The 57,671-nt window shown below is 69.6% G+C and carries 34 protein-coding genes, 1 pseudogene and 1 riboswitch; of the genes and pseudogenes, 21 read left to right on the top strand and 14 right to left on the bottom strand.

Annotated elements, in window-relative coordinates:
• Nucleotides 1-80 precede the first annotated feature (80 nt).
• The 5 genes from VGV60_16885 to VGV60_16865 all read left to right on the top strand — a co-directional run bounded on the left by VGV60_16885 (nucleotide 81) and on the right by VGV60_16865 (nucleotide 9,191).
• Nucleotides 81-2,129, top strand: a complete 2,049-nt coding sequence (locus VGV60_16885) for a hypothetical protein (GenBank protein HEV8702948.1) — start codon at nucleotides 81-83, stop codon at nucleotides 2,127-2,129.
• Between the two features lie 228 nt (nucleotides 2,130-2,357).
• Nucleotides 2,358-4,748: a hypothetical protein gene (locus tag VGV60_16880; protein HEV8702947.1), complete on the top strand. Its 2,391-nt coding sequence runs from the start codon at nucleotides 2,358-2,360 to the stop codon at nucleotides 4,746-4,748.
• Nucleotides 4,745-6,460, top strand: a complete 1,716-nt coding sequence (locus VGV60_16875; protein HEV8702946.1) for a tetratricopeptide repeat protein — start codon at nucleotides 4,745-4,747, stop codon at nucleotides 6,458-6,460. Before VGV60_16880 ends, VGV60_16875 begins: the two co-directional genes overlap by 4 nt.
• A gap of 27 nt (nucleotides 6,461-6,487) precedes the next feature.
• On the top strand, nucleotides 6,488-7,735 hold the full coding sequence (locus tag VGV60_16870; GenBank protein HEV8702945.1) for a HEAT repeat domain-containing protein: 1,248 nt from the start codon (nucleotides 6,488-6,490) through the stop codon (nucleotides 7,733-7,735).
• Nucleotides 7,736-7,760: 25 nt separating this feature from the next.
• On the top strand, nucleotides 7,761-9,191 hold the full coding sequence (locus VGV60_16865) for a glycosyltransferase (protein HEV8702944.1): 1,431 nt from the start codon (nucleotides 7,761-7,763) through the stop codon (nucleotides 9,189-9,191).
• On the opposite strand, the gene VGV60_16860 is transcribed toward VGV60_16865, so the two are convergent.
• Nucleotides 9,188-10,558, bottom strand: a complete 1,371-nt coding sequence (locus VGV60_16860; GenBank protein ID HEV8702943.1) for a DUF805 domain-containing protein — start codon at nucleotides 10,556-10,558, stop codon at nucleotides 9,188-9,190. The two genes, VGV60_16865 and VGV60_16860, sit on opposite strands and share 4 nt — an antisense overlap.
• Nucleotides 10,559-10,661: 103 nt before the next feature.
• On the opposite strand from VGV60_16860, the gene VGV60_16855 reads away from it, so the two are divergent.
• The 3 genes from VGV60_16855 (at nucleotide 10,662) to arfB (ending at nucleotide 15,855) form a co-directional block, all read left to right on the top strand.
• Nucleotides 10,662-14,492: a S8 family serine peptidase gene (locus tag VGV60_16855; protein HEV8702942.1), complete on the top strand. Its 3,831-nt coding sequence runs from the start codon at nucleotides 10,662-10,664 to the stop codon at nucleotides 14,490-14,492.
• Nucleotides 14,493-14,602: 110 nt separating this feature from the next.
• Nucleotides 14,603-15,388: an OmpA family protein gene (locus VGV60_16850; protein HEV8702941.1), complete on the top strand. Its 786-nt coding sequence runs from the start codon at nucleotides 14,603-14,605 to the stop codon at nucleotides 15,386-15,388.
• A 35-nt stretch (nucleotides 15,389-15,423) separates the two neighbouring features.
• The gene (gene arfB / locus VGV60_16845; GenBank protein ID HEV8702940.1) at nucleotides 15,424-15,855 is read left to right on the top strand and encodes an alternative ribosome rescue aminoacyl-tRNA hydrolase ArfB; all 432 of its coding nucleotides are present in this window, start codon (nucleotides 15,424-15,426) and stop codon (nucleotides 15,853-15,855) included.
• 8 nt (nucleotides 15,856-15,863) lie between these two features.
• On the opposite strand, the gene VGV60_16840 is transcribed toward arfB, so the two are convergent.
• From VGV60_16840 to accD, 9 genes and pseudogenes are all read right to left on the bottom strand, one after another.
• Nucleotides 15,864-16,721: a DUF2911 domain-containing protein gene (locus tag VGV60_16840; GenBank protein ID HEV8702939.1), complete on the bottom strand. Its 858-nt coding sequence runs from the start codon at nucleotides 16,719-16,721 to the stop codon at nucleotides 15,864-15,866.
• 76 nt (nucleotides 16,722-16,797) lie between these two features.
• Nucleotides 16,798-17,412 carry a DinB family protein gene (locus VGV60_16835; GenBank protein ID HEV8702938.1) on the bottom strand — a complete coding sequence of 205 codons (615 nt, stop codon included), beginning with the start codon at nucleotides 17,410-17,412 and terminating at the stop codon, nucleotides 16,798-16,800.
• A 109-nt stretch (nucleotides 17,413-17,521) separates the two neighbouring features.
• Nucleotides 17,522-19,231 (bottom strand): sodium:solute symporter, encoded by a 1,710-nt coding sequence (locus tag VGV60_16830; protein ID HEV8702937.1) that lies wholly within the window; start codon nucleotides 19,229-19,231, stop codon nucleotides 17,522-17,524.
• Nucleotides 19,232-19,349: 118 nt separating this feature from the next.
• Entirely contained in the window at nucleotides 19,350-21,812 is a 2,463-nt protein-coding gene (locus VGV60_16825; protein ID HEV8702936.1) for a PIG-L family deacetylase, read from the bottom strand.
• Nucleotides 21,813-21,832: 20 nt separating this feature from the next.
• Entirely contained in the window at nucleotides 21,833-22,960 is a 1,128-nt protein-coding gene (bshA, locus tag VGV60_16820) for an N-acetyl-alpha-D-glucosaminyl L-malate synthase BshA (protein HEV8702935.1), read from the bottom strand.
• Nucleotides 22,945-23,727 carry a hypothetical protein gene (locus VGV60_16815; protein HEV8702934.1) on the bottom strand — a complete coding sequence of 261 codons (783 nt, stop codon included), beginning with the start codon at nucleotides 23,725-23,727 and terminating at the stop codon, nucleotides 22,945-22,947. Before VGV60_16815 ends, bshA begins: the two co-directional genes overlap by 16 nt.
• A gap of 170 nt (nucleotides 23,728-23,897) precedes the next feature.
• On the bottom strand, nucleotides 23,898-25,223 hold the full coding sequence (locus VGV60_16810) for a folylpolyglutamate synthase/dihydrofolate synthase family protein (protein HEV8702933.1): 1,326 nt from the start codon (nucleotides 25,221-25,223) through the stop codon (nucleotides 23,898-23,900).
• A gap of 45 nt (nucleotides 25,224-25,268) precedes the next feature.
• Complete coding sequence (locus tag VGV60_16805; GenBank protein HEV8702932.1) at nucleotides 25,269-26,621, bottom strand: MFS transporter; 1,353 nt, start codon at nucleotides 26,619-26,621, stop codon at nucleotides 25,269-25,271.
• 217 nt (nucleotides 26,622-26,838) lie between these two features.
• Nucleotides 26,839-27,684 (bottom strand): annotated as a pseudogene (accD, locus tag VGV60_16800) (acetyl-CoA carboxylase, carboxyltransferase subunit beta).
• Between the two features lie 400 nt (nucleotides 27,685-28,084).
• Nucleotides 28,085-28,159: riboswitch (cyclic di-GMP riboswitch) on the top strand.
• Nucleotides 28,160-28,199: 40 nt separating this feature from the next.
• Here accD and VGV60_16795 point away from each other — a divergent pair.
• From VGV60_16795 to VGV60_16765, 7 genes are all read left to right on the top strand, one after another.
• The gene (locus VGV60_16795) at nucleotides 28,200-30,173 is read left to right on the top strand and encodes a S8 family peptidase (protein ID HEV8702931.1); all 1,974 of its coding nucleotides are present in this window, start codon (nucleotides 28,200-28,202) and stop codon (nucleotides 30,171-30,173) included.
• Between the two features lie 25 nt (nucleotides 30,174-30,198).
• A complete protein-coding gene (locus tag VGV60_16790; protein HEV8702930.1) occupies nucleotides 30,199-30,912 on the top strand; it encodes a hypothetical protein in 714 nt (237 codons plus the stop codon).
• 403 nt (nucleotides 30,913-31,315) lie between these two features.
• On the top strand, nucleotides 31,316-33,511 hold the full coding sequence (locus tag VGV60_16785; GenBank protein HEV8702929.1) for an HD domain-containing phosphohydrolase: 2,196 nt from the start codon (nucleotides 31,316-31,318) through the stop codon (nucleotides 33,509-33,511).
• Between the two features lie 65 nt (nucleotides 33,512-33,576).
• Entirely contained in the window at nucleotides 33,577-34,941 is a 1,365-nt protein-coding gene (locus VGV60_16780) for an alkaline phosphatase (protein HEV8702928.1), read from the top strand.
• Between the two features lie 75 nt (nucleotides 34,942-35,016).
• Nucleotides 35,017-35,301: an autorepressor SdpR family transcription factor gene (locus VGV60_16775; protein HEV8702927.1), complete on the top strand. Its 285-nt coding sequence runs from the start codon at nucleotides 35,017-35,019 to the stop codon at nucleotides 35,299-35,301.
• Nucleotides 35,298-35,945, top strand: a complete 648-nt coding sequence (locus VGV60_16770) for a DUF1648 domain-containing protein (GenBank protein ID HEV8702926.1) — start codon at nucleotides 35,298-35,300, stop codon at nucleotides 35,943-35,945. Before VGV60_16775 ends, VGV60_16770 begins: the two co-directional genes overlap by 4 nt.
• A gap of 101 nt (nucleotides 35,946-36,046) precedes the next feature.
• Entirely contained in the window at nucleotides 36,047-36,364 is a 318-nt protein-coding gene (locus tag VGV60_16765) for a heavy metal-binding domain-containing protein (protein ID HEV8702925.1), read from the top strand.
• 8 nt (nucleotides 36,365-36,372) lie between these two features.
• Here the strand turns inward: VGV60_16765 and VGV60_16760 are convergent, their stop codons facing one another.
• Nucleotides 36,373-36,531 carry a hypothetical protein gene (locus VGV60_16760; GenBank protein ID HEV8702924.1) on the bottom strand — a complete coding sequence of 53 codons (159 nt, stop codon included), beginning with the start codon at nucleotides 36,529-36,531 and terminating at the stop codon, nucleotides 36,373-36,375.
• Nucleotides 36,532-36,754: 223 nt separating this feature from the next.
• On the opposite strand from VGV60_16760, the gene VGV60_16755 reads away from it, so the two are divergent.
• The 3 genes from VGV60_16755 (at nucleotide 36,755) to VGV60_16745 (ending at nucleotide 42,768) form a co-directional block, all read left to right on the top strand.
• Nucleotides 36,755-37,099 (top strand): PadR family transcriptional regulator, encoded by a 345-nt coding sequence (locus tag VGV60_16755; protein ID HEV8702923.1) that lies wholly within the window; start codon nucleotides 36,755-36,757, stop codon nucleotides 37,097-37,099.
• Complete coding sequence (locus VGV60_16750; GenBank protein ID HEV8702922.1) at nucleotides 37,096-39,744, top strand: ABC transporter permease; 2,649 nt, start codon at nucleotides 37,096-37,098, stop codon at nucleotides 39,742-39,744. Before VGV60_16755 ends, VGV60_16750 begins: the two co-directional genes overlap by 4 nt.
• Before the next feature lie 90 nt (nucleotides 39,745-39,834).
• Nucleotides 39,835-42,768: a protein kinase gene (locus VGV60_16745; protein ID HEV8702921.1), complete on the top strand. Its 2,934-nt coding sequence runs from the start codon at nucleotides 39,835-39,837 to the stop codon at nucleotides 42,766-42,768.
• Nucleotides 42,769-42,803: 35 nt separating this feature from the next.
• Here VGV60_16745 and VGV60_16740 read toward each other — a convergent pair whose 3' ends face one another.
• Both VGV60_16740 and VGV60_16735 read right to left on the bottom strand, forming a co-directional pair.
• The gene (locus VGV60_16740; protein HEV8702920.1) at nucleotides 42,804-45,413 is read right to left on the bottom strand and encodes an ABC transporter permease; all 2,610 of its coding nucleotides are present in this window, start codon (nucleotides 45,411-45,413) and stop codon (nucleotides 42,804-42,806) included.
• An 11-nt stretch (nucleotides 45,414-45,424) separates the two neighbouring features.
• A complete protein-coding gene (locus tag VGV60_16735) occupies nucleotides 45,425-45,733 on the bottom strand; it encodes a PadR family transcriptional regulator (GenBank protein HEV8702919.1) in 309 nt (102 codons plus the stop codon).
• 240 nt (nucleotides 45,734-45,973) lie between these two features.
• Between VGV60_16735 and VGV60_16730 the strand changes: the two genes are divergently transcribed.
• From VGV60_16730 to VGV60_16720, 3 genes are all read left to right on the top strand, one after another.
• Entirely contained in the window at nucleotides 45,974-46,975 is a 1,002-nt protein-coding gene (locus VGV60_16730) for a TlpA disulfide reductase family protein (protein HEV8702918.1), read from the top strand.
• Nucleotides 46,976-47,017: 42 nt separating this feature from the next.
• Nucleotides 47,018-48,526 carry a M20/M25/M40 family metallo-hydrolase gene (locus VGV60_16725; GenBank protein HEV8702917.1) on the top strand — a complete coding sequence of 503 codons (1,509 nt, stop codon included), beginning with the start codon at nucleotides 47,018-47,020 and terminating at the stop codon, nucleotides 48,524-48,526.
• 129 nt (nucleotides 48,527-48,655) lie between these two features.
• Nucleotides 48,656-57,202, top strand: coding sequence for a glucoamylase family protein (locus tag VGV60_16720; protein ID HEV8702916.1), 8,547 nt, complete (start codon nucleotides 48,656-48,658; stop codon nucleotides 57,200-57,202).
• Nucleotides 57,203-57,376: 174 nt separating this feature from the next.
• Here VGV60_16720 and VGV60_16715 read toward each other — a convergent pair.
• The coding region (locus tag VGV60_16715; protein ID HEV8702915.1) for a hypothetical protein at nucleotides 57,377-57,671 on the bottom strand (295 nt) is incomplete at its 5' end.

The raw sequence follows: 57,671 nt of genomic DNA, 5'->3' as shown, positions 1-57,671 counted from the left end.
ACGACGCGGAGGGGCAGTGACGTTACCAGCCCAAGCCGCGCTTGTCAAGGCGAACCAGTCAAGGCGAACCAGGTTGACGGGTGGACGTTTCAGGCGTATATGCCCGGTACAGAGGATCCGTCGACCGCCTTCCCGAGCGCCGCCAGAACAGGCCCGGCCTGCGCGACCGGGCCCACGGAGGAAAGACGATCAACTCCACGTCCCGCAGGAAGGGAACGGCCACGCTCGCCCGCGCCCTGTCGGCCGCGGCGCTGCTGCTGGCGGGCGCCGGCGGCCTCGCCCGGACGGCCCCTCCGTCCGGGCTGGTCCTCGTCTCGGCCGACTACAGGGACGGGGATGGGGACGGCGACATCTTCCCCGACACCGGCGAGACCGGGCGCCTCAGCCTGGTCGTGCGCAACAACGGCCCCTCTCTCGACGGAGTGCTCGCGACGCTGAGCACGACCGACCCTGACGTCGCTTGCATCCTCGAAGGGGGCGTGGCCCTCGGGACGTTCCCGGCGGGAACCAGCATCACCATCGGGAGCCTGGCCCCCGGAACGGCCGGGCTGAGCTTCCGCGCCAGCGACAGCCTGCAATCGTCCTCCGCCTCCGACCCGGCCCGCATCGACCTGTGCGTGACGGTGAGCGCATCCGATCCTCCCGGATTCGCGCAGAGGCTCTGCTTCTCCCTCCTCGCCGACCTCGATGCGATTGGGGGTGGAGGGGTCTTCGTCCCCGGCCCGGACGGGGTCGCGGGTACCGTGGACGACGGCGTCATCCTCGAGAATTTCGACACCGATCGCGACGGCGACGGCGTGCTCAATCTCGGGGATCGCCCCGCCGGGACACCTGGCGCCCTCAACGACACGATCGGAGTCTGGGTCGGGAACAACCCGGGCGGGCTCAATCCGATCGAAGTCGTCGGCTGCGGCGGATTCCAGGTCCCGCCGCAGGACCCGGAATGTCGGATCGATCCGGACTACGACATGGACTGGCACCTGCATTGCCCGCCCGGGAGCACGGACTGCGCCGTGTCCCGGCCCGATCACCAAACGCCGACTGGTGGCGGCCTGGCCTTCGACGGCGTCGCCTCCCTTCACTGGGGATTCCACCCGCTCGACGCGACGGATGTCTATGGGATGAGCACCACGCGCTTCCGGCAGGTGACGGCGTTCATGACCAATCCGATCAACCTGGCGTTCGCCCCGCCCCGAGGGTCCCTCGAGCTCTCCTTCTTCCACATCGTCTCACTGATGGACAACAACTCTATCGGCTTCCCGCCGGGTCAGGCCTCGGACTACGGCAACGTCCAGGTGCAGGTCGATCTCGGCCCCGACCCGGCCGTCGACCAGTGGGGCTACTGGGATCGACTCGTGCCGTTCGAGAACGCGTACGACCATGTCCCGTACATCTGGTCGGCGTTCGGAATCTCCCCGACCTACTGCAACTTCACGCCGATCGACGGCGGCCCCGACGGGGCCGCGCCGCGCGGCTACAAGGAGTTGACGTGCTATCCGTCCGGCGTCTGGTCGCATTGCGGCAACGTCGATTCGCGATATGGGTACACGTTTCAGTGCGCCGGCCCCGGTCTTGCAGGAACGGTCGGATCCGGTCTGTGGGTGCAGAGCAGGCTCAATCTCGATCCGTATCGCGGGGCGCGGGTCAGGATCCGATGGGTTGCCCAGTCCTGGGAGTTCGACTGCTGCGGGTACTCCTACCACGAGCTGAACTCCTCCTGGGACAGCCCGGACGATGACGGCTGGTGGCTCGATCAAATCGTCGTCAACGGCGCGCTCGAGTCCCAGGCCGCGGCGACCGTGGACGACGATGCGCCCCCCGCCGGGAGCGACGACGTGTCCGATCTGGCCATCCGCTTTTCGAGCGATCTCGGCAGGGGGTCCGGGACGGTCACCTGGAGAACGTCGTCCGAGTGCGACCTCACGGGATTCAACGTGATCGTCCGTGACGCCCACGATCGGCGCGTCCAATTGAACAGCGTCCTCATTCCGTGCGAGGCGTGCGTCACGGGGGAGGGCCGCTCGTACGCCTACCCGGTCCCCAAGCACAAGAGCGGGCGCAACCTCTTCCTCGAGGTCATCCACCTGAGCGGGGTCGTCCGGACCGTCGGCCCCGCGCTGAGGGAGTAGCCGCGTCCCTTTACACGCCAATCTCTCCAGCGTAGGATCGGGCCGACGTTGAGGTGATTTCCTCCGGAGGGAGCCACGGATCCGCTGCCGACTCCGGAATGAGGCCACCTCTACTCATGTCGACTGCGCCCGACGCCGCGACCCTGGATCGCTTCAGCCACAAACTTCATGGAACCCGCAACCAGTGGGGATCTTTCGGGAGCCGGCTTACGGTATAAGGTGTCGCGCATGCCGGCCTGCCCGTGGGCGCTCCTGCTCTGTCTCGCGCTTCTGGTGACCCCGGGCACCGCGGCCTTCCAGGAGAGCGGGCCGCGCCCGGGCGCCCGGCACGGCGCCCCGATCGAAGTGGTCGCGCGCGCCCGGGACGGACGGTTCTGGGTCCGGGCCGATTCGAGTGGCACCGGCCGGCCACCCGGGGGCGGCCCGACCCGGCCGATGTTCGTCAAAGGGGTCAACATGGGCGTGGCGCTGCCGGGCCGCTTCCCGGCGGAGTTCCCGCATGACGGCCCGACCTACGGCGGCTGGTTGCGCGACGTCAGCGAGATGGGCGGCAACGCGGTACGTCTCTATACGCTTCTGCCGCCGGCGTTCTACGCGGCGCTCCTGAGTCACAACAGCACCAGGGGATCGAGACCGCTCTGGCTGCTGCAGGGGGTGTGGACCGAGCTGCCCGAGAGAGGCGACTACGACGGCGGCCCCTTCGTGCAGGGATTCCGGGAGGAGATCAGAAGGGTGGTGGACGCGGTGCACGGCCATCTCGACCTCCCGGCGCGTCCCGGGCACGCGTCCGGGGCCTGGCGCGCCGACGTGTCGCGCTTCACCCTCGCGTACGTCCTCGGCCGTGAGTGGGAGCCGCACTCGGTGCGGAGCTATGACGCCCGGTTCTCGAGGGCGGACAGGGCGTCCTTCCTGGGCGACTACTTCACGGCACGGATCGAGGATGGCGCCACGCCGTTCGAGCAGTGGCTCGCCCGGACGATGGACTTCACGGTGGGCTACGAGACCGGGACCTACCGCCAGCAGCGGCCGATCTCGTTCGCCAGCTGGCCGACCCTCGACCCGCTGCGCCACCCGACCGAGTCGACCCCCGCCGAGGAGGCTGAGGCCCTGGGGCGCCGGGGTGAAGCCGACCAGGCGGACATGATCCGCGAGTACGAGGAGTGTGAGGACTGCGTGTCGGTCGACTCGACGCACATCGTACCGACGGCGAGCGCCCGGGGAGGGCTGTTCGCCACCTACCACGCCTATCCTTATTATCCCGACTTCATGAACCAGGACCCCGCCTACGGCCGCGCCCGCGATTCGCAGGGCCCGAGCAACTACGTCGGCTACCTGCGCGATCTCAAGCGCCATCATGGCGCGCAGCCGGTCCTGATCGGCGAGGTGGGCGTGCCGAGCAGCCGCGGCGTCGCCCACCGGCAGCCGCAGGGATGGCACCACGGAGGCCATTCGGAGCGCGAGATGGGGGAGATCGACGCGCGCCTGGTGCGTGACATCCACGAGGCGGGGCTCGCGGGCGGGGTCCTGTTCGCGCTCCTGGATGAATGGTTCAAGAGGAGCTGGCTGGTCTCCGATTTCGAGCGGCCGGCGGAGCGCAAGCCCCTGTGGCTCAACGTCCTCGACCCCGAAGAGCATTACGGCATCCTGGCCGCGCGCCCCGGCGAGAACGGCTGGAAGGTGACGATCGACGGCAGGCCGGGGGACTGGAACGGTGTCGCGCCGCTTCTGTCCCGACCCGAAGGGGGGCCCGAGCGGCGTTTCGGGGACGGGCACGACGCCGCCCGGACGCTCCGCGGGCTGTGGGTGACCTCCGACGAGGCCTATCTCTACATCCGGCTGGACGTCGATCGCCTGGACGCCGACGGGGACGGGGCCCCCGACTGGGGCCGCGCGGCGTACCTCATCGGGATCGACACCTACGATCCGGACCGCGGGGACCATCGCCTGCCGATCGGCGACCGGGCCGCGTCCCCCTCCGGACTCGAGTTCTGCGTCATCCTCGACGGAGCGGACACCGCGCGACTCCTCGTGGACGTGCCGTACGACATCCAGACGCACCGGCACAGGAGGCCGTACGGTTCGGTCCGCAACGACGACGGCCGCTTCATGGAGATCAGGGCCGAGACGAACCGCAGGCGCGTGGCGCGCGACGGAGGGACCGTCCCGGCCTTGCAGTGGAACCTCTCGCCGCTGCTGCACGCCTCGATGAACGCGCGCGATCGCGATCACTCGACCCTCGCCGACTGGCGCGCCGGCGCGGACGGCAACCTCATCGAGGTGCGCCTGGGCTGGGGGCTCCTGAACGTGACCGATCCGTCGTCCCGCCGCGTCCTGCATGACGGGGCGGCGGTCCGCGGCGAGGTCGGCACGGTCGAGACGCCGGGCTTCCGCTTCTACGTCGCCGCGGTCGAGCCGGAAGGGCCGGCCGGCGGCCCCACCCCGATCGCCGCCCGGCTGGCCGATCGCCTACCGCCGGGAGACCTCGAGCGGCCCGGGGACCTGCCGATCTACGCCTGGCCCGCCTGGGACCGACCCACCTACCGGGTGGAACGAAAGGAGGCCTGGGAGATCCTGAGGCGCGGGCTCGCGACGATTCCGTCGGGCGGGGAGGCGCGATGACACGCGGCGGTCGGGCCGTCGGGCCGGCGTGGCTCGTCGCGGCCGCGGCGCTGGCGTTCCACCCCGCGACGATGGCGGCGCCGCCGCAAACGGTCGCGGGGACGCCCGCAAGCACCCGGCCGGTCGCCGACATCGTCCGCGAGGCCGACCAGGCGTTCGCGCGGGAGGACTTCAAGACGGCGCGCCCCCTGTACGAGGAGGCGGTCAGCCGGCAGCCGGATCACCTGCGCTCGCTGGTGCGCGCGGGACTGATCGAGTCGTGGGACGGCGCCCTCGACCTGGCTGCGGAACACTACCGCCGCGCCGTCGAGATCGCGCCGGACGACTTCGACGCCCGGCTCGGGCTGGCGCGCGTCCTGGCCTGGTCGAAGGACTATGCCGGGTCGATCGATGCCTACCGGACGCTGCGCGCCGGGCATCCGGACGATCCGCGCGTGCTCCTCGGGCTCGGGCAGGCGCTGTCGTGGGCGGGGCGCTTCGACGAGGCCGACGCCGTCTTCCATGAGATGGAGGAGAAGAAGATCGAGCCGATCCAGGCGCACGCCGGGCGAGCGCGCCTGCGCGGCTGGCAGGGGCGCCTGGACGAGGCGGCGCAGTTCTGGCGCGACGTGCTGCGGGCCGAGCCCGGAAACCTGGATGCCCGGATAGGGCTCGGCTGGGTGAACCATTGGAAGGGGCTCGACCGGACGGCGCGCGAGCAGGCGGGGAACATCGTCCTGGACCATCCCGAGAGCAAGGACGCGCAGGAGCTTCGGTCGGCCATCCAGACGGGCCTGAGGCCGTACGCCGAGGCGGAGGCGTTCCGCTCCAGCGACACCGACTCCAACCAGGTCGAGGGGGCGACCGCCGCCTTCTCGTTCAAGGCCGAGCCGCAGACCACCGTGCGCATCGCCTATTCGACCTGGGACGCCGAGTTCCGCTGCCAGGATCCGGCGTTCTGCAGCGCCCCCGGGCTGGTCGTGGGAAGCGAGATCCACACGCGGGCGCAGGGGCTGTCGGCCGCCGTGACGTCGCGCGTGGTCAGCCCCATCACGTTCAATGCCCACCTCGGCGCCGTGCGGGAGGAGACCTTCGACGGCCGATCGCGAGCCTTCTACACGCTGGGAGGGTTCATGAGGCTCCAGGTGGGGCCGCGCTTCGCCGTCGGCACGAGCGGCGGCCGGGACGTCCTGGTCGACACGGCACCGCTCATCGACCGCGGCATCCGGGTCGACGAGGCGAACGGTCGCGTCGAGCTCCTCTTCCGATCGGCATGGACCCTGACCGGGACAGGCGGCCTCGCCTCGTACTCGGACGGCAACGCACGCAAGACCGCCGGGGCGGCGCTCGCGTGGCACGCGGCGCGCGCGCACCCCCGCGTGTCGGCGGTTTTCGACGCGCGCTGGCGGGCGTTCAACGACGATCGCGACAACGGCTACTTCGATCCGCTGCGCTACGACTCGGAGCTCCTGACGGTGGCGATCTCGGACGAGCACCGGGACGGGCGCTTCTACTGGCGCCTGGAGGGGACCTACGGCCGCCAGGCGTTCACCCTCGGCGCGGCCGAGCCGCGCGACGATACCGTGCAGGGGGGCACGGCGCTGGCGGGCGTCAACTTCGCCGCCGGACGGGCGGCCCTCGAGGCGTCCTACACACACAGCGACTACGCGCTGAACGTCGCGAACGGTTTCACCTACTCGCGCTCCGGCTTCTTCTTCCGGTACAGGTTCTGAGCCGGGAACGGTGACGGGATGCACCCGATGCACGACGTCATGATCCAGGTGGTCACGGCCGCCGGGCTGGTTCTCGCCGGCCTGACCGCCGGAATCGTGGTCAACAAGGCGCGGCGGGAGATGAGCGAGGCGATCGACCGGCGGCGCCGCACGCTCCTCGAGCCGGCGATCCTGGAATACCTGGGGGCCGCGACCTCGAAGCCCCTGCCCGGCTACCTGCCCGGGAGCCTGTCGCGGCGCGACCGCCGCCTGGTGGAGGAGATTCTCCTGGAGGCCGCGCGTCGCGCGAAGGGGGACACCCGCGGGCGGATCACCGCCGCGCTCGAGGGACGGGGGTCGGTCCGGCAGGCCATCTCGTCCCTGCGCAGCAGGCGTCGGTGGAAACGGGCGGACGCCGCGGAGAGCCTGGGGCTCATGCGCAGCCGCGAGGCGGTCGAGCCCCTGGTCGCCCTCTTGAACGACCCCGAGCCCGAGGTGCGCATCCGTGCGGCTCGCGCCCTCGGGCTCATCCGCGGGACCACCTCGATCCGCCCCCTGGTGCGGGCCCTCGCCGATCCCAGCCGCTGGTCGGCGATCCGGGTGGCGGAGATCCTGATCGGCGTCGGCACCGAGGCGGCGGACGAGCTCCTGGCGGCTTTCGAGAGCCTCCCGCGACTCGGGCGAATCTCGGCGCTGGACGTGCTCGGGCGCATCCGGAGCCTCCGGGCCGTCGGCCTGATGAAGCGCTGCCTGGACGACCCGGACGCCGACCTCCGCGCCCGCGCGGCGCACGGGCTGGGCCTCATCGGCGATCCGGGCGCCGCGGGGGATCTGATCAGGGCCCTTTCGGATCGGGAATGGCCGGTGCGCGCCATGGCGGCGAAGGGGCTCGGCCGCATCGGCGATCCGACGGCGATCCCGCACCTGCGCCAGGCCATGAAAGACCGACAGTGGTGGGTGCGCGCCAACTCGGGCGAGGCGCTGCGCGCCCTGGGGGCCGTCGGCCGCGACGCGCTCGTCGACATGCTGCACTCCGAGGACCCGTTCGCCCGGCACATGGCGGTGTCGCAGCTCGAGGAGGGGCGCCTCATCGAGCAGTACGTCTCCGACCTGACGTCGGCCGAGCCCGAGAAGCGCGCCGCGGCGATCCGCTTCGTCGAACGGGTGACCGCCGGCGCCCGCCTGGACGACACGTCCCGGCAGGCGGCGGAGAGCACGCAGGAACGGGTCCTCCGGGCTCTCGGCGACGTCCTCAAGGCGCCGGGCCCCGGGCCGCGCGCGGCAGGCCCTCGATGAGCCCGCGCCGGGCGGGAGGCGCCCGATGACCTGGATGTCGATCCTCGTCGCCATCGTCCTGGCGTTCAACCGCTGGGTCATCTATTACTTCGGCCTGCTGAACGGCGTCTACGTCGTGCTGTTCCTCCTGTCGTTCGTCCAGGTGATGCGTTTCGTCAGGCGGACCTTCTTCTCCGACTACGAGCAGATCCTCAAGTCCGAGATGACCTGGCCGATTTCGATCATCGTCCCGGCCTTCAACGAGGCGCGCAGCATCGTCGAGACGGTGCGCTCGCTCCTCGCGGTGAACTACGGGCAGTTCGAGGTCGTGGTGGTCAACGACGGCTCGACCGACGGGACGCTCGAGCGCCTGGTCGGGACCTTCGAGCTGAAGGGCACCGACCGGATCTACCGCCGGACGCTGCCGACCGGCCCGGTGCGCGGCATCTACGCCTCGCTCGACCATCCCAACCTGATCGTGGTCGACCGCGAGTGGACCGGCAAGGCCGGGGCGCTGAACACCGGCATCAACGTGTCGCGCTATCCCCTCTTCTGCTCGGTGGACGCCGACTCGATCATCGAGGAGAACGCGCTCCTGCGGGTCGTCAAGCCGTTCATGGAGCACCCTCACGAGATGGTCGCGGCCGGCGGCATCGTGCGCATCGTCAACGGCTGCGAGGTGCGCGAGGGACGCGTGGTGCGCATCGGCCTGCCGAAGAAGGCGCTGCCGATCTTCCAGGTCGTCGAGTACCTGCGCGCCTTTCTCGGCGGCCGCATCGGCTGGAGCGCGCTGCGGTCCCTCGTGCTCATATCCGGCGCCTTCGGGCTGTACCTCAAGAGCGAGGTCATCGCCGTCGGCGGCTACGACGCCTGGTCCGAGACCGAGGACCTCGAGCTCGTCCTGAAGCTCCACGAGCACCTGCGCCGGAGCGGCCGCAGCTACCGCATCGTGTTCGTCCCCGACCCCGTCTGCTGGACCGAGGTCCCGTCCACCTTCCGCGTCCTCGCCCGCCAGCGCAACCGCTGGCACCGCGGCCTCCTGCAGAGCCTCTGGCGCCACCGGGGGATGATCCTGAATCCGAAGCACGGAGTCATCGGCGTCCTGGCGCTTCCCTACTTCCTGCTGTTCGAGACCCTCGGCCCCTTCGTCGAGATCCTCGGCTATCTCATGGTGGCTCTGTCGTGGCTCCTCGGCCTGCTGAACGTGGATTTCTTCATCCTGTTCATGATCCTCGCCATCTTCTTCGGCGTCTTCCTGTCCGTCGCCGCCGTGCTCCTGGAGGAGATCTCCTTCCGCCGCTATCCCGGCTGGGAGCACCTGGCCCTGCTCGTCCTCGCCGGCGTTCTGGAGAACTTCGGCTACCGCCAGGTCCTCTCCGTCTTCAAGGTGAAGGCCTTCTTCGATTTCCTGCGGCGCCGCAAGGCCTGGGGACGCATGGAGCGCGAGGGGTTCCGGGCGGCGGCGAAGACGGGCTAGAATCCGGTCGGCGAGGGGCTCTCGCGGATCGATGCCTCCGCGAGCCCGGCGACGTGGCGCAGCACCCGCATGTGAATGGTGTGGATGATCGGGTCGGCCCACAGCCTCCAATACCGTTCAGGGACCATGTTGGTGCGGTACCAGGTCCGGCCCACGAGCCGCGTTCGCCCACCCGGCAGCGCTTCCAGCAGGAACTGGCCTCGGGCGGACTCGAGGTACCCGTCGAGGTGCGGCGGTCTTGGACCCTCCCAGAGAGTCCACTCGCTCATCGGGTCGGGTGAGAACGTGACGGCGAAACCAAGCTCCCGCGGTGGATCCCACGTTTCGATCGGCTCGATGAAGGCCCCTGTCGTGAACTCGCAGCGGCGGACAGCGCCCTCGCCCTCCCCGTCGATGACGGCCCCCATCGGGGCGGCGACCCCGGCGCTGAAGATCCACTCCGAGGGCGGGGGCAGCGGAGCGAATGCGGTCACGTGGCGCCAGACCGTGTCCGGAGGGGCGTTGACCAGAATCGACGACTCGACCGGCAGAAACTCGGATGCAGGAAGCGAGGTCATGCCCTCCGCGGAGAGAACCAGGGGCAGAAGCAGGAGGGCGGTGGCCGATGGAGCCATCCCCATACCGCGCGTGTGTCGTTCCAGCAGGCATCCAACGACGGCTCCAATGACCGCACCGAGCAACACGAGCGGCATCGCCATGGCGAGGCACAACAGCCCTTCGAGCGCGAAGACAACGACGATCGCGCCCGCCATGAAGAGCGAGAGCAACGCGGAGAGGATCGCTCCGGCCATGAGTGGGCGATGCCAGCGTGCGAAGAGGATTCCCGTGACGAAGCCGCCGATCGGCGGTGCCCCGATGAACAGCCCTCCACCATAGGCGCGCAGCAAACCGACGACCATCCCAAAAGCCGCCAGGCCGACGACGGCCCCGACGGCTCCGGCCGCGATGGCGGCACGGGCATAGGTCATTCGAACGGGGCGACCCGGATCGCGGCCGTCTGGCCGGATTGCGGTCTCCCTTCCAGGCACCAGCGCGCAGAAGCCGAAGAACATGATGTTCACGAACGGGGCAAAGAATAAGAGCGCGAGCCAGGCAGAGAGTCCCGCGTCCCGAAGCCTGCGGATGGTGAGAACGAAACCGACCGCAATGAACGGGAGGGCGACGGCCCACATCGCCAACCAGTAAACAGTGTTCTCAGCCGGATGGAACAGTGGCGCGTCCGACGGGCGGATGTAGTAGAGGAGCGAATAGGGCCTGGAGAAGACCCGCGCCACCGCGATGTCGATGGCGATTTTCACCGCGAACAGCGTGACGCCCGCTGTGAAGTACGGCGTGCGTCCGAGGCCCTTGTCCAGGGGGACCCTCATGGCAGGCATTCTATGCCTGAACGATTCATGGCTGCGTGCCCGTCGCTGACGGCTCGATGTGTTGAGTCAGGAAATCATCCGGTGCTATCCTCGATGGCACCACATGGCGCCACGATCGACCGTCGTCTCGGCCACGCTTCTGTTTGTCGCCACCGCGGGTGGAATCGCCCTGCTCGATTCTGCGCATGGGGCCGACTCGCCGGCTGCCACCGGCACACCGGCAAGCCCGGCCGCGCAGCATGCATTCCTCGAGCTGCGCCTTGCGGGCGGGGTCTTTCGTCCCCTGGCGGGGGAGCCGGCCGCGCCGGGGTGGTTCCGCGCGACTCCCGAGGATAGAAGCCCACGCGGCCGGCGGTACCTGGTCGCGATAACCCGCGCGGCGCTGGACGCCGAGGCGCGCCGGCTGCTGGAAGTGGCCGGGGCGGAGCTGATCGACTATCTACCGGTTCACGGCTACCGCCTCCGGCTTTCGCCTGAAGCCGAGGACAGGGTGCGGGGGCTGCCGTTCATCGCCTGGCTCGGCGCCCTGCCGCCCCACCTGAAAGTCGAGCCGCAACTGTCCGCGCGGGCGGGCCGCCCCGGGGGGGACACGAAACTGCGGGTCATCCTGGCCGAAGGAGAGCCGGCGGGGCGGGCGATCGAGGCGCTCTCGGACCTGGCCCCGCTCGCGCGACCATCCGGAAAGGACGGCGCCTGGCGGGTCGTGGCCACCGTGCCGCCGGACCGGATCGCGGCGATCCTGTCGCGGCTGGCGGCCCTGCCGGAGGTCGAAGCGGTCGAGCAGGTCCGGCCGTTCCGCGCCACGAATCAGGATGCCGTCTGGGTCCACCAGTCGTTCGTCGGTCCCTCGCCGCAACAGACGCCGGTCTTCGACCGGGGGATCTTCGGCTGCGGCCAGGTGGTGGGGATCGCGGACACGGGACAGGACTATGACCTCTGCTACTTCCGCGATGCGGTCAACGGACCGCCCCCCTTCTCCACCTGCGCGCTGGCCCCCTGCCCGGCGGGAACGCCGGCCCCGGGCCGGCGCAAGGACATCCTGTATTACAACTGGTCGGGGACGCCGACGGGGGACGACGACACCTGTCCGCCGATCTTCGGCGGCAGCGGTCATGGCACGCATACCTCCGGGTCGATCGCGGGAGACACGTCCGCCTACGCCGATTGCGCCTCCTTCGCGTCCCCCGGCCGCAACGGCGGCGACGGGCAGGCCCCCGGCGCCAAGCTGGTGATCCAGGAGATGGGGGACGGCCTCGAGTATCTCAACGATCGCGGCGGCACGCTCTGGAACCTGGCCGACGTGGCTTATCGGAGCGGCGCGTCGATCCACTCCGACTCGTGGGCCGGGGCCTGCCACGACATCTTCGGCTCCTGCATCCCCGGCTGCACGATGCCGTACGACTCCTTCGCGCGGGACGCCGACCTGGCGATGTGGACCTACCCGAACCTGCTCCTGGTCCTGGCGGCCGGGAACGCCGGAGAGTTCTGCCCCGCGCCGATTGCGGTCGGCACCCCGGCCATCGCCAAGAGCCCCGTGGCGGTCGGTTCGGTCGGGCATGGGACGAACGCGACGGCCCCTTCGACGTTCTCGAGCCCGGGACCGGTGTTCGACGGCCGGCTGAAGCCCACGGTGGCGGCCCAGGGGGAGGAGACGATCTCGGCCGCCTCCGACGCCGACCCCACGAGCAACAACTGCGGCACATGCTCTCTCAACGGAACGTCCATGGCGGCGCCGACGGCGGCGGGCCTGGCGGCCCTGGCGCGGGAGTACTACACAGGCGGGTTCTACGCATCGGGAAGCCGCGATCCGGCGCGGGGCTTCACCCCCACGGGCGCCCTGCTCAAGGCCACGCTCATCGACGGGGCGGTCGCGCCGGGTGCGGGGGCCCCGGCGGCCGACTTCGACTCCGGCTACGGGCGGGTCCTTCTGGCTTCGACCCTCGCATTCGCCGGGAGCCCCTTCGGCCTGCGGGTGGACGATTTTCGCGAAGGTTTGGTCACGGGGAGCCAGGTCGTTCACGCCTACGACGTCGCCGTCGGGACAGCGCTGCGCGTCACGCTCGTCTGGACCGACTTTCCCGCCGCCTTGAACGCGCAGAGCGCGCGGGTGAACGAGCTGCGTCTGGAGGTCGTCGATCCGGATGGCAGGGTCTGGTTCCAGACGATCGATCCCGGCACGGGATTGCCGGCGCAGACGGCGGACGCTGCCGCCCCGCACGACGATCGCAACGTGGAGGAGCGTCTCGTGTTCGACGCTCCGGCGGCGGGGAGGTGGATCGTGCGCGTCAGGGGGGTGGACGTGCCGTGGGGACCCCAGCCGTTCGCGCTTCTGGTGCGCGGAGCCCTGACGGATTGTCCGGCGCCGGCCGCGCCCCCGGCGCCGGTCCTCGACACGCCGGCCGACCGGCAGGTCCGGATCTCCTGGGCGGCCGTTCCCGGCGCCCTGGCGTACAACGTCTACAGGAGCTTCGGCGCGTGCCCGGGAGGGCCCTGGATCGCCGTGGCGGCCGGGGTGACGGGGACCTCGTTCCTCGACACGACCGTCTCCGGCGGCGTCACGTACAGCTACCGGGTGGCCGCCGCATCGGACGCGTCGTCCGCCTGCGAATCGGCCAGGTCGACGTGCGCCTCGATCACCGCGCAGGGGGACTGCGTGCTGGCGAGCGAGTTCAGGGGGGTGAAGAGCGCGTCGAGCGCCGGGCTCGCGACGTGCGCGATCGAGCTAGCCTGGGACCGGGCGGTCCCCTATTGCGGATCCGACGTCCGGTACAACGTCTACCGAAGCACTACTCCGGGTTTCAGCCCGGGCCCGGCCAGCCGCATCGCGCGCTGTGTGATCGGCACCGCCTACACCGACGCGGCTGCCCTCGTGCAGGACGCCACCTACCACTACGTCGTCCGGGCCGAGGACTCGACCGGCGGCCACGGCGGCCCGTGCCGCGGGGGGAACGAGGATGCGAACGTCGTGGAAGCGAGCGCCTCCCCCGACGGTCCCAGGGCGCTCGGCAGCTTCCGAGACGACGCGGGGGACACGGGGACCGCGAAATTCCTTCCCGCGGCCCCTTGGACGAGCGCACTGAGCGGAGGGAACCTCGGCCCGAAGGTCTACACCGCCTCGAGCTACGCCGGGGCCTGCGCCGATCTGACGAGCCCCGCGCTGACCCTCGCCGATCCGGGAGAGGGTCCACTCCTGACGTTCGCCACCCGCCACGATCTCGAGTACGACCCGTCCGGCATATTCGGGGCGGAGGGATCCATGGGGCAGGTGGAGATCGCCACCGGCCCTGCATTCGGCTCCTGGACGCGCGTTCCGCTGAGCCCCACCTACCCGGCCGTGGTGGAATTCCCGCTCAACGACTGTCCGACCACGGCCGACATCGACACGTACTTCAGCGGCGTCCGGACCGCCTATTCGACCTACACGGCGTCGCTCTCGAACTGGGCCGGCGGCGACGTGAAGATCCGGTTCCACCTCTCCGGGGACTACCTGTATCCCTCCGGCGGCTGGTGGGTCGACGACGTGGTGGTCAGCAAGACCATGGCGCCGGGGGCCTGCGCGACGGTCCCCGCGGGGCCGCCGCCGATTCCCGACGGAAGCGCGGTGCCCGGACTGCCGCTGCGCGTCGCGACGAGCGGGAACGACATCGTTTTGACCTGGGACGCGACGAGGTGTCCGGCCACGGCGGTCAATGTCTACCACGGAAGCCTTGGCGATTTCTCCCGGTTCACCGGGGGGGCGTGCAGTCTGCCGCCGACCGGCTCGGCGACCGTCCCGATGCCGTCCGGGTCCTGGTTCCTGGTCGCGGCGACGGACGGGGGGGCGACCGACGGCAGCTGGGGCCGCGACCTCTCCGGAGCCGAGAAGAATTACGCCGGCGCGTCTCTCGCCTGTCCCGCGATCACGCAGCACGTCGCGAGCAACGGCTGCCCGTGAAGGTGTGCGCCGGTCTTGTCCCGGCGTGCAGGCTCGAATAAACTGACCGCGCGTCTGGCCGCGCTTGCGGACCGGGTCGCTCGCCGGATCACTCCAGGGAGGATCGAATCATGCTCAAGCCATGCGTGTCTGTGCGCTGTCTCGCTCGCCCGGCGGCCGTGGCGATCGTCGTGACGGTGCTTGCGCTTTCGGCCGGGTGCGTGTCGAGCGGCAAGTACAAGTCACTCCAGCAGGAGCGCGACGCCCTGTCCGCGCGCAACCAGGCCCTGCAGGGAGACGTGAGCGCGGCCAACCAGAAGGGGGAGGCCCTTGCTCAGGAGAAGAGCGCCCTGGCCGCCGAGAAGGCGGCCCTCGAGGCGCGGCTGGCCCAGCTCGAGGATCAGGAAAAGACCCTCGGCTCGCAGCTGCAGCAGCATGAGGAGGACGCCCGGAAGCTCAAGTCCACCTACGACGGTCTTCTCGGGAGCCTGAAGAAGGAGCTGGAGGCCGGCCAGATTCAGGTGCAGCAGCTGCGCGACGGATTGAGCGTCAACGTGGCGCAGGAGATCCTGTTCGCCTCCGGCTCGGCGGCGCTCGACAAGAGCGGCAAGGAGGTCCTGCAGAGGGTGGCGGAGCAGCTGAAGCAGACGAGCTACCAGGTCGTGGTCACCGGCCACACCGACAACAAGCCGATCGGCGCGGGGCTCGTCAGCCGCTATCCGACCAACTGGGAGCTGGCGGGGGCGCGCGCCGCGAGCGTCGTCCGGCTGTTCGTGGAATCGGGACTGCCCGCCACGCGCATGCTCGCGGCGTCGATGGGGGAGATCCAGCCCGCCGCCTCGAACGACACGCCGGAAGGGCGGGCCAAGAACCGCCGCATCGAGATCCGGCTGCGGCCGGTCGTCGTCGAGGAGTAGGCCGCGCGGACGGGCGAGCGCGCGCCGGAGGCCTGATGCTTCGCACGCTGCGCGTCGGCGATCGGATCAGGGTGGAGCCCGACGAGCTGCGCTTCCAGTTCGCGCGCAGCGCCGGCGCCGGCGGCCAGAATGTCAACAAGGTCAACAGCAAGGCGGTCCTGCGCTTCGCGGTCTCCGCCTCGCAGGGCGTGCCCGCCGACGTGCGCGAGCGCTTCCTGCGCCGCTTCGCCCGCCGCATCACGCGCGACGGCGACCTGGTCCTCGCCAGCCAGCGGACGCGGGATCAGCGGCGCAACGTCGAGGACTGCATCGACAAGCTGGCCGCCATGCTGGCGCAGGTCGCCGACGCCCCGGCTCCGCGCCGGCCGACCCGGCCCGGCCGGGGAAGCACGGAGCGGCGCCTGCGCGAGAAGCGGACCCGTTCGGCGATCAAGAGCCAGCGGCGTCGGCCGGACGACGCCGACTAGTCCGCTTCTCAGCGACCGGCGCCGGCCTTCCAGTCGGCGATCTGTTGTTCGGTCTTGGCGATCTCGCCCGGCTCGTCCTTGGCCTCCTTGCCGATCGCCACCGCCTTCTCGGCGAGGGCGATCGCCTCCTTCCTCTTGCCGTCCTTGTCGAGCATGGTGGCCTTCAGGCGGAGGTTCCAGTAGGTCTCCTTCAGGGCGACCGACTGGTCGATCCATTTCATGGCCTCGGCGCGGTTGTCGAGGTTGGCGTTGAAGGCGTAGCTGGCGGCGCTGTAGGGGTCTTCCCAGTCTTTCACGTCCCCCGCCAGGGCCTCCCGGATGCTGGCCATCGCCTGGTTGTTGGTGTCGGCCTCGATCTTGAAGGGGATCCGCAGCTTCTCCCAGGCGAGCTCGACCGTGGCGCGATCGCTCGCGACGTCAGAGAACGAGAATGCCATCCACTCCTGATGCGGGCCCGTCACGGGCGTGACCTGGATGCGCAGGGCGTCCATGGAGGCGTCGTAGTCGTAGCTGCCCCACTGCTCCGCCTTCTTGTTGAAGATGAGCGTCCAGGCCGACTTGCCGGGAATGGTGTGGAAGGAGTAGATCCCGGCCGGGAGCGCCTGGCCGTTGATCTTGACCGGCTTGCTGAACGAGAAGGTGGTGGCCTCGTTCGCGCCGGTCCTCCAGACCTTGTCGTAGGGGACGAGCTCGCCCCAGATGACCCGTCCCTTCACCCCGGGGCGGCAGTACTGGACGGTGACGTCGGTCAGACCGACCGTCTGGGTCACCGAGGCCTTCTGGCTCACGCGCGGCAGCTTCAGCTCGGCGGACGCGCTCGACACCAGAAGCGCGGCGATGGTGGTGCACAACAGGGCTTTCTTCATGAAGGGCCTCCTCGAAAAGTCAGTGGGAGTGATGGGGAATCGTGTCGACTGTCCGCGCGGACGTCCGGCCGTCCGCCTAGTCTCCTCCGGACCCGGCCTCCTTCGGCACGCTCCACGGCGGTACGACGCCGATGCTCCGGGCATAGGCGATCGACTGCCCCAGGTGCTCGTGGGCGTGACTCAACAGGATCAGGACATAGGCGCGTTTGCTGGCCGGGAAGCCGAACGCCTGGCTCTCCGTGTCGAGGTCCGCCGGCGGGATCGACTTGAGCGCGGCCACGGCGTAGTCGAAGGACTCCCGCAGCCGGGCGATGACCTCATCCTTGGAGGTGACCTCGGCCTCCAGCCTCGGGGACAGGTCGAAAGGCTTCTCCGGAATCGTCACGCCCTTCGGGGGGGCCGCCCCCAGCAGGACAGGGATCACGTCGTTGGCGCCCGCCACGTGCATGTAGACCTCGCTGACCCGGCGTACCTCGTCGGTCGGGCGCCACGAGAACTTGTCCGCCGGCGTCGCTTCGGCCAGGGTGACGAGCTGCTTCCCGACGCGGGTGAGGTTGGCGATCACGTCGCTCGTGAAATCGGACTTCGGCGCGGCCTTCTTCTTCGCCTCCGCCGTGGCCGGCAGCAGGAACGCCGCCGCCAGGGCGAGGCCGACGATCGTGGCAGGCAACGCGAGCTTCGAGCTTCTCATCGGTCCTCCTCGGGCCATGAGGCCTCAGGCGGCCCTGGCCCTTTGGTCGATTCCCTGGCTGGGGGCTGTGATCCTAGCCCCGGTCCGGGCCCGCTGGCAACCGGGTTCTTCAGACGGGGTTCTTCAGGACCGGCCCGCCTCCCGGCAGGGCCGCCTGCAGCACCAGGCCCAGAACCAGGACCAGGCCGCAGCCGATCAGGTTGTACCAGAGGTAGCCGATGTCGGTGGTGAAGAAGAGGGCGATGACCGTCCCTTCGGCCAGAAGCGCCGCCAGGAACACGGCATGGCCCCCCACCCGCTTCACGAGGAAGGCGGTCAGGAAGATCCCCAGGATCGTGCCGTAGAACAGCGATCCCAGGATGTTCACCGCCTCGATCAGGTTCTCGACCATGTAGGCGAACAGGGCGAAGGCGATGACCGCCACGCCCCAGAATGCCGTCAGCACGCGGGAGGCGATCACGTAGTGGCGCTCGCTCTCCCGCGGCCGGATCAGCCTCCGGTAGAGATCGACGGAGCTGGTCGAGCCGAGGGCGTTCAGCTCCGAGGCGATGGACGACATCGCCGCGCTGAAGATGACCGCGATGAGGAGGCCGATCACCCCCCGCGGCAGGTGGTTCAGGATGAAGGTCAGGAAGACGTAGTCGGAGTCCTTCACCTCCATGCGCGGATCCACCGCGACCACGAGCTTCTTGGCCTCCGTCCGGATCGCCTCCGCCTGCGCCTGCAGGGCGCGGACCCGATCCCGGGCGGCGGCGATGGCCTCCTCGTCGTCCCCCCGCAGGGCGGCGGCCAGGTCGTTCACCCCGTCCCGCTTCTCCCGGAAGGCGGCGGAGTAGCGGGTCTCGAGGCGCTGCAGCTCAGGCGCGCGGGCCGACTCCTGGACCGCCCGCACGGCCGACTGCTTGAACAGCATGGGCGGCTCCTCGAACTGGTAGAACAGGAACACCATCACGCCGACGAACAGGATGAAGAACTGCATCGGCACCTTGACGACGGCGTTGAACATCAGTCCGAGCCGGCTCTCGGTCACCGACCTGCCGGTCAGGTAGCGCTGCACCTGCGACTGATCGGTGCCGAAATAGGACAGCGCCAGGAACAGCCCGCCGAGCATTCCGGACCAGAGGGTGTAGCGCGTGCTGAAATCGAACGAGGGATTGATGACTTCGAGCCTCCCCATCTTTCCGGCCAGCGCCAGCGCCTGGGGAAAGGAGATCCGGCCCGTGACCTCCCGGACGATGAGAGCGAAGGCCGTGAACATCCCCGCCCAGATGACCGCCAGCTGGTATTTCTGCGTGAGGCTGACCGCGCGCGTCCCGCCCGAGACGGTGTAGGCCACCGCCAGGATTCCGACGAGGAGGATGGTGAAATCGAGGCTCCAGCCGAGCAGGGTCGACACGATGATCGACGGGGCGTAGATGGTGATCCCGGCGGAAAGCCCCCGCTGGATCAGGAACAGGAAGGCCCCCAGCTGGCGGGTCTTCAGGTCGAACCGCCGCTCCAGGTATTCGTAGGCGGTGTAGACCCGCAGGCGGTAGTACATCGGGATGAACAGCGCCGAGACGATCACCAGCGCGATCGGCAGGCCGAGGTAGTTCTGGACGAACGCCATTCCCTGCTCGTACGCGAGCCCGGGGGTCGAGAGGAAGGTGATGGCGCTGGCCTGGGTCGCCATCACCGACAGGCCGATGGTCCCCCATTTCATCGTGTGATCGCCCCGGAAATACCCTTCCAGGTCGCGGCTGCCGCGCGTCCTCCAGATCCCGTAGCCCGCGATGGCCAGGAGCGTGCCGAACAGCACGACGAAATCGAGCGGGCTCACCGGTAGTGTCGGGTGAAGAGGTAGAACGCCAGGATCAGGAAGCCCAGGAACCCCAGGACCAGGGCGTAGACGCCCGTCCAGGTCCGGAAGAAGGGCGGACGGTCCTCGGTCATCCGGCTTACCGGCCCAGCGAGATCAGGTTGACGAAGATCCGGTACGCCCCCGGCACGCCGGCCGGGATCTGCCGGAACCAGGAGTAGCCGGTGTAGACGACGAAGCCGTCGCCGTACGGCGCGACCAGCAGCCCGCCGTCCCGCGGCGGTTCTCCGGCGTCGTTGCTGGAGAGGATCGCCTGGAAGTGCGGGTCCCATTTGTTGGCGAAATACAGGCCGCGCTCCTGCACCCACCCCTCGAAATCGGCCGGGGTGATCCGATTGGGCTGGTTGAGCACCGGGTGCTTCGAAAGGAGGAAGCGGACCTCGGCGTTCTCCTCGGTGACCCGGTCGCGCGAGATCGTGAGCGGATAGGGCGCGACCGCCTCGACCTTGAGCTCGTGGCCGGTGTTGTACTGAATGATCAGCCTGCCCCCCGCCTTGGCGTAGTCGAACAGGGCCGGCTGGTGGAGCTTGATCCCCTCGACCGTGTTGTAGGCCCGCACTCCGAGGATGACCGCATCGAATCCCCGCAGGCGTTCCGGAACGAGTTCGTCCTCCCGCAGCTCGACCACCGTGTAGCCGATCTGCCGGAGCCCGGCCGGGATCTGATCGCCGGCCCCCTGCACGTAGCCTATCGTCTGCCCCTTTCTCTGCAGATCAAGGCGGACCAGCCGCCCCTCGGCCGGGGGCAGGAGGACCTGGGGCGGTATGTGCGAGTGCTCGATGTGGACGAGCCCGCGGTCGAACCGCTTGCCTCCCGATTCGGCCACGGCCCTCAGGGCCCCCGTGGAAGCGGAGGCCGGGGGGCGGACTTCGAACTTCAGGGTGGCCTCGGCCCCTTTCTCCCCGAGACGGAATTCCCGGGACGGCGGGGAGGCCTGCCAGCCGCCGGGGACCTCCAGGCGCAGCGCCCCTTCGACACCGGCGCGGCCGGCGCGCACCTGGACCGAGACCTCCCGGGATTCGGGGCCCGGGAAGACGAAGACGTGGTCGGGGAGATCGACCGCCACCTCCGGGATCACTTCGAACGGACGGTACAGCTCCCCGCGGACCGGATCGGTCCACTTGTAGACGACCGGCCGCTCCACGGAGAACGGCGACCCGTTCACCTCGAGGCCGAAGACCGCCGTCACGGGCGGCGGGTTTTCCGGAAGACCGATGAGGGCCGGGTCGTCCACCCGGAACAGGCCCGCCCCCCCCTTCTCCCGCAGCCAGTAGGGCTGCGAGTCGGTCACGCCCGCGGGAAGCGTGATCTCCATCTCCTTGCCGAGCCCCTCGCGGCCGCTGAGGCCCTGGTCCAGGGGCTCGTCGGTCCCGGTGCCGGGAAACGCGACCCGCTTCAGCCGCACGCGGTGCGGCGAAGGGTTGGCCGCTTCCAGGTTGAGCTTGATCGTCTCTCCCGGCACCGCCGCGGAGGTCGCGGAGGCCGCCTCGAGATAGACACCCAGGCAGGCGACGATCGCCCGGTCCAGGTCGGCCTGCTTGACGCTCTTCCAGCGGCCGGCCGGCAGGGCGCGAAGCTTCTCGCGCGCTTCGAGGAGCAGGGGCACGCTCAGGGACGGGCTCTCGGGATTGAAAGTCTGGTAGGCCCGATCCAGGATCTCGCCGACCGCGGCTCCTCCCGCGATCCGGCCCCAGGTGGTGTCGATCCCGTCGAACAGGTCGGTGCCGGCCTTCTCTCCGTCCAGGACCTCGAGGTATTCGAGGGACTCCCCACGGGTCCCGCTCGACCCGAACCCCTGGCTCTGGTGCATGCTCCGGCTCCGGGCGGCGAGCTCGGAGAAGGACAGCCCGAGGAGGGGGTTGAACTCTCCCACGTCGAGCTTCAGCAGCCCCTCCTCCTTGAAATCCTCCTTCCGGTCGTAGAACCATGGCGAGGTGTTCCAGAAGATCCGCCTGGGCTTCCAGAGACCGATCGCCTTGACCTGATCCGGAAACCGCTTCGGGTCGCCCGCCGCCGCGAACGCCTCACGGGCGAGAAGGGCGGACGCGGTGTGATGCCCGTGGGTCGGGCGGGCCGTCGAAGGGAACCGGGTGATCACGACGTCGGGCTGGAACAGCCGGAAGACGCGGACCGTGTCGGCGAGGACCTCGTTCCGGTTCCAGATCCGCAGGGTCTCCTCCGGGTTCTTGGAGAAGCCGAAATCGATCGCCCGCGTGAAGAACTGGCGTCCCCCGTCGATCCGCCGGGCCGCCAGGAGCTCCTGGGATCGGATGATCCCGAGCCGCTCGCCGATCTCCGGACCGATCAGGTTCTGGCCGCCGTCCCCCCGGGTCATCGACAGGTACGCCGTGTCGGCCAGCCGTCCCTTGGCCAGGAAGCCGATCAGCTCGTTGTTCTCGTCGTCCGGGTGGGCGCCGACGTAGAGCACGCTGGCCAGGACCCGCAGCTTCTTCAGAGCCAGCTGGATCTCGGCCGCGTCGGGCCGCTGCGGAGCCTGGGCGGAAACAAAGCCCGTTCCGGCCCCTGCAAGGAGGATCGCCATCGCGCACCTCGGGACGTGTCTCACGATTCGAGCACCTCTTGATAGTAGTCCAGGTATTCGCCGACGATTCGATCGGCGGAGAAGAGATCCTGGGCCCTCTGCCGGCCCCTTTCCCCCAGGTCGCGATACCTCTCCGGGGTCTCCACGATCGCGTCCAGCTTGTCCACGAAAGCCCCGACGTCCCCCGCATCCAGCAGGAACCCGGTCTGGCCGTCGACCAGGACCTCCGGCACGCCGCCGGCGCGCGTGGCGAGGACCGGGTGGCCATGGAACATGCTCTCCAGGATGCTCAGGCCGAAGCTCTCGTGCTCCGAGGTGTAGAGGCCCAGGTCGGCGGCGTTCAGGTAGTTCTCGACGTCCGTCACGGCGGTCCTCACGATGACCCGGGACTCGATGCCAAGCTCCGCCAGCCGCATCCGATAGGGCGCGAAGTCGCCCCCCGCCAGGATCAGAAGTCTCAGCCGGTCGCCGTGCCGCGACGAGGCGACGACCCGGAGCAGATCGTCGATCCGCTTCCCGGACCGCAGATTGGACATGTGGATCGCGAGGAACTCGTCCTGGATCCCCAGCTCGTCGCGCACCTGACGGCGCGTGCGCGCCGGGGGGACGGGGGCGAAGAAATTGTGGATGACGCGAATCTCCCGGGTGACGCCGAAGGTGCGCTTCGTTTCGTCCCGGAGGAACCGGGAGACGGCGGTGACGCCCGAGGACTTCTCGATGGCGTGCCGAATCACCGGCTGAAAATTCGGGTCCTTGCCGATGAGCGTCGTGTCGGTGCCGTGCAGCGTCGTGATCAGCCTCGGCCGGTCGCGTCCCAGCATGTCGCGGGCCAGGCAGGCGGCGACGGCGTGCGGCACGGCGTAGTGGGCGTGCAGGAGGTCGAGATCGTAGCGCCGGCTGACCTCCGCCAGCTTGACGGAGAGAGGCAGGGTGTAATCGGGATACTTGAACAGGTCGTACTCGTTGACCCCGACCGGGTGGAAGAAGACATTGGCCAGCGAGGCGTCGAGCCGGAACGGCCTTTCGTAGCTGACGAAGTGCACCTGGTGGCCGCGGCGGGCCAGCTGCTCTCCCAGCTGCGAGGCCAGGATGCCGCTGCCCCCCACCGACGGATAGCAGATCATCGCGATGTTCAATGGGCGGTCCACGGGTAGTCGACCAGCGATTCGTGGGAGTTCTCGATGGCATCGCGCTCCACGAACTCGATCTCCGGCGTCTCGGAGCGGTTCAGGTACTGCATCTCGCTCGCTCCGGCGACATAGTGGGTGCAACGGACGACCGACTGCATCCAGCGGAGCCGCGTGTCGCGCGCCGGGCTGATGCTCGCCTTCCGGGGCTCGCTCCAGGGAAGCTCCAGGTACTCGTCGCCGCCGCGGTGGAGGGTGAGGCGCCCCGCCTGGCAGCGGGCCCGGACCAGCTCCCCCTCGTAGTCGACATCGACGTAGAAATCGGCCACCTCGATCGCCTTCACCCGCACGAAGGGATCGCCCGAGCGGACGACGTCCACGCCGTCGAGGAGCTTGAGCCCCCGATACATGCCGAGGCAGAAATCGGCCACCGTGTCCGCCCGGACGGCGAGGAAGATCCCCACCACGGCGGGCGGGACGAAGCACGGAAGGACGCGGGCCGTCTTCTCCTGCCAGTCCCCCTGGATCCTCTTGGCGTACAGCGGCGAGTACTTCTTCTGGAGCTTTCCCACGTGATCGAAATTGAGCCGCTTCAGATCGCCCGTCTTCAGGTCCCGCAGCGGGGTCGTGGTTTCGCGATAGTCGTGGTCGCTGTCATGGCAGAAATAGACGATCCGCCCTCCGATCCGCTGCTGCAACCGGCGGGCGGTCAGGAGCTTCGCGTGGAAGAACCGCTTCGGGAAAAACCCGCAGGGCTGCTGGCCGAAACAGATGACCGGGTCGCTCATGAAACTCGGACAGGCTCCTGGGAGGCTCGCCGCGGCCGCCGGGTCCGCGAGCCACCCGCCCTGCCCCCTCTCGAGATGAGAAGCCGGAAGGGTATCATCCCTCTTCCCGCCTGACTACCCGGGCGCGCCACCCGGGCGCGCCGCCCGCCGGCGAGGAATCGAGGGCCGTTTCAGCCCCGCAGGGTCTTCTTGATCTCCCCGACCAGGTAGAGGGAGCCGCTGATGACGACGAGCCCGTCCGGGCCGGCGGCGTCGCGGGCGAGGCCCAGGGCCTCGCCGACGGAATCCGCCCGGGCCACGTCCGGGTGGCGGTCCAGGGCGAGGCGGCCCAGGGCTTCGGGCGTCTCTCCGCGGGGGACGGGCACGCGCGTGACGATCACCTTGCGCGCCAGCGGGCAGAGGAGATCGAGCATGCTGCCTGCCGGCTTGTCCTTCATCGACGCGAAAAGAAGGACGGTGCTCCTGTGGCGCTGGTGGTCCTTCAGGTAGGCGGCGAGCGCGGCGCAGCCGGCGGGATTGTGGGCGCCGTCGAGCAGGAGCTCGGGGCGGCCGGAGACGATCTCGAGGCGGCCGGGCCAGACGGCCAGGCGGAGGCCCTCGGCGATCGAGCGCCCATCGATGCCTCGGACCCCTCCGGCCGCGAGCCGTTCGGCGAGGAGGACGGCGACGACGGCGTTCTCCACCTGGTGCGCGCCGCGCAGGGACAGGGCGAGATCGGGGTAGTGGCCCCCCGAAGGGGTCGTGAGCGAGAAGACCGGCGGATCGGGGCAGGGTCCGGATCCGCCACCGCCCTCCTCCGCCCGCGACCCGGCCGGCTTGGTCTCGCAGGCGGAGGCCAGCGTGAGGGGCGCCCCGAGGCGGGCCGCCTCGCCGCGGATGACCTCGAGGGCCGGCTGCTGCTGCTCCGACACGACGGCCGGGACGCCGGGTTTCAGGATACCGGCCTTCTGGTAGGCGATTTCGGAGAGGGTGTCTCCGAGCCATTGCATGTGATCCATGGCGACGCGCGTGATGGCGCAGGCCAGCGGCCGCACGACGTTGGTCGCATCGAACCGGCCACCCATGCCGACCTCGAGGACCGCGATCGGCACCTTGCGCCGGCTGAAGTGGAGACATGCCAGGGCGGTCGTCGCTTCGAAGTAGGTCGGCGGATCGGCCACCAGGAGGGGCACGGCGGCAATCGCGGCGCGCACCTCCGGGACGAGCGCCGCCACCTCCTCGTCGGCAATCGGCCTGTCCTCGGCCACGATGCGCTCGGCGAAGCGGACCAGGTGGGGAGAGGTGTAGACGCCGGGCGCGAGCCCGGACTGGCGCAGGATCGACGCCAGGCAGGCGGCGACCGAGCCCTTGCCGTTCGTGCCCGCGATCAGGACGGAGGGGAAGTCGTCCTGGGGGCGGCCGAGGCGGTCCAGGAGGGCGGTGATCCGGTCCAGGCCCGGCCGGATGCCGAGCACCTCCAGGGACTCGAGATAGGCGAGCGCCTCCTCAAGGGTCATGGCGGGGAAGGATACGCCAGGAGCCTGCCCGAGTATCGGGCCGGCTCACAGGCCGCGGGAGATTTCCTCGAGCGTGCGGCCGCGGGTCTCTTCGCCGAGCGCGACGACGCCGATCGAGCCCATGACCAGGACGGCGGCGAACATCACGAACACCGCGGTGAAGCCGCCGCCCCACGTCCCCATCAGCTTGCCGACGACGAGCGGCGCCACGACGCCGCCGATCCGGCCGAAGGCGGCGGCGGACCCGGTCCCCGTGCCGCGGAGCCAGGTCGGGTAGAGCTCGGGGGTGTACCCGTAGGTCACGCCCCAGGCCCCCAGGTTGAAGAACGACACCAGGGATCCCCAGAGGACGAGGTCGTTCGGAGATTGCGCGCCGCCGAAGGCATACGAAGAGAGGGCGCACAGCAGCATGAAAGGGACCAGGGTCGCCTTGCGGCCGACCTTCTCGACGAGAAACGCGGCGGCAAAGTATCCGGGAATCTGCGCCAGCGTGATGATCAGGGTGAACTGGAACGACTGGACCAGAGGAAACCCCCTGCCGGCGATGAGGGTCGGCAGCCAGGTGAAGATGCCGTAGTAGGAGTACGCCATCGCGAACCAGAGGATCCAGAGCATGGCGGTGCGGCGGGCGACCCCGGGGCCGAACAGATCGCGCAGGCGCGCCCGGCGTCCGGACCCCATGGCGCCGTCCTCGACGAGCGGCGCGCCGGGCTCGATGCCGCTCTGCCGCTCGATGGAGCGCAGGGTCGACTCGGCCTCGGAGATCCGGCCGTGCGCCGCCAGATAGCGCGGCGATTCGGGCAGGGAGCGCCGCAGGACGAACACGTACAGGGCCGGCAGCGCCCCGATCAGGAAGGCGGTGCGCCACGGAAAGCCGCGACCCGCCGCCTCCGCCTGCCGCGCCAGGAGCTCGGCGATGATCGCGGCCGCCGCCCAGCCGAACGCCCAGAACGACTCGAGGAGGACGACCAGCCGGCCGCGGTGGCGGGCCGGGGCGAACTCGCTGACCAGGGCGGCGGCCACCGGCAGCTCCCCTCCCAGGCCGAACCCGACCAGGAAGCGCAGGAGCAGGAGCGATCCGAACCCCTTCGCCAGGGCGCACAGGCCGGTGGCGACGCTGAAGATGATCAGGGTCGTCTGGAAGACCGCCTTGCGGCCGAAGCGGTCGGCGAGCGAGCCGGCGACCGCCCCGCCGAGGAACATGCCGGCCAGGCCGGCGCTGGAGAGGGCGGCGATCTGATCCGGTGTCAGGTGCCACTCGGTCTTCAGGCGCGCCAGGACGAACGACATCAATCCGCCGTCCATCGAATCGAACAGCCAGCCCAGCCCGCTCAGGAGCAGCAGACGGTAGTGGAAGCCTGCCAGGGGGAGGCGGTCCAGCCGGTCGGCGACCCGCATCCGAACGCGCCTAGGTGATGTCGGGGGAGGGGGTCGTGATCTTGCTTCGGGCGGCGAAGGGAGAGGGGAACGGCAGCGGCTCGCGCGCCTTTCCCGTCCGGGAGAAGGCGGCCCCCCCCTGGCCGGTCGAGGCCGCGTCGCTGCCGACGCCGGAGCCGGTCGAACGCTCGGCGGACGACTCGGCCGACGGGCTCGTGGCGGCGAGGGCCTCGGTGTTGTACAGGAATTTCAGGCAGCGGACGAGCACGTCGCGCATCTCGCGGCGCTCGACGATGAAATCGAGCATGCCGTGCTCGACCAGGAACTCGGACCTCTGGAACTCGTCGGGGAGCTTCTCGCGGATGGTCTGCTCGATCACCCGGGGTCCGGCGAAGCCGATGAGAGCCTTCGGCTCGGCGAGGTTCAAGTCCCCCAGCATGGCGAACGAGGCGGTCACCCCGCCGGTCGTGGGATCGGTGAGCACCGAGATGAAAGGGACGCCGGCCGCGTGCAGTCTTGCCAGGGCGGCGCAGATTTTGGCCATCTGCATGAGGGAGAGGACCCCCTCCTGCATGCGCGCCCCTCCGGAGCAGCAGATGATCACGAGGGGGATGCGCTCGTCCAGGGCGCGCTCGATCGCCCGCGTGACCTTCTCGCCGACCGCCGAGCCCATCGATCCACCCATGAAGCCGTACTCCATGACCGCCATCATGACCGGGACGCCGCCCATGGTCCCCCGGGCATTGATGATGGCGTCGTTGAGGCCGGTCTTCTCGCGGTACTCCCGCAGCCTGTCCCGGTACGGCTTGATGTCCCGGAATTTCAGCGGATCGACCGAATAGATGTCGGTGTCGACCTCCTGGTACCGTCCGTCGTCGAACAGGGCGGTCAGGCGCTCGCGGGCCGAGATTCGGAAGTGGTATTTGCACTTGGGGCAGACGTTGGCGTTTCTGAGGACTTCCTTCTTATAGATGATTTCCTTGCAGCCGCTGCACTTGACCCAAAGCCCCTCGGGGACCTGGATCCGCTTGTGTTCGACCGGCTGCTTGGGCTTGCGTATCTTCTTGAACCACGCTATTTCCATCCGATCCTCTTTCCTCGAAGGGGCGGGTCAGGGCCCTAAGTGCGGCAGATCATAGCCCTACCCGATCCGCCTGGTCAAGAACCGCGTTCCACTGAACAGGCGCCCGACATGTCGACCCGATCTCTGACGTGGGCTGGACACACAACGTAACCTATTGAATCAAATACATATACATCGTAGAAGATGCCTCGGTCTGTCGACTTTCCGGCCGAGGCGTGTCTGGAATCTGCTCAGGCGGCCGGGGGTGCAGAGTCCCAGGCAACCGGGCGGATCGGCCCCGCATGAGGCGGGTCATCGACCGTCTAACATCATGTATTTGCGATCTTTAATCGCGTCCCCGGCCCCGACCGATTCCCTCCGTCCACCCCATGGCACATCGGTTGCTCTAGTACGGGCGAACGGTCGTGCAGGCCAAACCACCCGCGAGGGTGGGACGGAAAGCCGCGGGTCTCTCAGAGACAGCCGGGTTGCCGACGGGAAGCACCTCATGGTCCCGTCGAAAACCAGGAGGTCGTATGAAGCGAGAGACTCTGTTCTTGTCCGCCGGCAGGAAAGGGCACTTCCGCGGCGTCACCCTCTCGCTCGCCGTCCTCCTGTTGGTCGCATTCGGTTTCGCTCCCGCCCAGGCGGCGCGGGGCGGCAAGGCCGGCATCGCCCCCGATCTGGCCGAGCAGATCAAGAACGGCTCCCCGACCTCCAGCACGCGCCTGATCGTCTCCCTGAAGGGGGCCGATGTGGCCTACGTCACCAAGCGCATCCAGGAGCTCGGGGGCACGCCTCAGAGGCATTACCGGAACATCGATGAGATGGTCGCCGACATGCCCCTCGAGGCGATCGGTGCATTGGCCGAAGTCGAGGGGTTGGAGTACATCTCTCCGGACAGGGAGGTCTCGAGCGTCGTCAGTCACCTGGAGAAGACGACGGGGGCCGACCTGGCCTTCAAGATTCTCGTCTCGGTGGATGGGCTGCCCCAGGGTCTGGACGGCACGGGAGTCACCGTGGCGGTCCTCGACTCCGGGATCGAGGCCGACCACTTCGATCTGCGCGACGAGTCGAAGGGGAAGCGGCGCGTCGTCTTCTCGTGGGACTTCACCGGCCGCGGAGGCCTGGACGACCCATTCGGCCACGGGACGCACGTCGCCGGGGCGATCGGGGGGGACGGCAGCTCCTACTTTTTCGCCGGCCGGGACTTCGCCGGGATGGCGCCGGGCGCCAACTTGATCAATTTCAAGGTGCTCGATGAGAAGGGCCGGGGATACGTCAGCAGCGTGGTCGCGGCGATCGATCAGGCGATCTCGATCCGCACCCTGTACAACATCAGGGTCCTCAACCTGTCGCTGGCGGCGCCGCCGATCGACTCCTACGTCAACGATCCCCTCTGCCAGGCGGTGGCGCGGGCGACGAAGGCCGGGATGGTCGTCGTCGCGGCGGCCGGCAACTTCGGTAAGGACCAGATCGGCAACAAGGTCTATGGCGGCATCACGTCCCCCGGCATCTCCCCCGCGGCGATCACCGTCGGCGCCACCAACTCCTTCGGCACGGATGTCCGGTCGGACGACACCATCGCGCCCTACTCCTCGCGCGGCCCGACGATGTCGCACTCGGTCGACCCGCTGACCGGGGCGGTCGCCTACGACTTTCTCGCGAAGCCCGACCTGGTCGCCCCGGGGTGCCGCCTCGTGTCCCTGGAGCGCTATCAGAACTACCTCGTCAGCACCTATCCGGTCCTGCACGTCGACACCGGAGGCGCCAGCAACAAGGCCCGCTACATGACCCTGAGCGGCTCGTCGATGTCGACCGGCGTGGTCTCGGGCGCCGTCGCCCTGATGCTGCAGGCCAACCCGGGGCTGACGCCCAACATGGTCAAGGCGATCCTGATGTACTCCGCCCAGATCATGAACGGTCCGGATCTCTTCGAGCAGGGCGCCGGGATGCTGAACGTCGACGGCGCGGTGCGATTGGCGCGATCGATCAGCAAGTATGCGTACGCGCTCCCTGTCGGCCAGAGCCTGAGCGTCTCCGGATTCCCGAGCGCTGAGACGACCATCGCCGGCGAGACCTTCGCCTGGAGCCAGGGGCTCATCTGGGGCTTCGGCGGCCTGCGTGGCGAGACGATGTTCACCACGCAGCAGGGTGCCTATGCCCAGTCGCTCATCTGGGGGACGCCGAGCCGCCTCGACGCGTGGGGCATGGGCGTCACGTACTACGACGGCCTGTTCGCCAGCGACTACGTGGTGTTCGGCGGGAATGGACAGTGGAACTACGTCACCTGGGGCTCGGGCACCCCTACGGCCAGCGGGCTCATCTGGACCGAGAGGCTGTACGCCTCGGGCCTCATCTGGGGCGACCGGGTGATCTCGAACGACTTCTTCGACATCAGCTCGACCAGCCTCATCTGGGGTGTCAAAGGGTACGGCGGATACGACAGCGGTCTCATCTGGGGCATCAGGGACGCCGGTCTCATCTGGGGGCTCACCAGTGACCGGTAACCCGATGGTCCCCAGGAGAGATGACATGAAGGGCAACCTGTACATCGGTGCAGTGGCTGCGGTCGGAACGGCGATTCTGGCGGGCAGCGTGCGCAACATCCTCGAGGCCGGCTTCGGCGCCCAGGACCTGGCGTGGCTCGGAATCGCCATCCTGACCGTCCTGGTCGGAAGGTTGTCGGTGAAGCTGCCGCTGCCGTCCTGCCGGGTGTCGTTCTCGGATGCCTTTGTCTTCCTTTCTGTCATGGTGTTCGGCGGCGACTACGCGACCTTGACCGCCGCCCTGGACGGCTTCGCTTCGTCCAGCCGGACGAAGGGCTCCTGGCACAAGAGGCTCTTCAACACGGCCGGCATGGCGATCTCGGTCAATCTCTCCGCGCGCGTGTTCACGCGGCTGCTTCCCGAGGGCGGCGTCTGGGGCTCGCGGTTCTCGGCCGAGGACCTCCTGGTGCCGGTCGCGGCGATGGCGTTCGCGCAGTATGTGCTCAACACCGCCCTGGTCTCCGGTGTCGTCGCCCTGAAGGAGCACGCGTCCCTCCTGGTCATCTGGCAGGACTCGTCCCCCTGGGCCGGCACCGCCTACCTCGCCGGCTCGATGGCGGCGGCGATCGTCTTCCTGGTCGTCCGTGAGCTGGGCGTGGTCTCGGCGTTCGCGATTCTGCCCTTCCCCGGAATTCTCTATCTTACGTACCGTGCCTGCCTCGATCGGCTGGTGCGGGCGAAAGGAGGCATGACCCCGTAGGCGAAAGGTTCATGAGCTGACTCGCAGGCGAACCCTGCGACCGGCCGGTCCCGTCGCGACAGAGGGACCGGCCCTTTTCTTTGCTCGGAATCTGCACAACATGGCCTCTGGATGCCCTGTTCTGGACAGCCGGCCGAAGCGTCAACCACTGCACCTGCCGCACTTGCGACGCCGCCGGCGTTCCGCCGGAAAAACGTGTTCAGTTCCCGGGCAGGCACATGCCCAAGGCGGCGTCAGCTGGCCGGCAGCCCTGGCGAAACGTCCGCAGCAGCGCGCCCCAAGAGGCGCGTCTTCAATCAGTTGCGCGGCCGGCCCGAAAGCGTGATTCGGTGCGTGACGTGATGGCACGCGCGTTGCGATTACAGGGAACGCCGGAGCTCTGTCCGGCATACTCAAGGAGAGCATGAGAACCAGCGGACCGGGAGGACGTCTCTACCTGATGGCGGTCGCGGCGGCGGGAGCCGCCCTTCTGGGGACCACGGCGGCCGCCGTGTCCCTGCTCCTGATCGGCTCGATCGGGATCGTGTCGTGCACCGTCATTCCGCCCATCGTGGCGCTCGCGGTCCTGGTCTACCGCGCCTACAAGCGCAACGCCTCCGCGACGCTCAGGCGGCTGGACGATCTGATGCAGGTCCACCTGTCGACCATCGAGGCCCTGGCCATGGCCATCGACGCTAAGGACCCGCATGCGCAGGGACGCACCCGCCGCGTGCAGGCCTACGCGATGGAGCTGGCGCGCCTCATGAAGGTCCCGCGCCTGGAGTTCGAGGCCGTCCGCGCCGCGGCCCTTTTGCACGACATCGGCAAGCTGGCGATCCCGGACCACCTGCTGCACAAGCCGGGGAAGCTCACCGACATGGAGTTCCAGAAGGTCAAGGCGCACCCCGCGGTGGCCGCCGACATCCTGGCGCACGTCAACTTTCCCTACCCGGTCGTCCCCGCGGTCCGGCACCACCACGAGCGCTGGGACGGCTCCGGATACCCGGACGGGCTGAAGGGGGAGGCGATTCCCCTGGCCGCCCGCGTTCTGGCGGTGGCCGACGCCTTCGAGGCGCTGACCTCCGATCGCGCCTACCGCGGGCGCAAATCGCCGGAGGAGGCCTGCGCCCTGATCGAGGCCTGGTCGGGGATGCAATTCGACCCGGCGGTGGTGACGACGCTCCGGCGGAACCTGGGACGGCTCATCGTGTCGCCGTACCGCGCGTCCCAGGGGGCCACCGGCCCGGCCGTCCCGGGCGACGCCGCGTCCGGACCGCTCGAGGCCGCCGACATCCTGGGGCTGTGGAGCGGCGTGCCGGCCGGCTCGCAGAGCGACCCCGGGGGGTTCGGGGAAAGCCTGCACCGCGGGATCGGCGCCGAGAGAATCGACGACGTCTACGCCGGTCCTGCCGGCGCCGTGCCAGCCGGTCCGGGCGGCGACCGGGAAGGGCCGTCATCGCCGGGCATTCCCGGTCCGCTCGATGCCCTGCAGCAAGGTGTGGCCCAATCGAACATCTGGCTGGAGCGGGACGAGAGCGGGGCGATCGTCGGGCGGCAGACCGCCGTCCTGAGCACGATCTCCTCGGCGCACCGCGAGGTCTATTCGCTGTATGAGATCGCCCAGTCGCTCGGCTCGTCGCTCCGCCTGCCGGAGGTGCTGGACCTCGTCGCCGGCAAGATCGGCCAGCTGGTGCCGTTCCGATCGTGCGTGATCTACCTCCTGGAGGATCACAGCGACAGCCTGTCGGCGCGCTTCGTCTCGGGGGCGAACGTCGAGAACCTGCGCGGGCGGGCGCTCAGGGTGGGTGAGGGGATCACCGGCTGGGCGGCGCTGCAGAAGAGCAACCGCTTCTCGCAAAGCGTCGATCTCGACCTCGCCGGGGCCGGCCTCGATCTCTCGGAATACTCGACCGCCGCGGCCTTCCCCCTGATCCACGACGGGCAGGTCCTGGGCGTGATCACGCTCTACTTCCCCAAAGGGGTGACGTGCCTGGACGATCACATCCGCATGATGGACATCATCGTCCGCCTGGCCGCGGCCGCGGTGCGCAACGGCACCCTGTTCGCCGAGACCCAGGAGTCCGCCCTCACCGACGGCCTGACCAACCTGCCGAATTCACGCTACCTGCGGCAGGTGTTCGAGCAGGAGAAAGTCCGCTCTCAGCAGGCGGGCCAGCCGATGGCGTTCCTCGAGGCCGACCTCGACAACTTCAAGGTGATCAACGACCGTTTCGGGCACCACGTCGGAGATCGGTACCTCTCCGAGATCAGTCGCGTGCTGAAAAGCCACCTGCGCGAGCGCGACATCCTGGTCCGCCTGTCGGGGGACGAGTTCGCCGCCCTGCTTCCCATGACCGGGTTCGCCCAGGCCGCCCTGCTGGCCGAGCGGCTGCAGCAGGCGGTGGACCTGTTCAGGCTCCGCCTGGAGGAAGGGAACGTGGCGCGCTCCGGCCTGTCGATCGGCATCGCGCTCTTCCCGCAGGACGGCGAGGGGTTCGAGGATCTCCTGGTCCGCGCCGACCACAACATGTACCAGAACAAGGCGGCGCGGAAGAACGCCCGTCTCGAAATGAATCCGAACGTCCTGCCGTTCCCGATCAGGAGACCGTCGGGAACCTGATCCCGCTCCCGTCCCACCCGTGCTAATCTCCCGCGCTTCGGTGTCGCATCGCCAGGGAGGCACGCATGCCCGGACGGCCAGCCCGCGGAAGTTCATGGGTCCGTAGTCTCTTCGCAATCCTCCTCGCCGTCGCCGGCGTGATGGCGGTCGTGTGCGCCGCACCCGGCCCCAAGCGTAGCGCCGTCCTGTTCATCGGCGACGGGATGGGGCCGGCCTACGTGACCGTCACGCGCGTGGCGCGCGGTGGATCGGGAGGCCGGCTGCGCATGGACGCGCTCCCGTACACCGCCCTGTCCCGCACGCACTCGTCCGACAGCCCGGTCACCGACTCGGCCGCCGCGGCGAGCGCCATGGCGTGCGGCCAGAAGACCGCCAACGGAATCCTGTGCGAGGACGCTTCGGCCGTCTACGGCAAGACCGACGGCAGGAAGCTCGAGTCGATAGCCGTCTGGGCGAAGAAACGCGGCCTGCGAGTCGGGCTGGTCACGACCACGACCATCACCCACGCCACTCCGGCGGCGTTCTATGCCCAGGAGAAGGACCGCGAGAACGAGGCGGGGATCGCGCGGCAGACGGCCGGCTGCGGCTTCGACCTCCTGCTGGGGGGCGGGCGGAAGTATTTCCCGGACGATGTCAGGGCGGAGGCGCAGGCGGCCGGCTTCACCATCGTCGAGACGGCCGAGGCCATGCGGGGCATGGGCGGCCTCGATCGCCGCATCCTCGGCCTGTTCGCCGACGGCTACCTCCCGTACCAGCCTGAGATCGAAGCGGCCAGGGCGCGCCCGGCCGGGGAGGCCGCCGGGGAGCCGGGTGCCGCTGGCGCCGTCGGCGGCGGAGGCGGGGAGCCGGTCGGCGATCCCGCGGCGGGCACCGCGCCGACGCTCGTCGAGATGACGCGCTTCGCGATCGACGCGCTGCGCAGGACCGGGCAGCCGTTCTTCCTGATGGTCGAGGGGGGACGGATCGACCACGCCGGCCATGCCAACTGGGCGCGCACCCTGGTCGACGAAACCGCCGCCTTCGACGAGGCGATCGGTTACGCGGTCGACACCCTCGATCCGAAATCGACGCTCGTTCTCGTGACCGCCGACCACGAGACCGGCGGCCTGGCGTTGAACGGCTATCCCGACGAGAAGGACGGCATCTGGTCCACCTATGGCGATCCCTCGGGCGGGAAGGAGGACGAGCCTTACCCGGTGGTCACCTTCTCGAGCGGACCCGGGACGAAGAAGCAGACACACTGGCCCCCCCATGGGGCGGACGACCCGCGCCCTTCCGGACTCCCCCTCGGCAGCGCCGCGCACACGGGTGTCGACGTCCCCCTCTACGCCTGGGGGGCCGGCGCCGATCGCGTCCACGGCACCGTCGAGAACACCACGATCTACACCATCCTCCGGGAGCACCTGGAGGGGAAGCCTCCCGGCCGGTAGACCGGCCCCGTCCCTTGACACGCCTGCCGCCGGGATGATATTTAGACATCCGTCTAACTAAGAATTCCGGACCCCATGACCTCGAACCGGATCTTCAAGGCACTGGCCGACCCGACGCGAAGGGAAATCCTGAGGCTCCTGGGGCGCGGCGAGATGAGCGCCGGGCGGATCGCCGAACGGTTCGACATGACCAAGCCTTCGATGTCGCACCATTTCGCGGTCCTCAAGGAGGCGGATCTCATCACCTCGAGGCGCGAGGGGCAGCAGATCTTCTACGCCCTGGACGCGACCGTGGTTCAGGAGGCGCTGTCGTGGCTCTGGGATCTGTTCGGGGACGGTAAGAAAAGGAGGACGCCATGACCCGTGTCTATTACGTCGTGTCGGCGGCCCTGGTGGCGGCGGCCCTGGGAGCATCGCTGGTCTTCTATCCGCAGCTGCCGGAGACGATCCCGATGCACTGGGACCTGAACGGACAGGTCGACGGTTACGGACCCAAGGCCGTGGCGCTTTTCCTGATGCCGGCGCTCATGGTCGGGATGATCGGGCTGTTCCGGATCCTGCAATGGCTGTCGCCACGGCACTTCGAGGTGGACTCGTTCCGGGCCACCTACCTGTACATCATGGTCCTGGTCGTCGCGTTTTTCGCGTACGTCCACGGGGCGATCGTCTGGTCCGCGCGATCCGACGCCGCCGACCCCGTCCGGATCCTGTTCGGCGGGATCTTCCTGCTCCTCGCGTTCCTCGGCAACGTCCTGGGAAGGGTACGCCGGAATTTCTGGATCGGTGTCCGGACGCCCTGGACCCTGGCCAGCGAGCGCGTGTGGAACGACACGCACCGGCTGGCCGCCCGCCTGTTCTTCGCCGTGGGGCTCCTGGGGGCCGTCGCCGTCTTTCTCGGCGTGCCGTTCGTCGCCGCCCTGGTCGTCTTCTCGACGGGCATCCTGGTGCCGGTGGTCTACTCGCTCGTCCTGTACAAGAGGCTGGCCGGCCGTGGAGAGATCTGATCGGGGGACGCTCACCGAAGCGCGGCCCTCGGGCCGGGAACCCGGCGGCGCCATTCTGCGTATGCTTCAGAGACGCTGACCGTAATCTGGAGGTGACCTCGATGATCCTGACGACCACACCGAGCATCGAAGGCAAGTCCATCCGGGAGTATCGCGGCATCGTGACCGGCGAGGCGATCCTCGGGGCCAATCTCTTCCGGGACATCATGGCGACCGTGCGCGACGTCATCGGCGGACGATCGGCGGCTTACGAGAAGGAGCTGGGAGAGGCCCGCCGCGTCGCCTTCGAAGAGCTGCAGGCGGAGGCGAAGCGCCTCGGGGCCAACGCCGTCGTCGGGATCGACCTCGACTACGAGGTCGTCGGCCAGAACGGCAGCATGCTGATGGTGAGCGTCAGCGGCACGGCCGTCGTGGTGTAACGGCCCTCCTACCCGCCCGGGTTCTTCCGGGCCCGGGCGAAAATCGCCTTGAAATTGGGTCGCCGCTCGCCGAAGCCTCCCGCGAGCGGGCGGTCGAGGAGGCCGTCCGGGGCCTCGCTTCCGGCAAGGAGCGCTTCCGCCTGGCAGAAGCGCCGTGTCTCCCGCACAGGCGGCGCGGACGACGGCGGGGCGCTCCTCGACGGGCCGCGCGAGCGCCTGGTCCAGGATCTCCGAGAGGCGCCGCCAGCGCCCTGGGTCGATGGGATCGTCCTTCATGCTCTCCTCTCGATGGGGCCCATTGCGCGGCGGACGGAGGCGGCGACGCAACTCCCTATTGCATTCCCATAGGGAACGGACTATCCTCTCTATGGTTTTCCCATAGGAGGAGCCTTGGGCGAGAAGACCGATGTCTGGAAGGGGACGCTGGCCCTGATGGTGCTCAAGACCCTGGACACTCTGGGGCCGCTGCACGGCTACGGGATCGCGCGCCGCATCGAGCAGACGAGCGGCGACAGGCTGCTGGTCAACTACGGCACCCTCTATCCCGCCCTGATCAAGCTCGAGCAGGAAGGCTTCATCTCGTCGGAGTGGGGGACCTCGGACCACAACCGCCGCGCGAAGTTCTACACGCTGACGCGCGCCGGCCGAAGGCACCTCGGCAGGGAAGCCCGGGACTGGGAGCGGGCCACCTCCATCCTCGCGCGCTTCCTGTCGCCCGGGGAGGAGTCCCGGTGAGCCGCCTGCGCTCCTGGGTGTCGAGGCTCGGCGGGCCGCTGCACGGGGGGAGGCTCGATCGGGACCTCGCGGACGAGATGGAGAGCCATCTCCAGATGCACGTCGACGACAACCTGCGCCGCGGGATGAGCCCCGATGAGGCGCGCCGCCGCGCGCTCATCGATCTGGGAGGCGTCGAGCAGGTCCGCGAGGCGTGCCGGGAGCGCCGGGGCGTCCCCTGGCTCGAAAGCCTGGCCCGGGACGTCCGATACGCGCTCCGGGGGCTCCGCAAGAACCCGGGCTTCACCGCGGTGGCGGTGCTCACGCTGGCGCTGGGAATCGGGGCGAACACGGCCATCTTCAGCCTGGTGAACGCGGTGTTGCTGCGGCCGCTCCCGTACGAAGGGGCCGATCGGATCGTCCAGGTGTGGCACACGCCTCCGCCCGAGAGCTTTCCGGGGTTCACCCGGTTCAGCGTCTCGCCGGCCAACTACCTCGACTGGCGCGCGCAGAATCACGTGTTCGAAGCCATGGCGGCGTACGGTTCCACGACGTTCGGTTGGATGGACGGCGATCGGCCGGTGGCGGTGACCGCCGGCGAGGTGGCGCCCGACCTGTTCGCGGTGCTGCGCGCGCGCCCCCTCCTGGGTCGGACCTTCGCGCCGGACGAGGAATCCCCGGGAAAGAACAAGGTCGCGGTCCTCGGCCATCGCTTCTGGCGGTCCCGCCTGGGATCGGAGCCGGGCGTCGTGGGAAAGACGATCCGCCTGGGCGGCGAGAGCTACACGATCGTCGGCGTGATGCCGGCGGGGTTCGGGTTTCCGCGCTGGGCGGATCTGTGGACCCCGCTGGCCTGGTCCGACGCCGAGCGCCAGGTGCGCGGCATGCACGACTACCGGGCCGTCGCCCGGTTGAAGCCGGGCGTGACCGTGGCGCAGGCCCAGGCGGAGATGGACTCGATCTCCCGGCGGCTCGAGCAGCGGTATCCGGCGGACAACAAGGGTTGGGGAGCGCTGATCGTGCCGCTGCGCGACGAGATGGTCGGAGAGGTGCGGCCGGCGCTCCTGGTGCTGTTCGCGGCCGTGAGCCTGGTCCTGCTCATCGCGTGCGCCAACGTCGCCAGCCTGGTCCTGGCGCGGACGCTGGCGAGGCGCAAGGAGATCGCCCTGCGGGCGGCGCTCGGGGCGAGCCGGGGCCGCGTGCTGCAGCAGGTCCTCTGCGAGAACGTCGTGCTCGCTCTGGCCGGCGGGGCGCTCGGGCTGTTCCTGGCGCGCGAAGGGGTCGACGGCATCGTCGCGTTTCTCGGCGAGTCGCTGCCGCGCTCCTCCGAGGTCCGCGTGGATGCCCGCGCGCTGGGCTTCACCCTGCTGATCTCCGTCCTCACCGGCCTCGCGGCGGGCCTCGTGCCGGCCCTGCGGCTGATGAAGGTCAATCTGAGCGAGGCGCTGAAACAGGGCATGGGCAGGACCGCCTCCGATTCCGGAGGCCACCGCACGCGCGGCGCGCTCGTGATCGTGGAGGTGGCGCTGTCCCTGGTCCTGCTGGTCGGCGCGGGGCTGATGATCCGGACCCTCGCGGTGCTGCGCGCCGTGGATCCGGGCTTCGATCCGCGGGGCGTCCTGAGCCTGTTCCTGGCGATCCCCGCCACCCGGTACGCCACCCCGGCGCAGCAGATCGACTTCTTCGACCGGGCGCTGGAACGCGTGCGCGCCCAGCCCGGGATCGACTCGGCCGGGGCCGTCAACCAGCTGCCCATGGCCGGGCGCGGCTCGACGCAGCCCGTGGCCATCGAGGGGCACGCGGCGGCCGCCCTCTCCGAGCAGCCGGAGGTCGCGGTCCGCGTGCTGACGCCGGGCTACCTGCGCGCGATGCAGATCCCGCTTCTGCGCGGCCGCGACGTCGGCGAGGCGGACGTCACGGGCCGGCCCGGGATCGTGCTCGTCAGCGAATCGATGGCGCGGCGCTTCTGGCCGGACGAGGACCCCATCGGCAGGCGGCTGACCCTGTCCTTCTATCCCGGCGTCCCGCGGGAGGTCGTGGGCGTCGCGGGGGACGTGAAGCTGGAAGGACTCGCGGACACGCAGGCATCCCCCACCCTCTACGTCCCGCTGGCCCAGATGCCGCAGACCTGGATGTCGGTCGTGGTCCGCGGGCGGCCGCAATCAGGGGACATCGTTCCCGCGGTGACCGCGGCCATCCGGCAAGTGGATGCCGAGCAGCCGGTCCTCGAGGTGATGACGCTCGAGGCCTTCATGGAGGATTCCCTGGCGCACCAGCGGGTGTCGATGCTGCTGCTGGCCCTGTTCGCCGGCTTCGCCGTGCTGCTGGCGGGACTGGGGATCTACAGCGTGCTGTCCTACGCCGTGCGCCGCCGCGCGCCCGAGATCGGCCTGCGCGTCGCGCTCGGCGCGCGGCACTCCGATATACTCTGGATGGTGCTCGGCCACGGCCTGCGGCTCACCCTGGCGGGCCTCGCGATAGGAGTGCTGGGCGCGCTGGCCCTCACCCGCCTGCTCGGCGGCCTCCTCTTCGGAGTGCGGCCGACCGATCCGCTGACGTTCGCCGCCGTGTCCGTCCTCCTCTGCGCCATCGCGCTCCTGGCATGCTACCTGCCCGCGCGGCGCGCGATGCGGGTCGATCCCATGATCGCTCTGCGCCAGGAATAGGCGGCCCGGGCCCCGTTCCTCCCGCGGGCCCGCACCGATCGTCCGCCGGCCGAAGCGGTATCATGGGGGCCACTCGGCCGGAGATCCGCGGTGCCGCTCAAGCCAGGGGACGTGGTCTCGCACTACCGTATCGTCGAGAAGATCGGCGAGGGGGGGATGGGCCTCGTCTTCCGGGCCGAGGACATCACCCTGCGGCGGCCGGTGGCGCTGAAGGTGCTCTCCGAGACGACCGCCGCCGGGGGCGGACCGAGGGCGCGGCTCCTGCGCGAGGCCCGGGCGGCGGCCGCCCTCAACCATCCGAACATCTGCACCATCTACGAGGTTCGTGAAGCGGACGACGCCTCCTTCATCGCCATGGAGCTGGTCGAAGGGGAGACGCTGCACAGCCTCCTGGGGCGCGCGGGCCCGCTGCCATTCGGTCGCCTGCTCGACATCGCCGTGGACGTGGCGGATGGTCTCGCGGAGGCCCACGCCCGCCGGATCGTCCATCGCGACCTGAAGCCCCAGAACATCATGGTGACGCGGCAGGGCCGGGTGAAGATCCTCGACTTCGGGCTGGCGATCCCCGCCCCGACCGCAGCCACCCATGACGCGGCGGCGAGCACCAGCCGCACCCGGTCTTCGGGCGGGCAGGCGATCGCCGGCGGCGCGCGGGCCGGGGGGCTCCAGGGAACCCTTCCTTACATGTCTCCCGAGCAGGCGCTCGGCAAGGAGGTGGACGCCCGCTCCGACATCTTCTCCTTCGGGACGGTCCTTTACGAGATGGCGACCGGCCGGTGCCCCTTCGAGGCGGAGGGGGCCATGGCGATCCTGGCCCGGATCCTCGAAGCGGAGCCCGACCCGCCGGCACGCCTTCAGCCCGGACTGCCGGCGGCCTTCGAGCGCGTCCTGCAGCGCTGTCTCAGGAAGCCGGCGGCGGAGCGATACGACGACGCGCGGGAGCTCGTGCGCGCCCTCCTCGATCTGCGGGGCGCGGCGGCCGGCGCCGGGGTCGCCGAGCCGGCGGAACGAGGCAGCGAGACGGCCGCCCTCTCCCCCACGACCATCGCCGTGTTTCCGTTCACCGTGCGCGGGAGCGAGCGGTTCGGCTACCTCAGGGAGGGCATGGTCGACCTCCTGAGCACCAAGCTCGACGGCGCGGGGGAACTGCGGAGCGTGGACGCCCACGTCGTGCTGGGAACCCTGGCTCGGGAGGCCGGCGGGGCGGTGGGCCCGGATTGCGCGCAGGGTCTCGCGCAACGCCTCGGAGCCGGGCTGTTCGTCCTCGGAAACATCCTGGAGGCGGGCGGTCGGGTGCAGCTCAATGCCACGCTGTACGAGGCGTGCGGCGCCGGGCAGGCGGTCGCGCGGGGCTCCGTCCAGGGGGACGCGGACGGGATCTTCGGGATGGTGGACGACCTCACGACGCAGCTCCTGACGGGGCGTTGCGGGGGGCCGGAGACCCGATTCACCCGGATCGCGGCGCTGGCGACCGGATCGTTCGCCGCCCTGAAGGCCTATCTCGAAGGGGAGGCGGAGATGCGCGCCATGCGCCGGGAGCCCGCCGTGGAGGCCTACCGGCGCTCGGTCGGCGTCGATCCGGGATTCGCCCTCGCCTGGTACCGGATGAGCGTCGCGGCGCTGTGGTCGGGGCAGGCGGACCTGGCGCTTCAGGCCGCCGGCCAGGCGCTCCGGCACAGGACACGCCTCTCGGAGCGGGACGGCCGCCTGCTCGAGGCGTTTCACGCGGTGCTGCGGGCCGACAACGACGAGGCCGAGCGGCTCTACCGGTCGGTGCTCGGCACCTATCCCGACGACGTCGAGGCGTGGTACCAGCTGGGAGAGGTCCAGTTCCATGCCGGCCCGCTGCGCGGCCGCCCGATGGCCGACTCGCGGGAGGCGTGGGAGCGCGTGGTCGCCCTCGACCCCGACCATGTCAACGGGCTCGTCCATCTTGGGGCGATTGCAGCGAGCTGCGGAGACCGGGCCACGCTCGAGACCCTCGTCGAGCGAGTCCTCGCCCTGAGCCCCACCGGCGACGCCGCCACGTGGATGCGCGCCGCGCGGGCCTTCGCTCTCGGCGACGCCGGCGGACAGGACGGCGTCGAGGCCGAGCTGCGCCAAGCGAGCGATCGGGCGGTGAACTGGGCCGTCCGCGCGGTCGCCGCCTACCTCGGCGACCTCGAGGGGGCCCTCAGGCTGACGTCGGCGGCGATCGATCCGGTGCGATCTCCGGAGGTGCGCGCGCTCGGACACGTGCTGCGCGCCCACCTGGAGCTGGCCCGGGGCCGCTGGCGATCGGCGCAGGCCGAGCTGGCCGCGTCGGCGGCCCTGGACCCCGATCAGGCGCTGGTGTACCGGGGATTCACGGCCGCCTCTCCCGTCGTGCGCGCGCCGGCGTCCGCTCTCGAGACGTTGCGCGCCGATCTTGGCCGCTGGACGCCTGCCCCGCCGGCCACCGTCCGTGAGCCGGCCTCGCGGCTCCTGCCGCGGGCGGATCTGTACGGCCATCAACGTCTCTACCTGCTCGGGCTCCTGAGCGAGCGCCTGGGGGACCATGCCGAGGCGCTGGAGCACGCCGCGGCGCTCGAGGCGGCGGCTTGTCCCCCCGACGTGGAGGCACTGGTGCGCGAGATGGCCGCGGGGTTGCGGGCGCGCTGCGCGTGGTCCCAGGGACGCCGCGAGAAAGCGCTGGAGGTGCTTCTGCGGGCCAGGAGGCCGGTGCGCTTCGATCTCGTCTTCCCGTCGCTGCTCCACGCGCAGGCGGACGAGCGCTTCACCCTGGCGGAATGGCTCGAGGAGTCCGGGCGCCACGAGGAGGCCCTCCCCTGGTACGCCTCGTTCCTGCGCGGCTCGGTCCACGATCTGATCTACGCCATTCCCGCGCATCTCAAGCGGGGGGCGATCCACGAGCGCCTGGGGGACACGGAGCGGGCGGCGCGGCACTACGGCCGCTTTGCCGCCGCGTGGCAGGGGTGCGACGCGGAGGTCCGCCCGCTGCTCGAAGAGGCGGAGGCCGGGCTCGTGCGGTTGCGGGAGCGCTGAGGCAGAACGCCCGCGGCTGCGAGGGGAGTCCGATCCTACTCGTCCCGCAACGAGACGGCGGGATCGACGCGCAGGGCGCGCCGCGCGGGGATGAAGCTGGCGAGCAGCCCCACCAGGGCAAGCCCCGCCATGGCGGAGCCAAAGGTCGCCGGGTCGGCGGCGCCCACCTCGTACAACAGGCTGCGGAGGACGCGGGTGACGCACAGCGCCCCCAGCCCGCCGCCGAGCATGCCCCAGCCGATCAGCGGCAGCCCTTGACGGAGCATCAGCCGGAAGATATCGGAGCGCTGGGCGCCGAGTGCCATGTGGACCCCGATCTCCCGCGAGCGTTGCGCGACCAGGTGCGCCAGGACTCCGTACACGCCGACCGCGGCCAGGACGACCGCCAGGGCCGCGAACGCCGAAAGCAGCATCAGGTTGAAGCGGCGCTCGCTGACCGATTCCTGTATGACGGCCGACATGGGGGCCACATCGGTGATCGGCAACCGGGCATCGAAGCGCCACACCACCTGCCGCAGGGAATCGGCCAACAGCATGGGATCCCCTGCCTTGCTGCGGATGACGGCCGAGGTCCAGCGCTTCCACGGCTGCTGCTTCTGAGTGGTCGGCGTGTAGATGGTCGGCGGCTGGTCTTCGTTGAGCGCCTCGAAGCGCGTGTCGGCGGCGACCCCCACGATGGTCATCCAGGCGTCCGGCTCGCCCCGAGCCCAGCGGGCGCGCGCCCCCAGGGGATCGCGATCGGGAAGGAACCGGCGCACGAACGCCTCGTTGACCACGCCGACGAGCGGCGAGGTCGGACCGTCCTGGTCGGTGAAGCCGCGCCCGCGCCGCAGCGGCGTTCCCATCGCGACGAAGTAATCGGGGCTGACCTCGTGGGTGTGGACCTCCGGCTCCCGGCCTTCGGGCACGGGCGCCTGGCCCTCGACGATCATGTTGTGCAGCATGCGCCATCCGGCCAGAGGCAACTCGCTGACGAGACCGGCCGCAGCGACGCCGGGGGACGCACGCAGCCCCTGGTCCAATCGCGCGAGGAAGGACTCCTGGGCGGGGATCGGCTCGTAGCGCGACGCCGGCAGCGTCAGCCGGAACGTCAGGACCCGGTCGGGCTCGAACCCCAAGGCCACGCTTCGCAGATGCCAGTAGCTCCTGATCAGAAGCCCGGCCCCGATCAACAGCACCGTCGCCAGCGCCAGCTCGGCGATCACCAGCGCGCGCCACAGCGACGATCGGCCTTCCGTGGAGCGCGCGCCGGAAGGCCGCACCGCCCCGGCGTTGCACAGGTGCAAGGCGGGCGCCACGCCGAACACCAGGCCGGTGGCGACCGACACCAGCAGCGTGTAGATCATCGTCCGGGAGTCGATGGCGACATGGTGAAAGGACGGGAGCTCCGTGGGCATCAGGCGCACCAGAAGGTCCACCCCGCGGCTGGCGAGGAGGACGCCTGCTCCGCCACCGAGGATCGACAGCACCGCGCTCTCGGTGACGAGCTGGCGCACGAGCCTCCCGCGGCTGGCGCCCAGGGCGTGCCTCACCTGCATCTCCCGGCGTCGCGCCACGCCGCGCGCCAGCAGGAGAGACGCGAAATTGCTGCACGCGATGAGCAGCACCAGGCTGACCGCCCCCAGCAGGATCAAGAGCGGCGTGCGCACTCCACCGACCACGTGATCGCGCAGGTCTTCGGCCGTGAAATCCCGGGCCTCGGTTGGATTCAGCTCTCCGATTCGCCTGCCGATCACCTCCAACTCGGTTCGCGCGTCGCCGAGGCTCGCGCCGTCCCGGAGTCGCGCCACGGCGAGAAGGAAGTGGGCCCCGCGCGCATCGGCCCCCTCGGGATACCCGGTTCGAAACGGAATCCAGATCTGGGACTTGAAGGCGAAGAAGGGCAGCCTGAACCCCCGCGGCATCACGGCGATCACGGTATAGGCGGCCCCGCTCAGGTTGAGCTGCCGGCCGACGGCGGCCCGATCGGAGGCCAGGTGGGCCCGCCAGAACTCGTGGCTGACCACCACGACGGGGGCGCGCGCGCGGTCATCCGCTTCGGAAAAGGTGCGTCCGAGGAGCGCCTGAACCCCGAGCGCCCGGAACAGGTCCCCCGCGACCAGCTCGCCGTCGATTCGCTGCGGCTCTCCTTCGCCCACCAGATCCAGGGCCCAGCCGGCGCTTGCCCCCAGTGCCTCGAATGTGGTCGACCGCTCCGCGAGGTCCATGAGGTCCGGCAGCGACTGTCCGCCCGGCAACGTCACGAGTCGGTCGGGGTCGGGATAGGGCAATGGTTTGAGCAGGACGGTGCTGACGACGCTGAAGATCGCGGTGTTGGCGCCGATCCCCAATGCCAGCGTCAGGATGGCGGCGCACGCGAACCCCGGATGATTCCGCAGCACGCGGGCACCGTGCCGCACGTCCCGCCACACCGTGTCCAGCGCGGTTTCCCAGCCTACGGCGCGGACCTCCTCCTTGACGGCGTCAAGACTCCCCATCTCCATCCGGGCGGCCCGAATCGCGTCTTCGCGACTCATGCCCGCGCGCATTCCTTCCGCGATCGCGGCATCCAGGAAACCCCGCAGCTCCTCGTCGAGCTCCCGTTCGATCCGGTCCTTTCGCAGCAGGCCCCGAATTCCGCCGGCGAATCTCCGCAGAAGCGACATGGAGTTCTTCTTCAGGCTTCCAGGATTCTGGCAATGGCCGCAGTCTGTCGTTCCCACTCCCGGGTCTCACTCTTGAGCTGCCTCAGCCCGCGCTCGGTGGCGATGTAATACCTGGCCCGACGGTTGTTCTCCGTCCCGCGCCACTCCCCCTTGATCAGCCCTTCCCGCTCCAGGCGGCGGAAGGCCGGAAACAGGGAGCCCACGTTCACCTGGAAGACTCCCCGGCTGATCTGCTTGAGACGGACGCCGATGCCGTACCCATGCATCGGTTCGAGGGCGAGAGTCTTCAGGATGAGCATGTCCAGGGTGCCCTGGACCACGCCGGACGGTTTTTCGGACAGGGGCGGTCTCCTCTAGACAATCAAGATGAGAGACGATACCACGCGCCTCCCCTAGATTGTCAAGTGGAGCCATCATCTCGCCGGGCGTGGCATTCCGAGGAGATCCCGGATGGTGGCGATGCGAGTGTCATTCCGCCATGGCCCTCCCGGGAGTAAGATCCTCCCCCCGGTCGGCGCCGGTGCCATGGCGGAGGGTTCCTCCGTCCCGAGGAGATTCTGATGTCGCCAGGATGGCCTCGACATCTGATCGCGTGGGCGGCCGCGGTGACGCTGGCGGCCGGCTCGGTCGCGCTCGCCCGGAATCCCACGCCTCCACCGGCCTCAGTACCGCCCGTCCCGGCGGCCTCGCCTTCTCCGTCCCCCGCTCCCAGTCCGGTGAGCGGCATCCGCAACAAGCTCGCGGCGGGGGATCTCCTGAGCGCCGAGTCGATGCTCGAGGTCCATCGCGCCGACAACGGAGAGGACGATCCCTACCTGAGCGGACTCTCGTGGCTGGCGCGCGGCGCCCTGCTGGTCGGGGACCTGGATAAGGCGAAGCGCTACGCCGCCGACGTGCGCGCGCGCTGCGCCGACCGGATGGCGCATGGAGCAAGTCTGGAAGCGGACCACGTCCTCGAGATCGCGCTCGGCGCGGCGATCGAGGTCGAAGCGCAGCGAATCGAGCGCACGAGCGGACCGCGGAAGGCCGCGGAGTTCGTGCGCCGCGAGCTCGCCGGGATCACCGGTCCCGTGGCGCTGCGCTCGCGCCTCAACAAGCGGATCGACATCCTGACGCTGACAGGGAGCGCCGCGCCGGAGCTGGCGATCGAGGACTTCATCGGCGACCGGCCGCCCGCGCTGGCTTCCCTCAAGGGCAAGCCGGTCGTGCTGTTCCTGTGGGCCGAGTGGTGCGGCGACTGCAAGGCCCAGCAGGGGGCCCTGGCACGCGCCCGGAAGCGCCACGCCGCCCAAGGCGTTCAATTCGTGGCGCTGACCCGCTACTACGACGAGGAGGCGAATCGCGCGGCCGAGAAGGCGCGGATCGACAGCGTGTGGAAAACGGTCTACGCCGACGTCGGATCGATTCCGATCGTGATCAGCACCGCCTCGATGGAGCGCTACGGCGGCTCGAGCACCCCGACGTTCGTGTTCGTCGACCGCGCCGGGGTGGTGCGCGAGTACACCCCCACACGGCTCACCGACGCCGAGCTCGACCGCGCGCTGGCGAAGATCACGCGCTGAAAGAGGCGCCGCCCCCCGCCGGTCTGAGGTAGACTGCGCGCCATGTCGACCATCGCACGTCGCCGTCTCGCCGCCGCGGCCGCCGCCTTGGCGGCGGCGCTCGCCTTCCAGCCGGCCGCTTTCACAGACGACAAGCTCGCCGCGATTCGCGCGGAAATCGCCAAGCGCCACGATGAAGGGGTGCGCCGGCTTCAGGAATGGGTGCGGCAACCGTCGATTGCCGCCGAGAACCGAGGCATGAACGAGGGATGCGACATGATGATGCGCCTGGCGCGCGAGGCCGGCTTCGAAAACGTCACGCGCGTCCCCACCGACGGCCAGCCCGGCGTGTTCGCCACGCTGGACGCGGGCGCCCCGCGGACCATCGGCCTCTACTTCATGTACGACGTGAAGCAGGCGGATCCCGCCGAGTGGTCCTCGCCGCCTTGGGACGCGGCCATCGTAGACAAGCCCGGCCTGGGGAAGGTCCTGATGGGGCGCGGCGCGGTGAACCAGAAGGGGCCGGAGGCCGCGTTCCTGGCCGCCCTGCACGCCATCCGGGGGGCGGGCAAGAAGGTTCCGGTCAACCTCGTCCTGGTCGCGGAGGGGGAGGAGGAGATCGGCTCGCCGCACTTCCGGCAGGTCGCGCAGCGGCCGGAGGTGGCCGCCGCGCTCAAGCGCTGCAGCGGCGTCTTCATGCCGTCGGCGTCCCAGGACCCGGACGGCACCGTGACGGTCTCGCTCGGCGCGAAAGGGGTCGTCGAGCTGGAGCTGGTCGCGAGCGGAGAGAAGTGGGGGCGCGGGCCCGGGAAGGACGTGCACTCGAGCAACCGGGCACGTCTCGACAGCCCCGCGTTCCACCTTGTTCAGGCGCTCAACACGCTGGTCACGCCCGACGGAGATCCGGCCATCGACGGCTTCGCGGACGCCGCCCGCCCGGCCTCGGCCGCCGAGCGCGCCATGCTCGACACCGCAGCGGACCGGCTGAACGAGTCCACCGCCAAGAGCCTGCTGTCCGCGCAGCGCTGGGCCCACGACCTCCCCTGGCGGGCGTCACTGGAGCGATTCCTCTTCACCCCGACCGTGAACATCGAGGGGCTCGTGGCTGGCTACACCGGACCCGGCGGAAAGACCGTCCTCCCGCACCGGGCGGTGGCCAAGCTCGATCTCCGCCTCGTGCCGGACATGACGTTCGACGGCGCGGTGGCCGCCCTCAAGGCGCACCTCAAGAAGCGCGGGTTCGGCGACATCGAGGTCAACCCGAGCGGTGGCTACGACCCGACCGGCACTTCGGCGGACGCGCCGATCATCCGCGCGCAATTCTCGGTCTACAAGCGTGCGGGGCTCGACCCCTTCCTGTGGCCGCGCAACGCCGGCTCGTATCCCGGGTACGTCTTCACCGGCGAGCCGCTCAAGCTCCCCTCCGGCCATTTCGGCCTCGGCCACGGGAGCGGCGCGCACGCCCCCGACGAGTACTTCGTCATCGACTCGTCGAATCCCAAGGTGGCGGGCTGGGACGGCGCCGTCGCCTCGTTCGTCGATTACCTCTTCGAGCTCGCCGCCATCCGCTGAGACGGCCCGGAGCCTCACCAGGCCTCCCGCAGAGAGTACAATAGGCCGCATCCCAGCAAGTGCGTGACAACCTTCGGCGTCCGGAACGCCGCCCGTAGACGATCCAGCCCACCGGGATGGAAGCTCGAGATGAAGGACACCGCGGCGATCATCGATAGTCTTGCTCTCCTGGAAGAGCCGATCCGTGCCGAGATCTTCGGCATCGAGCGCCTGGAGCAGCACGCCGAGAGCCTGGCCGCGGCCCATCGCACCACCGGGAAGCCTCCCGGAAGACGGAATCTCCTCCCCAGGGTCCGCGAGAATGCCCGCGTGCTCCTGGCCGGGTACCGGAACATCGCCGAAACCGTCCTGGCGAAGCAGGAGATCACTCCCGCGGCGGAGTGGATCCTCGACAACTTCCACATCGTGGACGAACAGCTCCGCGGCATCCGGGACCACCTCCCGCTGAGCTACTACCGCCTGCTGCCCAAGATCGCCGTGGGCCACCTCGCGGGGTACCCGCGCGTCTACGGACTGGCCTGGGCCTACGTGGCGCACACCGACAGCCGCTTCGAGATGGAAACGATTCAGCGGTTCGTCCGGGCCTACCAGCGGGTCCAGCCGCTGACCATCGGGGAGCTCTGGGCGGTCGCCATCCATCTTCGAGTAGCACTCGTGGAAAACCTGCGACGCCTGTCGCAGCTGATCATCCGATCCCGCCAGGAGCGGGCCCGGGCCGACGCTCTGGCGGACCGCCTGCTGGGCCTCGGCGATCGGGCGGCGGAGCGTCCGGACGAGATCCTGGGCAGCCTGGGGGACGCCCCGCTGGCCCGCGCGTTCGCGGTGCAGCTCGTCCAGCGGCTTCGTGGACTGGACCCCTCGGTCATGCCGGCCCTGGTCTGGCTCGAAAAGAAGCTGGGCGCCCAGGGGACATCAGCGGACGAGGTCGTCGCCCAGGAGCTTCAGGCGCAGGCCGCGGCCAACGTCACCGTCCGGAACATCATCACCAGCATGCGATGGATGTCCTCCATCGACTGGCCCGAGTTCTTCGAGAGCGTCAGCCTGGTGGACGAGGTCCTTCGGAGCGCCCCCGGCTTCGCCGCCATGGATTTCACGACCCGGGACGAGTACCGGGCCCGGATCGAGATGCTCGCCCAGCGATCGGATCATTCCGAGGTCGAGGTGGCGCAGGAAGCGGTGCTCCTGGCGCGCAGCGCGAGCCGGGTGAACCGGCAGGCGGAGACCCTTCCGGGCGTTCCCCGGAGCGCCGAGGAGGACCCCGGATACTACCTGGTCGCCGGGGGCCGGCGGTCCTTCGAGAGGCGTCTGGGTTTTCGCGTCCCCCTGCGGATCCGGCTCCGCCGCGCCTATCGCGCCCATGCGCTGGCGGGCTACCTGGGCGGCATCGCGGCACTCACCGCCCTCCTGCTCTCCGGCCCGCTGGTCCTGACCCGGACGGCCGGAGCCGCCCCGTGGATCCTCGTCCTTCTCGGAATCCTCGGCCTGGTGCCGGCCTCGAACATCGCGGTGTCGCTCGTCCACCGCCTGGTCCCGTTTCTCGTTCCACCGAGGCTCCTCCCCAAGCTCGAGCTCGCCCAGGGCGTGCCGTCCGAGCTTCGCACCCTCGTCGTCATGCCCACGCTGCTCGCGCGCCCGGCCGACATCGAGGAGCATCTCGAGCGGCTCGAGGTGCACTATCTCGCGAATCCGGAAGGCCATCTCCACTTTGCCCTCGTCACGGACTGGGCGGATGCGCCCGGCGAGAGGATGCCCGGCGACGAGGACCTCCTGTCCGAGCTGGCCGGCGGCGTCGCCCAGCTCAACGCGCGGTACGGCAGCCCGCCCGGCGGCGGGGAGCGGTTCCTTCTGCTGCATCGCCGGCGACTCTGGAACGACGGGGAAGGCCGGTGGATCGGCTGGGAGAGAAAGCGCGGAAAGCTCCACGAGCTGAACCGGCTGCTGCGCGGCGCCCGGGACACGACGTTCATTCCGATCAACGGTCGGCCCCCCGCGGCGCCTCAGGACGTTCGCTACGTCATCACCCTGGATGCCGACACCCGGCTTCCGCTGGGGGCCGCCCGCCGGCTGGTCGGGGCCATGGCGCACCCGTTGAACCGGCCGCGGTTCGATCCTCGCAAGGGACGCGTCGTCGAGGGGTACGCGATCCTGCAGCCCCGGCTCACGGCGTCCCTGCCGACGGGTCCCGGGAGCACGACCTACCAGCGGATCATCTCGGGCCCCGGGGGCGTGGATCCGTACGCGGCCGCGGTCTCCGATGTGTATCAGGACCTCTTCGGCGAGGGGTCGTACACGGGAAAGGGGATCTACGACGTCGATGCCTTCGAGGCGGCCCTCGAAGGGAAGGTCCCGGAGAACACGCTCCTGAGCCACGATCTCTTCGAGGGCTCGTTCGCGCGCGCCGGGCTGGCGACCGACGTGGAGCTCTTCGAGGAATTCCCCACCCATTACGAGGTCGCCGCCCGCCGTGACCATCGATGGGTGCGCGGGGACTGGCAGCTTCTGCCCTGGATCCTGGGTCAGGCGCGCGATACCGCGGGCAGGAGACAGAGGACCCGCATCCCGAACCACTGCCGTTGGAAGATGCTGGACAATCTGCGCCGAAGCCTCGCCGCGCCTTCGACGTTCCTGGTTGCGGTGACCGCCTGGATCGTCCCGGCGGCTCCGCCGCTCTGCTGGACGGCGCTGTTCGTCGGATCCATCGTTCTGCCGGCCGTGATCCCGGTTCTCGACGGCCTCCTCCCGCGACGATGGGGGATCTCCAAACGAAGCCACCTTCGCGACGTGGGCCACGACGTCATCGTGGCCCTGTCGCAGACGCTCCTGGCCATCACCATGCTCGCCCACCAGGCCTGGCTCATGGTGGACGCCATGATTCGCACTCTCGGCCGGGTCTACATCACGAAGCGGCACCTCCTCGCGTGGGTGACGGCCGCGCAGGGGGGCTACGGCGCCGACCTGAGACTCCGGTTCTTCTACTGGCACCTGCGCTCGGGAGTGCTCCTGGCCGCCGGAGCCGGCCTGCTCCTCGTCCTGCTCAAGCCGGGAGCCTGGCCCGTGGCCATGCCGTTCGTTCTCCTCTGGCTGCTGGCTCCCGTCTTCGCATGGCGCATCAGCGTCCCGCCGAAGCTCGAGGCATCGCATGCCCTCTCCCCCTCGGAGACGCGCTCATTGCGGCTCGTCGCCCGCCGGACCTGGCGCTTCTTCGAAACCTTCGTGGACGAGCGGAACCATCACCTCCCGCCGGACAACTTCCAGGAGGATCCCGAGCCCGTCGAGGCCCGCCGGACCTCGCCGACGAATCTGGGGCTCTATCTGCTCAGCACGCTGGTCGCCCGCGATTTCGGCTGGATCGGAACCCTGGAGACGGTGGAGCGGCTCGAGGCCACGCTCCGGACCATGGGAGACCTGCGCCGCGTCCGGGGTCACTTCCTCAACTGGTACGACACGCGGGACCTCCGGCCGCTGGAGCCGATGTACGTGTCCACCGTGGACAGCGGCAACCTGGCAGGGTACCTGATCGCCCTGGCGCGGGCGTGCCGCGAGCCCATGCACCGTCCCTTCGCGGGACCGGAGATCCTCGAGGGGATCGGTGACGCGCTCCATCTGCTGATCGATGCGATGAAGAGGGCCGCTGCCGCCCGTTCTGGACCGGCGGCCACCGCGGCGCGGCTGCGCGAGGCCGCGGAGGCCACGGCCGCCGCACTCGAGGGGCTCCCGTCGTCGCCGCCCGATCGACTCCGCCGATTTCGTGAGCTCGAGTCGCGAGCGGACAACCTTCTGGACGTCGCGCGCGCGCATGCGCGCGAGGTCCAGCACGACTCCCGATCGGAGATTCTGATCTGGGCGAGCGCCGTCCAGGGCTCCGTCCGGAGCCATGCCCGCGATGCGCAGCTCCAGGACGGGACCCTCGCGGATCGCCTCGCGGCCCTCGCCTCGCTCGCGGACGAGATGGTCCAGGCCATGGACTTCCAGTTCCTGCTCGATCCGACCTCCAAGCTCTTCTCCATCGGCTATCGCGTGGCCGAGAACACGCTCGATCCCGGCAGGTACGACCTGTTGGCCTCCGAGGCCCGGCTGGCGAGCTTCGTGGCCATCGCCAAGGGGGACGTGCCGCCCCAGCACTGGTTCCATCTCGGCCGCTCCCTGACGCCGATCGGTCACGGAGCGGCCCTGGTCTCGTGGTCCGGGTCCATGTTCGAGTACCTCATGCCGATGCTCGTGATGTCGCAGCCCGCCAAGAGCCTTCTGGATCTGACCTGCCGCCTCGTGGTGGGGCGCCAGATCCGCTACGGCGCGGAGCGTCGGGTGCCTTGGGGGGTCTCCGAATCGGCGTACAACGTGCGTGACGCGGAGCTCACCTATCAGTACTCCGCCTTCGGCGTCCCCGGCCTGGGGCTGAAGCGCGGGCTGTCCGAGGACGTGGTCGTGGCTCCGTACGCCACCGCCCTCGCGGCCATGGTCAACCCCGGCGCCGCCGTCAAGAACTTCGCCCGCCTCGAACAGTCGGGCGCGCGGGGAGCTTACGGCTGCTACGAAGCGCTCGATTACACCCCCTCGAGGCTGCCGGAGAAGACCACGGCCGCCGTGGTCCGCGCCTACATGGCGCATCACCAGGGGATGACCCTCGTCTCCCTGGGGAATGTGCTGAACGAGGCCGCGACCCGGAGGCGTTTTCATGCTCATCCGAAGATCCAGGCGGCGGACCTCCTGCTTCAGGAGAGAACTCCGCGTGCGGTCGCCATCACGCGGCCACGGGCGGAGGAGGTTCAGGTCGCGGCGCTCGTGCGGGACCTGCTTCCTCCCACCCTGCGGCGCTTCGACTCGCCGCACGACATCACACCCCGCACCCACCTTCTCTCCAACGGGCGGTACACCGTCATGGTCACGGCAGCGGGCGCCGGGTTCAGCCGATGGCGCGACCTGGCAGTGACCCGCTGGCGCGAGGACACGACGCGTGATTGCTGGGGGACGTTCGTCTTCCTGCGGGACGCGGGAACCGGCGGCGTGTGGTCCTCGGGATACCAGCCGAGCGGGACACCCTCGGACCGGTACGAGGTGGTCTATACGGAAGACCGGGCCCGGATCGAGCAGAGGGACCGATCGCTTTCGATCGTGCTCGAGATCGTCGTGTCCCCCGAGGACGACGCGGAGCTCCGCCGGCTGACGGTGACCAATCTCGAAAACCGGCACCGCGAGATCGATTTCACCTCGTATGCCGAGGTCGTGCTGGCACCGCAGGCCGCGGACGAGGCCCACCCCGCCTTCTCCAACCTCTTCGTGGAGACGGAGTTCGTTCCCCACCTCGGCACCCTGCTGGCCACGAGGCGGCCGCGCTCGGCGGACGAGCCCCGGGTCTGGCTCGCCCATCTGGCCGCGCCGGAAGGCGAAACCGTCCACGCCTTGCAGTACGAGAGCGACCGCGCGCGCTTTCTGGGACGGGGCCGCGGGGTCCGCGCGCCGATCTCCATGATCGACGGAGGTCCGCTGAGCAACTCGGCGGGGACGGTCCTGGATCCGATCGTGAGCCTCAGGCACCGGGTGGCGCTCCCCCCTCAAGGGACGGTCCGCATCGTGCACACCACGCTCGTGGCGCGGACACGGGAGGAGGCGCTCCAGATCGCCGTGAAGTATCAACAGCCGGCGACGTTCGAGCGGGAAAGCACCCTGGCCTGGACACGGGCCCAGGTCCACCTGCATCACCTGAGGATCACCCAGGACGAGGCGCATCTGTTCCAGCGCCTGGCCAATCGCCTGCTGTACACCGATCCCACGCTGCGCGCCGCGCCGCAGGTGCTGGCCACGAATCGCAGGGGACCGTCCGGGCTCTGGGCCTACGGCATCTCCGGAGATCTGCCGATCGCCCTGGTGCGCATCGAGCAGGACGAAGATCGGGACGTCGTGAGGCAGCTCCTTCGGGCGCAGGAGTACTGGGGGTTGAAGGGGGTCCCCGCCGATCTGGTGATCCTCAATGCGAAGGGGACGTCCTATGCGCAGGATCTCCAGCAATCGATCGAGGCCATGGTGCGGGTCAGCCGATCCGCGGCCGGTCGCGAGGCCGAGGGGGAGCGCGAGCGGGTGTTCGTGCTTCGGGAGGACCTCCTGCCCCCGCAGGACCTGGTCCTGCTGCGCTCGGCGGCGCGCGTGCTGATCGTGGCCAGCCGCGGTTCGCTCTCCGAGCAGACCATCCGGCTGGAACGATCGGGGCCGGCTCCGCCGCGGCTCCGCCCCCCGCGCGGGAAGGCGGAGCCCGTCTCCGCGCCCGTGCTGGATCTCGAGTTCTTCAACGGCCTGGGAGGGTTCACACCGGACGGCCGCGAGTACGTCACGGTGCTGGGCAAGGGGCAGTGGACGCCGGCTCCCTGGATCAACGTGGTGGCCAACCCCGAGTTCGGATTCCAGGTCTCGGAGGCGGGATCGGGGTGCACGTGGTCCGTGAACAGCCGGGAGAACCGGCTGACACCATGGTCCAACGATCCGGTCAGCGACACGCCGGGCGAGGTGCTCTACGTGCGTGACGAGGACAGCGGTCTGGTCTGGGGACCCACCTGCCTTCCCATGCGCGAAGAGGACCAGCCCTACGTCATCCGGCACGGCCAGGGGTACAGTCGCTTCGAGCACACCTCGCACGGCATCGCGCTGGATCTCCTGATGCTCGTGCCGCGGAGCGACCCCGTCAAGATCTCACGCCTCACCCTGGAGAACCGGTCCGGCCGCACCCGGCGGCTCTCGGTCACGGCGTACGCGGAGTGGGTGCTGGGCGTCGCGCGCGCGGGTTCCGTCCCGTTCGTGCTCACCGAAATCGATCCCGCGACCGGGGCCATGCTCGCTCGAAACGCCTGGAATGGAGAGTTCGCGAGCCGGGTCGCCTTCGCCGACCTGGGGGGCCTCCAGACCTCCTGGACCGGCGACCGCCTCGAGTTCCTGGGCCGCAACGCCAGCCTCGACCATCCCGAGTCGCTGGAGCGTGGCCAGAGGCTCTCGGGAAAGACGGGAGCGGGCCTGGATCCCTGCGCCGCGCTGCAGACGGTCGTCGAAATCGTGCCCGGAGCACGCACCGAGGTGCTGTTTCTCCTCGGGCAGGGGGAGAGTCTCGAGCACTCTCGTGCCTTGATCGAGCGCTATCGAGCGACGGGCTGCGATCAGGTTCTTCGGGAGAATCAGGAGCACTGGGACGGTCTGCTGGGTGCGGTGCAGGTGAAGACTCCCGATCGCTCCATGGATCTCATGCTCAACCGCTGGCTCCTGTACCAGACTCTTTCGTGCCGGACCTGGGGCCGATCCGCCCTCTACCAGTCCGGAGGAGCGTACGGTTTCCGCGACCAGCTCCAGGACGTCCTGGCCCTGGGGGCCACCAGGCCCGACATCGTGCGCGAGCACCTCCTGCGGTCCGCCGCACGGCAGTTCAGGGAAGGGGATGTCCAGCACTGGTGGCATCCTCCCACGGGCCGCGGGGTCCGGACCCGGATCTCCGACGACCGCCTCTGGCTTCCCTACGCGGTGTCCGAGTATCTCCGGTCGACCGGGGACCGGACGGTGCTCGACGAACAGGTTCCATGGCTCGAGGGCGCCCCACTGGACGACAGCCGGCAGGAAGCCTACTTCGAGCCGACGGCATCGGAGGAGCGGGGGACGCTGTTCGAGCATTGCGCGCGGGCCCTGGACCTTGGTCTGGACTCGGGGAGCCATGGCCTGCCCCTGATCGGCGCCGGGGACTGGAACGACGGCATGAACCGCGTCGGCCGCGAAGGCCGCGGAGAGAGCGTCTGGCTGGGCTGGTTCCTGCTTGTGAACCTGAGGAAGTTCGCCCGGCTCGCCGACTCGCGCGCGGAGGTGGAGCGTGCCGCCCGCTGGCGGAGGCGGGCCGACTCTCTGGAGGCTTCGCTGGACCGGGAGGCATGGGACGGCGCGTGGTATCGACGCGCCTTCTTCGACGACGGAACGCCGCTCGGGTCGGCGGCGAACGACGAATGCCGGATCGACTCCATCTCGCAGTCCTGGGCGGTCCTCTCCGGCGCCGGCAACAGGGATCGGGCGCGCCAGGCCATGGCATCCGCCGAGCGACTGCTCCTTCTGCGCGAGGAACGGCTGCACCTGCTTCTCGCCCCGCCATTCGACCGGACACCCCTCGACCCCGGGTATATAAAAGGATACCCCCCCGGTATCCGGGAGAACGGCGGGCAGTACACCCATGCCGCGATCTGGTCGGTCATGGCGTTCGCCGAGCTGGGGGACGGCGACCGGGCCGTCGATCTCTTCGGTCTATTGAACCCCATCCGGCATGCGGACACTCCTGAGAAGGTCTTCAGGTACAAGGCGGAGCCCTACGTCGTGGCGGCGGACGTCTACTCCGAGCTTCCCCACGTGGGACGCGGAGGATGGACCTGGTACACCGGGTCCGCGGGCTGGCTGTACCGCGCGGGCCTGGAATGGATTCTCGGTTTCCGGAAGGAAGGCAACGCGCTGCGCGTCGATCCCTGCATCCCCCGAGGGTGGCCAGGCTTCGAGATCACCTACCGATTCGGCGGCGCCGTCTACCGGATCACCGTCGAGAATCCGCAGGGAGTCTGCCGCGGGGTATCCCTCGTCAGCCTGGACGGAGCCCCGCTTCCGGGTGAAGCGCTCATCCCGCTGTCCGACGACGGGCGCGACCACCATGTCCTGGTGCAGTTGGGATAGGCATCGGTCTCATTCAGAGTAACTTACTGATGGCGAACAACTTTCACGTACGGAGGGCCTCGTCACGCAGGCCGACTCGCGCCTGCTCAGGGTGATGCTGGAGAATCTCCATAGTGGCGCTGAGAGTGTGGAAGCAAACAAGAGTGGAGTGAGTTCGGTAGAGGCGATTTCGCGTCAGAAGGCGCGTACCAGGGTGTGACGCTGCTCGTTCGGCAGGGAGGGGATGACCAGCTCCCTGCGGTAGTGCTCCATCACCTCCTGACCTGCCTGGACACGAGCGGGATGCAGCCGTTCCGCCAGCACCTGTGGCCAGCTCCACGGCCGGTTCGTGAGCCGGAGCCGCATCGCCGTGGTGCCGTCTCTGGGATGGCGCTCCGAGCGGGCCTGCACCAGGTTGCGCCACACCACGAACAGGGCGAGTCGCTCGACCAGGCCGTTGTAGCTGCGGCCGAAGGCGATGGTCTCGCGC

This window comes from Candidatus Polarisedimenticolia bacterium (genome assembly GCA_036001465.1).
Classification (GTDB): Bacteria; Acidobacteriota; Polarisedimenticolia; order Gp22-AA2; family Gp22-AA2; genus Gp22-AA3.
The sequence above is the reverse complement of the archived record's forward strand: the minus strand, read 5'-3'. Positions and strand labels throughout refer to the sequence as shown.

What these genes read in the sequence shown, in the direction of transcription:
- VGV60_16720 (HEV8702916.1), top strand. Translation starts at nt 48,656, where the DNA reads ATGAAGGACACCGCGGCGATCATCGATAGTCTTGCTCTCCTGGAAGAG.
- VGV60_16840 (HEV8702939.1), bottom strand. Translation starts at nt 16,721, where the DNA reads ATGAAGAAAGCCCTGTTGTGCACCACCATCGCCGCGCTTCTGGTGTCG.
- VGV60_16795 (HEV8702931.1), top strand. Translation starts at nt 28,200, where the DNA reads ATGAAGCGAGAGACTCTGTTCTTGTCCGCCGGCAGGAAAGGGCACTTC.
- VGV60_16785 (HEV8702929.1), top strand. Translation starts at nt 31,316, where the DNA reads ATGAGAACCAGCGGACCGGGAGGACGTCTCTACCTGATGGCGGTCGCG.
- VGV60_16740 (HEV8702920.1), bottom strand. Translation starts at nt 45,413, where the DNA reads ATGTCGCTTCTGCGGAGATTCGCCGGCGGAATTCGGGGCCTGCTGCGA.
- VGV60_16825 (HEV8702936.1), bottom strand. Translation starts at nt 21,812, where the DNA reads ATGGCGATCCTCCTTGCAGGGGCCGGAACGGGCTTTGTTTCCGCCCAG.
- VGV60_16730 (HEV8702918.1), top strand. Translation starts at nt 45,974, where the DNA reads ATGTCGCCAGGATGGCCTCGACATCTGATCGCGTGGGCGGCCGCGGTG.
- VGV60_16865 (HEV8702944.1), top strand. Translation starts at nt 7,761, where the DNA reads ATGACCTGGATGTCGATCCTCGTCGCCATCGTCCTGGCGTTCAACCGC.
- VGV60_16725 (HEV8702917.1), top strand. Translation starts at nt 47,018, where the DNA reads ATGTCGACCATCGCACGTCGCCGTCTCGCCGCCGCGGCCGCCGCCTTG.
- VGV60_16880 (HEV8702947.1), top strand. Translation starts at nt 2,358, where the DNA reads ATGCCGGCCTGCCCGTGGGCGCTCCTGCTCTGTCTCGCGCTTCTGGTG.
- VGV60_16850 (HEV8702941.1), top strand. Translation starts at nt 14,603, where the DNA reads ATGCTCAAGCCATGCGTGTCTGTGCGCTGTCTCGCTCGCCCGGCGGCC.
- VGV60_16810 (HEV8702933.1), bottom strand. Translation starts at nt 25,223, where the DNA reads ATGACCCTTGAGGAGGCGCTCGCCTATCTCGAGTCCCTGGAGGTGCTC.
- arfB (HEV8702940.1), top strand. Translation starts at nt 15,424, where the DNA reads ATGCTTCGCACGCTGCGCGTCGGCGATCGGATCAGGGTGGAGCCCGAC.
- VGV60_16770 (HEV8702926.1), top strand. Translation starts at nt 35,298, where the DNA reads ATGACCCGTGTCTATTACGTCGTGTCGGCGGCCCTGGTGGCGGCGGCC.
- VGV60_16875 (HEV8702946.1), top strand. Translation starts at nt 4,745, where the DNA reads ATGACACGCGGCGGTCGGGCCGTCGGGCCGGCGTGGCTCGTCGCGGCC.
- VGV60_16835 (HEV8702938.1), bottom strand. Translation starts at nt 17,412, where the DNA reads ATGAGAAGCTCGAAGCTCGCGTTGCCTGCCACGATCGTCGGCCTCGCC.
- VGV60_16870 (HEV8702945.1), top strand. Translation starts at nt 6,488, where the DNA reads ATGCACGACGTCATGATCCAGGTGGTCACGGCCGCCGGGCTGGTTCTC.
- VGV60_16780 (HEV8702928.1), top strand. Translation starts at nt 33,577, where the DNA reads ATGCCCGGACGGCCAGCCCGCGGAAGTTCATGGGTCCGTAGTCTCTTC.
- VGV60_16805 (HEV8702932.1), bottom strand. Translation starts at nt 26,621, where the DNA reads ATGCGGGTCGCCGACCGGCTGGACCGCCTCCCCCTGGCAGGCTTCCAC.
- VGV60_16815 (HEV8702934.1), bottom strand. Translation starts at nt 23,727, where the DNA reads ATGAGCGACCCGGTCATCTGTTTCGGCCAGCAGCCCTGCGGGTTTTTC.
- VGV60_16860 (HEV8702943.1), bottom strand. Translation starts at nt 10,558, where the DNA reads ATGAGGGTCCCCCTGGACAAGGGCCTCGGACGCACGCCGTACTTCACA.
- VGV60_16765 (HEV8702925.1), top strand. Translation starts at nt 36,047, where the DNA reads ATGATCCTGACGACCACACCGAGCATCGAAGGCAAGTCCATCCGGGAG.
- VGV60_16790 (HEV8702930.1), top strand. Translation starts at nt 30,199, where the DNA reads ATGAAGGGCAACCTGTACATCGGTGCAGTGGCTGCGGTCGGAACGGCG.
- VGV60_16855 (HEV8702942.1), top strand. Translation starts at nt 10,662, where the DNA reads ATGGCGCCACGATCGACCGTCGTCTCGGCCACGCTTCTGTTTGTCGCC.
- VGV60_16775 (HEV8702927.1), top strand. Translation starts at nt 35,017, where the DNA reads ATGACCTCGAACCGGATCTTCAAGGCACTGGCCGACCCGACGCGAAGG.